The organism is Bradyrhizobium sp. Ken01 (assembly GCF_055807355.1).
This window is the reverse complement of sequence record NZ_JBVVPC010000027.1, coordinates 55,943-110,398: the sequence shown is the minus strand read 5'-3', so window position 1 is coordinate 110,398 and position 54,456 is coordinate 55,943. Positions and strand designations below refer to the sequence as shown.

The window sequence follows — 54,456 nt, the reverse complement described above, 5'->3', positions numbered from 1 at the left end:
TCATCCGCGATCCCGGTGGGCAGACATACGTCCGCGGCAACGATCTGTATCGCTTCCGCTACGGCGCCCGCGACATCCGCACCGAGACTGTCGGCGCCGATACCCGCACCGTGGTGATCCGTCCCGATGGCAGCGAGATCATTACTGTTGTCGGTCCGGACGGTCGGCTGCTGCGGCGAATTCGCAGGGATCCTCGCGGCCGCGAGCTTATCATCATCGACAACAGTTACCGCGATCCGCAGTCGGTCGGCGGCTTCTATGTCGACGCGCCGCCGCCGGTCGTGAACATTCCCTACGACCGCTATATCGTCGATGCCCAGGAGGCGTCGCCGGACGTGATCTACCAGACCATGCGGGCACCACCGGTGCAGCGGATCGATCGGCGTTATACGCTCGACGAAATCCGCTACAGCCCCAATGTTCGCATGCAGATGCCGAGCATCGACGTCAACTCGATCAGTTTCGAGACGGGGTCGTGGACGATCCCACCGGATCAGGCGGCCAAGCTGCAAGTGATCGCCGACGGTCTTAATCAGGCGATCCAGGCCAACCCGCGCGCGGTGTTCCTGATCGAGGGACACACTGACGCGGTCGGCAACGACGTCGACAATTTGTCATTGTCGGATCGTCGTGCGCAGTCCGCCGCCGAATTGCTGACCCAGCAATTCGGTGTGCCGTCTGAGAACCTGACGTCGCAGGGCTATGGCGAGCAGTACCTGAAGGAGCAGACGCAAGGGCCGAGCGCGATCAACCGGCGCGTCACCGTCCGCAACATCACGCCGCTGCTCAATGGCGGCCAGGCCTCGCTGCCGCCGCCCCCGCCCGGCACCGCGCCGCCGCGCTGAGGCGAAGCACAAATGCAAAATGGCCGGGAGCAATCCCGGCCATTTTTGTTTTTCCAGTCGCGTGCCCCGGACGCAGCGCAGCACGTAGTGATGCGCTGCTGAGCCGGGGCCCATACTATCGATGCAGTTGGATCGGCGTCGGTCCCGGCTCTGCGACGCACCGCTTCGCGCTGCATCGCGTCCGGGACACGAGCAGATGCCTCAGCCCTTGTCGCTCTCCAGCCGGAAGATCTGCGAGCCTTCGCTGCCCGACAACAGGCCCGTGTCGCTGTAGAGCTTCAGCTTGGCGCGGGTATCGTTGATGTCGAGGTTGCGCATGGTGAGCTGACCGATGCGATCGGCCGGTGTGAACGCCGCGTCCTCGACCTTCTCCATGCTGAGCCGCTCCGGCGCATAGGTGAGGTTCGGACTCTCGGTGTTGAGGATCGAGTAGTCGTTGCCGCGGCGCAGCTCGAGCGCCACCTCGCCGGTGACCGCGCGCGCGACCCAGCGCTGCGCGGTCTCGCGCAGCATCAGGGCCTGCGAATCGAACCAGCGGCCCTGATAGAGCAGACGTCCCAAGCGCATGCCGCTGATGCGGTACTGCTCGATGGTGTCCTCGTTGTGGATGCCGGTGACGAGGCGCTCATAGGCGATGTGCAGCAGCGCCATGCCGGGCGCTTCATAGATGCCGCGGCTCTTGGCCTCGATGATGCGGTTCTCGATCTGATCGCTCATGCCAAGGCCGTGGCGTCCGCCGATCGTGTTGGCTTCGAGGAACAGCGCGACGGGATCGCTGAAGGTCTGGCCGTTCAGCGCGACCGGCTGGCCTTCCTCGAAACGCACCACGACCTTCTCGGCCTTGACGTTGCAGTCGTCACGCCAGAACGGCACGCCCATGATCGGGTTGACGATCTTGATGCCGCTGTCGAGGCTTTCGAGATCCTTGGCTTCATGCGTCGCGCCGAGCAGATTGCTGTCGGTCGAATAGGCCTTCTCGGCACTCATCTTATAGGCAAAGCCCTGGGCGGTCATGAACGCCGACATCTCGGCGCGGCCGCCGAGCTCGTCGATGAACTGCTGGTCGAGCCAGGGCTTGTAGATGCGCAGGCCCGGATTGGTCAGCAGGCCGTAGCGATAGAAACGCTCGATGTCGTTGCCCTTGAAGGTCGAGCCGTCGCCCCAGATGTTGACGCCGTCCTCCTTCATCGCTGCGACCAGCATCGTGCCGGTGACCGCGCGCCCCAATGGCGTGGTGTTGAAATAAGTGATGCCGCCGGTGGAGATGTGGAAGGCGCCGGACTGGATCGCGGCAATACCTTCATGGACGAGCTGCGTGCGGCAATCGACCAGCAGCGCCTTCTCCGCGCCGAACTCCATCGCCTTGCGCGGGATCTCGTTGTAATCGGCTTCGTCGGGCTGGCCGAGATTGGCGGTATAGGCGTAGCAGCGCGCGCCCTTTTGCTTCATCCAGAGCAGCGCCGCTGACGTGTCGAGGCCGCCCGAAAAAGCGATGCCGACTTTCTCACCCTTGGGCAGGCTTTTCAGGATCGTGGTCATTGGGCTTCCAATCGGTCTCGAAGGGCGGATGTCGTTTCACGGGTTGACCGCGCGAATATCAAATTTCGCGGGGCTCGGCACCCCTTTAATGGCTCAAACTGACGGCTCGGCACCCGCCTTGCGGCCGAACAGGCGCTGGCGGAGCCGGTAGGCGGGCATGTTCAGCCGGGTCAGGGCCGCATCGACCGCCTCGTCCGAAAACCGGGTCCGCGGCCAGCGGTAAATCAGCGCGTAGGCAAACCAGATCACGACGAAGGTGACGAGGCCGGCGATCGAGACATCGGTGAAGAAGTGGCCGCCAAAGGCCATCCGCAGCCCGCTGGTCACGAGCCCGAACATCACGGCTCCGGCATAAGCGAGCGGTCGCCACGGCGGCGGTGCCAGTGCGGCGGGCGCCAGCGTCCAGAACGCGGTCGCGCCCTCGCCCGAGAAGAACGAGCAGTTGCGCGCGCAGCCACCGCGTGGGTCCCACCACGGCACGAATTGCTGGTCGCCGGCAAACTGCGTCACCACCACCGGGCGCGGCCGGCCCCAATAGGACTTGAAGGCGAGATTGGTAAGGATGCCGGCCGACATGATGATCGTGACCAGCAGGAAGACGATCGCGCGCCCGGATACCATCAGCGGGCGGTCGGGCTTGACCATCTTGACCACAAGCGCGACCAGCGCGGGCAGCACGAAGGCCCAGGCGACCCACATCGCGGCATCGCGCGCGAAGCCGGCCCAATCGTTCAGCTTGAGCGGAAACGACTTCGTCGCGGGGTCGAAGAACAGCGCGGCGAGCTTGAGATCAAGCTCGGGATAGAGGCCGAAAACAACGCCAATCACGAGCCACAGCGCCAGGGCGATGAAGAGTCCAGTCCGGTTCATGGCGCGCGGTTTAGCCGAGTGGGGAGGGGATGAAAACCCTGGAATCCGTCATTGCGAGCGAAGCGAAGCAATCCAGAATCCATCCGCGGCGATAGTCTGGATTGCTTAGTCGCTTCGCTCCTCGCAATGACGGCACCTCAATCCGGCCGCGAATTCGACGGCAGTGGCGGAGGCGGCTTGCGCGGCAGCGGCGGATTGCGCCAGGCGCCGGCATTGCGGCCGGCGATCAGCCAGTAGACGACACCGGCGACGATACCCGCGCCGGTCATGATCTCCAGATGCCGCCGCACGATGCCTTCGAATTGCAGCGTGTCGGAATGAAACGGGACCAGCCCGAGATAGCAGGCGAGCCCCACGACCCCGCCGCCCACGGCATAGGCGAGCGCGCTGCGGATGTAGAGCGCCTCGGTGATCGCGACGATCACCGCCGCCGGCACCAGCGCAAAACCGGAAACGAAGATGAAGCCGAACCCGAGCAGGATATCGATCGTGCCCTGGTCGACGGGACCGGCGCCGAGATCGGCGAACTCCGGAAACAACAGCGCGACGACGACGATCATGCCGCCGACGAAGCAGGCGGCGAGAAAGCCGATGAAGATGACGACGAGGCGGCCGATCAGGGACATCACGCCACCCTCGCCGTCATTGCGAGAGCATGTGCGCGCATCAGCTCAGTCCGTCATCGCCATGGCGCGTAGCGTCTGGCGCTCGCGCGCCGAAAGCTTTTCCGTCTCCGACTTGAGCTGGCCGCAGGCGGCCAGAATGTCGCGGCCGCGCGGGGTGCGCACCGGCGAGGAATAGCCGGCGTTGAAGACGTATTCGGAGAATTTTTCGATCTGGTCCCAATCCGAGCACTCATAGGCGGTGCCGGGCCAGGGGTTGAACGGGATCAGATTGATCTTCGCGTGAATGCCCTTGAGCATCTTCACCAGCAGCTTGGCATCGTCGAGCGAGTCATTGACGCCCTTGAGCATCACATATTCGAAGGTGATGCGCCGCGCGTTCGAGGCGCCCGGATAATCGCGGCAGGCCTGCAGCAATTCCTTGATCGGATATTTGCGGTTGAGCGGCACCAGTTCGTTGCGCAGCTCGTCGCGCACCGCATGCAGCGAGATGGCGAGCATGACGCCGATTTCCTCGCCCGCGCGCACGATGTTCGGCACCACGCCCGAAGTCGACAGCGTGATGCGGCGGCGGGAGATGCCGATGCCTTCGTTGTCACCGACGATGAGCAGCGCGTCGCGCACCGCGTCGAAATTGTAGAGCGGCTCGCCCATGCCCATCATCACGATGTTGGTGACGCGACGCGTCCCGTCTTCGCGATCGGCCCAGTCGTTCAGACGATCCCGCGCGACCATCACCTGTCCCACGATCTCGCCGGCGGTGAGGTTGCGCACCAGGCGCTGCGTGCCGGTGTGACAGAAGGAGCAGTTCAGCGTGCAGCCGACCTGGGAGGACACACACAGCGTGCCGCGATCGGTTTCGGGGATGTAGACGCACTCGACTTCATGCGCCCGCTCGACATTGTCGCCGCTCGGCAACCGCAGCAACCATTTGCGGGTGCCGTCGTTGGAGATCTGCTCCGCCACGACTTCGGGCCGGTCGACGGTGAAATGTTGCGCGAGCTCGGCGCGAATGCCCTTCGAGACCGACGTCATCTCTTCGAAATTCTGGGCGCCACGGAAATACATCCAGTGCCACAGCTGCTGCACGCGCATCTTGCGCTGCGCCGGCGCGACGCCGATCTCGCCGAGGCGATCGGCAAGCTCGGTGCGCGACAGGCCGATCAGCGACGGCTTGGCCGGCGGCACATAGGTTTCGAGCGGGGTCTTCTCCACCAGCGTTGCGTTGTGCGGCTCGGTCATCGGTGCCTGAGATTGCTGCTGCTGTCTCGTCATGCCCGGGCTTGTCCCGGGCAATCCACGTTCTTTTCTGTCCGTATCCAGCGCGTGGATGGCCGGGATACGCGCTTCGCGCTCTAGCCCGGCCATGACGTCTGTACCTTTGGAACCGCCCCTATATAGCAACCGGAACCGCCGATTGCGACCTTATCGACCGCAGGCTTAACGCCTGCAATCCTGCGCGATCTTGTCGAGCGCCTGGGCAAGGCCCTTCAGCGAAAAGGTGTCGGTCGTCTCGGTCCCCTTGGACGACATGCCCTTGACCACGAGATCGGCGGATTTGCGCATGGCCTCGACCATCCGCTCTTCCTCGGCCGCGTTCTTGATCCAGAGACCGTCGCCCTGCGAGTACATGGCGAAAGCGGCCCCGCCGACCTCGACCGAGGATTCAGAGCCCGGCTTCAGCGCGTAGCCGATCATGACCGAGACTTCGTTGTTGACCTTCTCCGCCGGGCGGGTGGAGACGAAGGCATAGGCAGGATCGCGCGGCCGATTCGGCGGGTTGGTCTTCGACGACGACGGCTTGGCCAGCGCGAAGCAGACCTTTTTGCCATTGGGCGCGGCCGAATAGGCGCCCCAGGTGCCGAACTGACCGATCAGGGTCGGCTCGGCACCGCCCGCAACCGCCGCGTGCGGGGTCGCCGGCTTGCTCTCGGGCTTTGCAGCCGTTTTTCCGGTGGTATTGGCGACCGGCGCAGCCGATTTCGGTGCAGTTTTGGGCGCAGGTTGCGCCGTCTGCGCCCGCGTGGAATCGATGATCCCACAGGCCGCCACGCCCGTCATCAAAGCTAAAATCAGCACCCGCCACATGCTGGAGTGGTTCCCTCAATATTGTGACTGGAAGATGGCCCGGCCGCGCGTTGTCCCCGCGGCAGGGATACCCGGGAAAGTCCAATTTGGGAAGGCAGTTAGCGAAGCTCGCGGCGGCTAGGCCCTGGATCGCGCCGCGCGCTGCTCCGCCCATTGCGCATCGGTCCAGCGCAACAGATCCTCGGCGCCGGAGCTGCGCAAATGCGCGCCACCATCGATCACCACCATCTCGCCGTTGATGTAGCCGGCACGGTCGGAGACCAGGAAGCTGGCGAGGTCGGCAAGCTCGCTATGCTCGCCGGCGCGTCCCATCGGGTTGCGCGCGGCCCACCCTTCGTCACGACCCTCGGGACGGAGCTGACCCGAGGCGCCGGCGGTCGGGAACGGTCCCGGCGCGATCGCGACGGTGCGGATGCCCTTCGGGCCCCATTCCACAGCGAGACTCCTGGTCATCGCCAGCACGGCCGACTTCGCCATCGCCGACGGCACGGTGAAGGCGCGGCCGGTGATGGTCGAGGTCGAGAGGATCGAGAGCACGACGCCGCCATGCTTGCCGTCGATCCAGCGCTTGCCGGCGGCAAGCGTGCAATACATCGCACCATGCAGCGTCGGCGCAAGGATCGCATCCGCGGCGCGGAATGAGAGATGCTCACTCTGCGCGATGAAAGTCGCAGCCGCGTTGTTGACGAGAATATCGAGCGGCGCCTCGCGCCAGATGGCGTCCATCATGCTCTCGACGGCGGCGCCGTCGCGGATATCGCAGGCGATCGTCGTGACCTTGCCGCCTGTCTCTTCGCGCATCTCGCTCGCCGCCGCCTCGAGCCGGTCGAGCTTGCGGCCGCAGATCACGAGCTCGGCGCCGAGCGCGAGGAAGCGGTGCGCCATCGCAGCACCGAGACCCGAACCGCCGCCGGTGACGAGGATGCGCTTGTGCTTGAGCAGGCCTGTTTCAAACATCGTTTGATTCCTCCCTTTTCTTCTTCCGTCACTGCGAGCGAAGCGAACCAATCCAGGCTATTTCCGCGGCACGGATTCTGGATTGCTTCGCTTCGCTCGCAATGACGAGGATAGGACCGAATGCAATTTCAGACAAAGAAACCGGATTGTGGGACCGTGCTAAATCCGGCAGAAACAGCCAAACTATAATTCTGCCTCGAAACGCCAAGTGCTCTCAAGAAGGTGCCGCCATGAAAGCCATCCTCTGCTCGCAATATTGCCAGCCCGACGATCTCGTTCTGGCCGACGTGCCGGATCCGGTGGCCGGTCCCGGCGAAGCCGTGATCGCGATCAAGGCTGCGGCGCTGAACTTCTTCGACATCCTGATGATTCAGGGCAAGTACCAGATCAAGCCGCCGTTCCCGTTCTCGCCGGCCGCCGAAGTTGCGGGCGTGATCGAGAGCATCGGTCCCGGCGTAACCGATCTGAAGGTCGGCGATCGCGTCGTCGCCTCCTGCGGCCACAACGGGGCGCGCGAAAAGATCGCGCTGCCGGCCGCATCGATCGTGAAAATCCCCGACAATCTCGATTATGACCGCGCGGCCGGCATCATCATCATCTACGGCACGGCGCTGCATGCGCTGGAAGATCGCGCGAGCCCGAAGCCGGGCGAAACGCTCGCGGTGCTCGGCGCCGCCGGCGGCACCGGACTTGCCGCGTGCGAGCTGGGCAAGCTGATGGGCCTGAAGGTGATCGCCTGCGCCTCGTCGGACGAGAAGCTCGAATTCGCGAAGGCGCACGGCGCGGAACTCACGCTCAATTACGGCAAGGAAGATTTGAAGGAAGGCTTGCGAAAGCTCACCGGCGGCAAGGGCGTCGACATCATCTTCGATCCCGTGGGCGGCACCTATGCCGAGCAGGCCCTGCGCTCGATTGCCTGGGAAGGCCGATTCCTCGTGATCGGCTTTGCTGCCGGCGACATTCCAAAGATGCCGCTGAACCTCGCGCTGCTGAAGGGCTGCGACATCCGCGGCGTGTTCTGGGGCGCCTGGACCCGACTTAACCCGGAAAAGAACCGCGCCAATCTCGAGAAGCTTGTGAAGTGGACAGCGGAAGGAAAAATCTCCTCGCATGTCGACCGTGTCTTCCCGCTGGCACAGACCGCCGACGCGCTGAAGGTGCTCGCGGGACGTCAGGCCATGGGCAAGGTGATCCTGCATCCGTGAGGGTGTCGGCGCGTAGAGTGTTGCGACATCGTCACCACATACTCAACTGTCATTGCCCGGCTTGACCGGGCGATCCAGGACTCCGTCACGAGTGTTGTTGAATCGATGAGCCGCGGCGTACTGGATTCCCCGCCTTCGCGGGGAATGACAGTGAAGGATGCGGCGACAGCTACTGCGCGGCTTCCGCGTCGCCCTCGACCACCCCACGCTTCAACGCGGCGCGGGCCGCTTCGCGATGCTCGTTCGTGATATGGCTCGCGACCATGCGGATCGCGGTGGCGAGCACGGCGGCGTCATCGGTGAAGCCGAGGATCGGCATCACGTCGGGAACGAAGTCGAACGGCAGGATGAAATAGGCAATCGCGCCGAGCAGCGAGGCCTGGACATGGCGCGGCGTCTGCCGGTCGAAGGCGCAGTAGTAGGCGGCGAGCAGATCCTCCGCGAACGGCAGTCGCGCGGCGACACGCTTCAGCTTGCGCCAGAAGCGGCGGCGCACGCTCTCACGATCTTCCGCGAGCCGGTCGGCCGGCTCGAAACCGACACTGTGTTCGGCAGCCATGTTCGACAAACTCCCCGTTCCAGCCAAGGGTCGCGTCAGGGGTGGCAGATCGCCGCATCCCCGGCTGATCACAAGATGGGAACTCGGCCGGTCCCCGCAAGACGTCAGCCTGGTGTCAGCTTGGCGATGGCGTTCATCGCCTTGGCGAGCTCGATGTCGAGCGCGGTGAGGCCGCCGGCGTCATGGGTCGACAGCAGCACCTCCACCGTCTTGTAGACATTGCGCCATTCGGGGTGGTGGTCCATCTTCTCGGCGACCAGCGCCGCGCGCGTCATGAATCCGAACGCCTCGTTGAAATCCCTGAAGACAAAGGTTTTCCCGATCGCGTCGCGTCCCTGAACCTCGCTCCAATCAGGTAGTCCGCCCAGCGCCTGCCTGCGCGCCTCCGCCGAGAGCCGTTCTGCCATCGTCGCCTCCATCCTTTTAGGGGAACTTTACCCTAACACCGCACCGACGCCCCGGGTTCATACGGGATTAGACCCCATCCGCTAACCATGACGGAGATGTAACCCTGCCGGACAAGAAATTTGCTACACTTGCGGGCGTAAATCGCGGGCCAAGATGAAACTGAGCCTCAAGCGACTATTCGGGAGATCGATGACCGGGGGATTGGACCTGGCCGAAGCGCCCACCCCGCCCTCGCCGCGATCGTCGGCGCGGAAGACGGCGCTCGTGACTCTCGCGCTGGTGCTCGCGATCGTTGGCGCGCTCGCCGGCGGCTACTACTTTGCCATGCGGCCGGTGACGCTGAAGATCGCGGTCGGCCCCGCCAACAGCGACGACGTCAAGGTCGTGCAGGCACTGACCCAGGCCTTCGCACAGCACAAGAGCTCTGTGCGACTGCGTCCGATCCAGACCGACGGCGCCACCGCCAGCGCCAATCTGGTGGCGGAAGGCAAAGCCGATCTTGCCATCGTGCGCGGCGATCTCGACGTGCCGAAAAACGCGCAAGCCGTTGCGACCCTGCGCAAGAATGTCGTGGTGTTGTGGTCTATACCGGTCAAGGGCAAGAAGAAGGGCGCGAAGATCACCAAGATCGCGCAGCTCGCCGGGCATCGGGTCGGCGTGGTTGGCCGCACCCAGGCCAACGTCAATTTGCTCAAGGTAATCCTGCAGCAATACGGCGTCGATCCCGCCAAGGTCGAGATCGTGCAATTCCCGGCCAATGAAGTTGCCGAGGCTATCAAGTCTCAGAAGGTCGATGCCTATCTCGCGGCCGGTCCCGTCAACAGCAAGATCACTTCGGACGCGATCGCCACTTCCGCCAAGGAGTTCGGCACCCCGACTTTCCTCGCGATCGATTCCGCCGATGCGATTGCGCAAAATCATCCCGTCTATGAAGCGGCCGAGATTCCCGCGGGCACTTACGGCGGCTCGCCCGATCGTCCCGACGACGAGGTCAAGACCATCAGCTTCTCGCACCACATCGTGGCGCGCAAGGCCGTGTCCGAAACCACCATCGCGGCGTTCACGCGCCAACTATTCTCCGTCCGCCAGCAATTGGTGACGGAATTCCCGCTGGCGGCGAAGATCGAAACGCCCGACACCGACAAGGATGCGGTGATTCCCGTGCATCCCGGCGCCGCCGCTTTCGTCGACGGCGAAGAAAAGACGTTCCTCGACAGGTACAGCGATTACATCTGGTGGACCCTGATGGCGCTCTCGGCCATGGGCTCGATCGGCGCCTGGTTTGCGGGCTATCTGAAGAAGGACGAGCGCGACAACAACAGCCATCTGCGCGAGCGGCTGCTCGACATGATCACCGCCGCACGAAAGAGCGAGACGACCGAAGATCTCGATCAGATGCAGACCGAGGCCGACGAGATCCTGCGCGACACGTTGCGCTGCTACGACCACGGCGCGATCGAGGAAGGTGCGCTCACCGCCTTCAACATCGCGCTCGACCAGTTCCATGCGGCGGTTGCCGACCGCAAAGCGGTGCTATTCAGCCTGCCGCAGAACCTGCAGCGTACCGGCGCGCAATTCCGGGCCGCCGGCAACGCGTAAGCGCGTGCGCGCGTAATCGCTTCGTCACATTGTCTCCATATAGCGTCGGGCTTCACCATGCGACCGCCCTGGACGACCGCCTCACGCGATATCGAGACCATCCCATGAACATCAAATTCTCCCGCCGCCGTTTCCTGACCACCAGTGCGGGCGCGCTCGGCGCGGTCGCAATGCCGCATCTCTCCCGCGCGGCCGACCGGCCGGCGGTGACCCACGGCGTGCAGTCGGGCGACGTCACCGTCGACGGCGGCGTGGTCTGGGCGCGCACCGACCGGCCCGCACAGATGCTGGTCGAGGTGGCGACGACGGAGTCGTTCAGGGATGCCCGCGCACTGCCGCCGATCGCGGCGCTGCCCGAGAGCGACTTCACCGCAAAGATGCTGATCGAAAACCTGCCTAGCGGACAGGACATCTTTTATCGCGTCCGCTTCCGCGATCTGTCGCACACCGCGGTGGAGGGCGAGCCGGTGACCGGCCGCTTCCGCACCGCGCCCGCCGACCGCCGCGACGTCAGCTTCGTCTGGGGCGGCGATGTCGCAGGACAAGGCTGGGGCATCAACCCCGATGACGGCGGCATGTTCACCTTCTCGGCGATGCGCAAGCACCGTCCGGATTTCTTCCTGCATTCCGGCGACACCATCTATGCCGACGGCCCTATCCAGTCCGAGGTTAAGCTCGCCGACGGCAAGATCTGGAAGAACGTCACGATCCCCGAAAAAGCCAAGGTCGCCGAGACGCTGGACGAGTACCGCGCCGCGCACAAATACAATTTCACTGACGACAATCTTCGCGCCTTCAATGCCGAAGTGCCGATCTTCGTGCAGTGGGACGACCATGAGGTGACCAACAACTGGTCGCTTTCGAAGGAGCTGCCGGCGACCTACAAGGAGCGCGACATCGCACTGCTTGCGGCCCGCGCAGGCCGTGCCTTCCACGAGATGTATCCGATGCGCGAGAGCATCGTCGAGCCCGGCCGCGTCTATCGCCAGATCTCCTATGGTCCCCATCTCGATGTGTTCGTGCTCGACGAGCGCAGCTATCGCGGCCCGAACGGCGCCAACCTCGAAACCGCTTACGGCCCAGCCAGCTATTTCCTCGGCCCCGACCAAATCGCCTGGCTCAAGCACGGCCTGTTGAATTCTCGCGCGACCTGGAAGGTGATCGCCTCCGATATGCCGCTCAGCCTCGTCGTATCAGATACGGCAAAGGGTGGATCGGAAGCCATTGCGCAGGGCGACGGCCCGGTGCGCGGCCGCGAGTTCGAGATCGCCGACGTCCTGCGTTTCATCAAGATGGCGCCGATCAGCAACACCGTATGGCTGACGGCGGACGTGCATTACGCCGCCGCGCACTATTACGATCCGAACAAGGCGCAATTCCAGGATTTCGAGCCGTTCTGGGAGTTCGTGTCAGGCCCGCTTCACGCGGGCACATTCGGTCCGAACGCGCTCGACAATACGTTTGGGCCGGAGGTGCGTTTCGTCAAGGCGCCCGGGAAAGACAACCAGAACCTGCCGCCATCGGCCGGCATGCAGTTCTTCGGTCACGTCAAGATCGACGGCGCTTCCGGCCAGATGACGGTGACCTTGCGCGACCGCGCCGACGTCGCGCTGTGGTCGACCACGCTCGATCCGAAGCAGGCCTGACCGTATCGCTAGTCCGCCGCGCGGACCTGGAGCGCCGCCTCCAGCGCGTCGCTCGAACACGGCTTCTGCAGTCGCGGCTGGCCGGCGAATACCGGCGGGATGCGCGCGTCAGCGCCGTAACCAGTGACGAAGACGAACGGAATTTTCAGGGCCGCGAGCCGTTCGGCGACCGCAAAGCTGTTCTCGCGACTCAATCCGACGTCGAGCAAGGCGAATTCGGGGGCACGCGCCGCGATCGCGGCCAGCGCCTGCGCCACTGAACCTGCCGTGCGCACGCTCTTCACGCCAAATCCGAGCAGGCGATCCTCGAAGTCGATTGCGATGATCGGATCGTCCTCGACGATGAGGACATCGGCGGGACAATTTGAACCATCGGAAACGGCGGGTGCCATCATCGTAACGTGGAGCATGAGGTGTCTCTGACTGGGATACCGGTCACGACGCCTTTACCCAGCGCGGAGGGTTCCCGGAACGAAACCACCACATCACAGTTGTCAGGTCTGTCCACTTGTGCACACAGGGCCTCGTCGGAACTCGCTAATGTGGAGGCGGATGGGAGTTTAAGATGGACGCGCGGACCAGCAAGGCCACCGAGATCGAGAGCCGGCCGACCAACAATCTGCTGCGGCGCTTGAGCCCGGCCGACTTCGCCCTGCTTGCGCCGCATGTCATGCTCGAAAGCGCCGCGGCGAATGAATTGCTCTATAACCCCGGCGACGACGTCCAGGTCGTCCACTTCCCCTGCGGACCATCGCTTGCAACCTTCCTCGTTCCCAATGAGGACGGCCGTGACGTCGAGACCATCCTGGTTGGCCGCGAAGGCGCGGTGGGCGGCATCGTCAGCGAGGGTTATCTGCCGGCCTACACCCGGATCTGCGTGAAATTCGGTGGGCCCTTTGCGCGCATTCACGTCAGCAAGCTGGAGGCCGCCAAGCAGCGCTCGTCCTCGTTGCGCCATGTCTTCGCCCGCTACGCCGACTGCATGCTGGCGCAGATCTTCCAGTCCACCGCCTGCAACGCCATTCACTCGATCGAGCAGCGCACCGCCAAATGGATGCTGGCGGCGATGGAACGGACCGGCGACGAGAGCAGCGTGCCTCTGACGCACGAGCAGCTCGCGACACTGCTCGGCGTCGGCCGCAGCTATGCCAGCCGCGTGCTCCAGTCGTTTAAGGCGGAAGGCGTGCTCGACACGCGGCGCGGATCGATCCTCGTCCGCAACCGCGAAGGCCTGCGCCTGCGCGCCTGCCTGTGCAACGAGGCTGTGAAGTTGCACTTCGAAGAGGTGCTGCGCGGGGTCTATCCGACCGAAGAGCGGCAAGCGGGCTAGCCGCCTGCCTCGCTCCTCTTCGGGGATAAGAAGCGGCCGCACTATCCCGCCAAGCGGGAACCTGGGCTAATGTCCCCCGCATGAGCGGGGCTTTCCTTCACACTCTCTTCGATGTCGGGGCGTGGCTGGCTGCGGCCGCGGCGCTGTACTGGCTGTCGCGACAGGGCTTGCGGTTTCCGGCGCAATCCTTCGAGCGGTCCTACCTCGCCGCTTTGGTGTTCGGTGCGGGGCTCGGCGCCTATCTGTTCGGCTCCGCCAATTTGTGGCTGTCGGGCCAGAGCGGCATTGCGCGCTCTGTGGAAGGTGCGCTCGCCGGCGGCATCGTGGCGATCGAGCTCTACAAATGGTCCGCAGGGATCACGGTCCGAACCGGCGTCCGTTTTGCGCTGCCACTGGCGATCGGCATCGCGATCGGCCGGCTCGGCTGCTATTTCGCGGGCCTCGACGATTTCACCTACGGCACCCCGACGGCATGGCCCTGGGGTCATGATTTCGGCGACGGCGTCCCGCGCCATCCCGTGCAGCTCTACGAAAGCGCCGCGATGGGGGTATTCGCGCTGCTCTACGTGCTGGCGGTCTTGAACCGGAGCGCGTTTGTGATCACCAATGGTTTCTACCTCGTCCTTGTCTACTATGGCGCACAGCGCTTCCTGTGGGAATTCCTCAAGCCCTACGGCACGCTGATCGGCCCCTTCACGCTGTTTCACCTGCTGTCGCTGTCCATCCTGCTCTACGCTGTCGTCATGCTGGCGAGGGCGCCCAAAGCGAGACCCATGCATGAACGCGCCGTTGCGTAAGTCGCGCCCCTATATCTTCTGGGGCCAGACCCAATCTCTCTGCGAGACCTGCCTGAAGCTGGTGCCGGCCAAGATCCAGATCCTCGACAACGAGGTCTGGTACGAGAAGCGCTGCAAGGAGCATGGCGTCCAGTCCACGCTGGTGTCGACGGACGCAGCCTATTGGCGCCTGTGCAAGGATTTCATCAAGCCCGGCGACCGGCCGCTCGCCTTTCAACGGCATACCGAATTCGGCTGCCCCTACGATTGCGGCCTGTGTCCCGACCACGAGCAGCATTCCTGCCTGGCCCTGATCGAGATCACCGAGCATTGCAATCTGACCTGCCCGGTGTGCTTTGCCGATTCCTCACCGGCGCGGACCAGCTTCACCCCGCTGGCCAAGATCGAGCGAATGCTCGACGCGCTGGTCGCGAGCGAAGGCGAGCCTGATTTGGTGCAGATCTCCGGCGGCGAGCCGACGCTGCATCCGGATTTCTTCGCGATCCTCGATGCGGTGCGCGCCCGCCCGATCCGCCATGTCATGATCAACACCAACGGCCTGCGTATCGCCCGCGAAAAGGATTTCGTGGCGCGGCTCGCCGAGAACAAGCGCGGGCTCGAGGTCTATCTCCAGTTCGACTCGCTCGAACGCGACGCGCTGATCAATCTGCGCGGCGCCGATTTGCGCAAGATCCGTCAGCAGGCGCTGGAGAATCTCGAGCATTACGGCGTGTCGACCACGCTGGTGGCGACCATCAAGCGCGGCGTCAACGATGCCGAGATCGGCGACATCGTTCGCCATGCGCTCACGTGGAAATGCGTGCGCGGCGTCACGCTGCAGCCGGTGCAGGATGCCGGCCGCAACGAGAATTTCGACAAGAACACCGACCGCATCATGCTGTCGGAGATCCGCAAGCGCGTGGTCGAAACCGGCGTGTTCGGCGACAAGGACATGATCCCGCTGCCCTGCAACCCCGAAAGCATCTCGATCGGTTACGGCCTGCGCAACGGCGAGAAAGTGCTGCCGCTGACCTCACTGATCCCGCAGGAGCAACTCGTCGCCTTGTTGCCCAATACGATAAGCCCGGAGAAGCATCCGGCGCTGAGGGAGAAATTCATCGATCTGTTTTCGCTGTCCTCGGGACCGCTGAACACCAGCGAGCGCGTCTGCGAATTGTTGTGCTGCCTGCCGAGCTTCGAGGTCCCGCAAGGCATCACTTACGAGAACGTATTCCGCGTCACCATCGTGCAGTTTCTCGACCGCTTCAATTTCTGCGTCGGCAACGTCAAGCGCAGCTGCATCCATTTCGTCACCGAGAGCGGCGCGATCATTCCGTTCGACACCTACAATCTGTTCTACCGGAACGGAAAGATCGACGGCATCCGCGCCGAACTGGCGGCGCAGTCAACCGAAGGAGCCCTGCAGGCATGAGCATCAGCGACACGCCGCCGCCAGCCCCTCCGGGACCGCCTCCCGCCCCGCCGACCAAGCGCAGCGGCTGCCTGACCGCGCTCATGGCGATCTTCGGGATCCTCCTGCTGCTGCCCGGTGCCTGCGCAATCCTGTTCGGCGGAATCTCCATATCCGACAGGGGCCGGATCGATTCCGACGTCGCGCCTCTGGTCTTCCTGGGCCTGGTCGTGGGGCTGGGCGGGGTCGCCCTGATCTGGGCCGCCATCAAGGGCCGGCGCGGCTGAGCCCGGCTTTTCGCCTAACCCCCGGGAATCCCCGGACAAAATTCAATCAACCAATGGCCAAAGAACACATTGTTTTTTGGCCGTTTTTGCCTATATTGCGCCGCAACGCGTAGGGTGCCCGGTCGATATGCCGGGCTTTCCCTTTTGGGCGGAAAGCGCCCCGTTTCCAGTCTTCAAGCGTTGTTTCGAGAAGAGGTCCCGGTCTGACCGGCGAGATCGCGCTTAACCCATTGTCCGACCGCAAAGAAGCTCACTCATGAACCTTCGCAACATCGCCATCATCGCCCACGTCGACCACGGCAAGACGACCCTGGTCGACCGCCTCCTCCAGCAATCCGGCACCTATCGCGAGAACCAGAAGGTGACCGAACGCGCCATGGACTCCAACGATCTGGAGCGCGAGCGCGGCATCACCATTCTGGCCAAGGCGGCCTCGGTGCAGTGGAAGGACACTCGCATCAACATCGTCGATACCCCAGGCCACGCCGATTTCGGCGGTGAGGTCGAGCGCATCCTCAACATGGTGGACGGCGCGCTGGTGCTGGTCGACGCCGCCGAAGGCCCGCTGCCGCAGACCAAATTCGTGGTCTCCAAGGCGCTCAAGGTCGGTTTGAAGCCGATCGTCGTGATCAACAAGGTCGACCGTCCCGACGCGCGGGCGACCGAAGTCATCAACGAGGTGTTCGATCTGTTCGCGGCGCTCGACGCCAGCGAGGAGCAGCTCGACTTCCCGATCCTCTACGGGTCGGCCAAGCAAGGCTGGATGGCCGACAGCCCGGATGGATCGCAGGAAGCCGGCATGCAGCCGCTGTTCGACCTGATCGTGCGCCATGTCGCGCCGCCGACCGTCGAGGAAGGCCCGTTCCGAATGATCGGCACCATTCTGGAAGCCAACCCCTATCTCGGCCGCATCATCACCGGCCGCATCTCTTCCGGTTCGATCAAGCCGAACCAGGCCGTGAAGGTGCTGGGCGCCGACGGCAAGACCATCGAGACCGGCCGCATCACCAAGATCCTCGCCTTCCGCGGCATCGAGCGCACTCCTCTCGACGAGGCCGAGGCAGGCGACATCGTCGCGATCGCCGGCCTGACCAAGGGCACCGTCGCCGATACCTTCTGCGATCCGTCGGTCGACACCCCACTGGTGGCGCAGCCGATCGACCCGCCGACAGTGTCGATGTCTTTCATCGTCAACAACTCGCCGCTCGCCGGCACCGAAGGCGACAAGGTGACCAGCCGCATGATCCGCGACCGCCTGCTGCGCGAGTCGGAAGGAAACGTCGCGCTGCGGGTCGTCGAAGCCTCCGACAAGGACGCGATGGAAGTTTCGGGCCGCGGCGAATTGCAGCTCGCGATCCTGATCGAGACCATGCGCCGCGAGGGCTTCGAGCTCTCGGTGTCGCGTCCGCGCGTCGTATTTCAGAAAGACGAGGCCACCGGCGCCACGCTGGAGCCGATCGAGGAAGTCGTCATCGACGTCGACGAGGAGCATTCCGGCGTCGTCGTGCAGAAGATGAGCGAGCGCAAGTCCGAGCTGATCGAGATGAAGCCGTCCGGCGGCAACCGCCTGCGGCTGGTGTTCTACGCGCCGACCCGCGGCCTGATCGGCTACCAGGGCGAACTGCTCACCGACACCCGCGGCACCGCGATCATGAACCGCCTGTTCCACGGCTACGCGCCGTACAAGGGCGAGATCCAGGGCCGCCGCAACGGCGTGCTGATCTCCAACGACCAAGGCGAAGCGGTGGCTTACGCGATGTTCAAGCTGGAAGATCGCGGCCCGATGATGATCGAGCCGGGCTGGAAGGTCTACAAGGGCATGATCGTCGGCGAGCATACCCGCGACAACGACCTCGAGATCAACGTGCTCAAGGGCAAGCAGCTCACCAACATCCGCACGACCTCCAAGGACGAAGCCGTGCGCCTGACCCCGCCGATCCGCATGACGCTGGAAAAGGCGCTGGCCTATATCGAGGACGACGAGCTGGTGGAGATCACGCCGAAGTCGATCCGGCTGCGCAAGCGGCACCTCGACCCGAACGAGCGCAAGCGCGCGGAAAAGTCCAAGGAAGCGGTGGCTTAAGGCCACTCGGACACACGACGAATGCGTCATGGCCGGGCTTGTCCCGGCCATCCACGTCTTCGATACTGGTGTCAATTACGTGGATGCCCGGGACAAGCCCGGGCATGACGATGAAATTGACCGCTATGTCCCTCCCCTCCTCCGTTGACGTCGCGATCATCGGTGCGGGCGCCGCCGGCCTCGGCGCGGCGCATGCACTGGCACGCTCCGGCCTCTCCGTGGTCGTGATCGAGGCGCGCGACCGGCTCGGCGGGCGGGCCTGGACGGTGCAGGTCTCGCCCGACGTCACCTTCGACGTCGGCTGCGGCTGGCTGCATTCGGCGGACAACAACTCCTTCGTCGCGATTGCAAAGCAGCTCGGCTTCGAGGTCAACAAGGACCTCCCGCCCTGGCGCGAGCGCGCCTATGGCAACGCGTTTCCGAAAGCCGAGCGCGACGATTTCATGCACGCGATGGACGCCTTCTATCAGCGGCTGTGGACGACTGCCCAGAAGGGCAAGGATGTCCCCGCGAGCTTGAGCCTGGAGCCCGGCAATCGCTGGAATCCCATGATCGACGCGATCTCGACCTATATCAACGGCTGCGAACTGAAGGACATGTCGACGCTGGACTGGGACGCCTATGAGGACAGTGACCTCAACTGGCGCGTCCGCCGCGGCTACGGCGCTCTGATCACGGCCTATGGCGCGCCATGCCCGGTGGCGCTGAACTGTAACGTCACGTTGATCGATCATTCCGGCCAGCGCATCCGCATCGAGACATCGCAGGGCGCGCTGAGTGCGGACAAGGTGATCGTCACCGTGCCGACCAACCTGATCGCCAATGAGGCGATCCGCTTCTCGCCCCCTCTCCTCGCCAAGGTCGATGCCGCGGCCGGCCTGCCGCTCGGCGTCGACGACAAGATCCCGCTAGCGCTCGACGATGCCGAAGCCTTCCCGAAAGAAGGTAATTTGCGTGGCGCCACCATGCGCACCGACATGGGCACCTATCATATCCGCCCGTTCGGCCAGCCCTGCATCGAAGGCTTTTTCGGCGGCAGCTTTGCGCGCGAACTGGAAGATGCCGGCGACGGCGCGATTGCCGCGCAAAGCATCGACGAGATCGCGGGCCTGCTCGGCAACGACATCAGGCGAAAGCTGAGGCCGCTCTACGAGTCGCGCTGGGCGCACGACCCCTTCGCGCGGGGCTCATATTCGCACGCGCTGCCCGGCCACGCCGGTGACCGCGCCGTGCTGGCGGCACCGGTCGATGGGCGGCTGTTCTTTGCGGGAGAGGCGACGTCGCCGAACTTTTTCTCGACCGCGCACGGGGCGAGGGACTCAGGGGAGCGGGCGGCGCAGGAAGTGCTGGGGGTTTCGGGCAAACCGTAACCACACGCTCCGCTCGCGTGACGGATCACTCGATCACCCGCGCCCGCAAATCAGCATCAGGCACGAAGCACGCATCGTACTTGCCAAAGATGCGATAGCGGTTGCGTGCGATGAGGCTGTACACCGGGTCGCGCAACGCTTTCGGCACGGCGAACAACGCGCTCACCCAGCTCCAGCCGGGAAGCTGCGACAGTACCGTCAGCGCAGCGTCCGACTTCATGAACACCTCGCCACCATGAACCACGGCATTGGTGTCGGGATCATCGGGATCGATGCCGAACGTGCGTGCGAGCCGGGCGCCATAGTCCGACTGGATCGGCGTGAAGCGAAATCGCTTCGCTGTATCACGTTGCGCGACGAAGCGGACCCAGCGCGAGCAGAAGATGCAGACGCCGTCGAACAGGATGACGTCATCGTCGGGCCATTTGGGCATCAGCGATTGTCCAATATCAGGAAATTCAGCGTCATGGCTTTTTGCCAGCCGCCGGCTTCAGCGCGCGATCGAGTTCGGCACTGGCAGCTTTGACACCGGCTTCGGCTTCGATCATCCAATGACCCTCGCTGCCCACGGCCGGCAGCGCACGGAACTCGACCTTGCCGCCGCTGCGCCGAAACGCGTCGACCAACGCGAGCGAAAATTTCGGCGCAAAGTAGCTGTCATTGGCGGAAACGATCCATGTGACGGGGATGCGCGCGGCCTTGCCGAACTCAGCCGCCGCCGCGAGAAGCGTATGCGGCGCGCAGATCCGGTTCGGCTCGTCATTGGCATGGCCGCCGCGCCCCGGCGCAAAGGCGATGATGGTGGAGATCGTCTTCGGATCGGCATTGGCAAGCGCCAGCGCACCCCAACCGCCGGCGGAATGGCCGATCACGATCGCGGCGTCCTTGCGGATAAAATCCTGCTTTCGCACATAGTCCAATGCTAGCGCGATTTCGTCGGCCGTTGCGCGGCCCGAGCGCGCATAGTCCGCCTCGTCACAGCCACCCTGGTCCTCGACATAGCGGCCGCCTGTTACGCCATGGCCGAGCCGTTCCGGCACCAGCACGGCGAACCCGCGCGCGACGAGGAACGCAGCGAGTGCGCGGTATTCCGGCTGTGGCGTTTGCGCGCGCCGCAAACCATTTTGCGTTGAAGCATGCGCGATCACCGCAAGCCGGAACGGGCCGGCACCCGGCGGGCGAAACAGCAGGGCATGAGCGGCGATGTCGGTATCCGGCGACGGCACGCGCCATTGCTGACGGCGAAACGGATCGCCCTCCGCTCCGGACGCACCAAAAATGACCTGAGCGCACACAGGCGGCGCGGTCAGCAGGGCCAGCAAAGGCAGAAGCACGAGGATGTTGAGGCGCCGCATGAATTACCGAAGCTGAGAACAGCAACAGTCAGACGAGTAGGAACGAATCAATATCGGCTGACTTTCTGCGTTGCCATTACCGTTCATTCGCTGCCGCAAAGCAGTTTTGCACCGGCGCAGAGCACCCCGGTGCCATTCGAATCGGCGTCTTGTCTTTTTTCGGTACAACACGGTGCAAATACTGATGCAGAAAGTCCACAGGTTAACCGATAATTAAGGATAGGTCTTGCCGCCGGCGCGGCGACTTGGTTTGATCACGTCCATGAGCACAACCCTGATCGAGGTCCGGCCGGCCAAAGCCGCAGATGCAACTGCGGTGGCGTCCACCCATGACGAAGCCTGGCGCTCCGCCTATCAGGGCATCATTCCCGGCGCCGAACTGGAAAAGCTGATCAACCGCCGCGGTCCGCAATGGTGGGACAGCGCGATCCGCAAGGGCAGCCGCGTCAGCGTGCTGGTATTCGGCGACAAGATCGCAGGCTACGCCAATTATGGCCGCAACCGCGCCCGCAGCCTGCATTTCGACGGCGAGGTCTACGAGCTCTATCTGCGTCCTGAATTCCAGGGCCTGGGCTTTGGCCGCCGCCTCTTCACCGCGGCCCGCCGCGACCTGATGCAGAGCGGCCTGAAGAGCATGGTGGTGTGGGCGCTCTCGGACAACGATCCGGCCACCGAGTTCTACCGCGCCCTGGGCGGCCGCATGGTGGCACGCTCCTCGGAGCGTTTCGGGCCGAAGTCGCTCGACAAGGTTGCCTTCGCTTGGACCAATTGAGCTGCTGAAGTCCCGCCGGCAGCGTTTTCCTTCCGTCGATACCGTTGCCTTGAGCCGGTGATCGCTGGATTCATTATTTCACAAAAACGCGATGGATCAGCGGGCCAAGCCCGCGTATGACAGCGCCAAAATCGCTGCCGGGTGCGATTTAACCTCGGCAACAACGGAGCCTTGAATGCGTATCGATGCGGTCTCGATCGGGAAAAATGTCCCCCACGACGTCAACGTCATCATCGAAGTCCCCGTGGGCGGCGAACCGATTAAATACGAGATGGACAAGGAAGCCGGCACGCTGGTGGTCGACCGCTTCCTCTACACGCCGATGCGTTACCCCGGGAACTACGGCTTCATCCCGCACACACTGTCCGATGACGGCGATCCCTGCGACGTTCTCATCATCAACACGCGCGCCATCATCCCCGGCGCGGTCATGAGCGTGCGCCCGGTCGGCGTGCTGTTCATGGAAGACGAAGCCGGCGGCGATGAGAAGATTTTGGCGGTGCCGTCGTCGAAGCTGACGCAGCGCTACGACAAGGTGAAGTCGTATTCCGACTTGCCGGACATCACGCTCCAGCAGATCCAGCACTTCTTCGAACATTACAAGGATCTCGAACCCGGCAAGTGGGTGAAGATCCTGCGCTGGGGCGGCCCTGAGGATGCGCACAAGCTGATCCTCGAAGGCATCGATCGCGAGAAAAAGAAGAACGGGTGAGTTTTCGTGCCCCGGCTCAGCGTCGCGTCATTTCATGCCGCGCCGCGTCCGGGACACGAGAGTGGCGTTACACCGCCGGCTTCGGCAGCCCGGCAATCGCGCAAGCCGCGCGCAACGTGTTCACGAGCAGGCAGGCGACCGTCATCTGGCCGACGCCGCCCGGCACCGGCGTGATGGCGCCAGCCACTGCGAGCGCTTCCTGATAGGCAACATCGCCGACGAGACGCGTCTTGCCGTCGTCCTTCGGAATCCGGTTGATGCCGACGTCGATCACGGTCGCCCCCGGCTTCAGCCAGTCGCCGCACACCATCTCGGGCTTTCCGACCGCGGCGTAGACGAGGTCGGCGCGCTTCACGAGCCCGGGCAGGTCGCGCGAGCGCGAATGCGCGATGGTCACCGTGGCGTTCTCGTTCAGCAATAGCTGCACCAGCGGGCGGCCGACGAGGTTGGAGCGGCCGATGACGATGGCGTTCATGCCTTCGAGCGAGGCATGCACGCTCTTGGTCAAAATGATGCAGCCGAGCGGCGTGCAGGGCGACAGCGCCTCGAAACCGCCGGCGAGGCGGCCGGCATTGTTCGGATGCAGCCCGTCGACATCTTTGGCGGGATCGATGGCATTGACCACGGCTTGGGTGTCGAGGCCCTTGGGCAGCGGCAATTGCACCAGAATACCGTGCACGGCAGGGTCGCGGTTGAGTTTTGCGACCAGCGCCAGGAGATCTGCCTGCGAGACGTCCGCCGGCAGCTTGTGCTCGAACGAGGCCATGCCGGCGGCCTGGGTCTGGGTGTGTTTCGAACGGACATACACCTCGCTCGCCGGATCGCTTCCGACCAGGACCACTGCAAGGCCCGGCACCAGATTGTGCTCGCGCTTGACGCGTGCGACATCGTCGGCGACGCGGGCGCGAAGTTCCGCGGCGATGACTTTTCCGTCGATGATCTTGGCGGTCATGTCAGTTCCCTCAGTCTGTCGATTTGGCTGACGCGAGCTGGCGCAGGGCTTCGCCGAGCCGCGCCGGATCGCCGTCGACCGCGATCTGCTTCAGCCGCGAGGTCGCTCCCGACAGGAGTTTGACGCTGGCCTTGGGCACGCCAAGCGATTTCGCCAGCAGCACCAGAACGGCCTTATTGGCCTCGCCGCCATCGGCGATGGCGCGGACGCGCACCTTGAGCACGCTACGGCCATCGGAGAGCTGCTCGATCCCGTCGATATCGTCGCGGCCGCCGCGCGGTGTTACCCGTAGCGCGATGCTGATTCCTGCGGCCCCGTAACGCCAAGGTTCCTTGATGACAAGGTTCTTTGGCAACCCAGGGCGCTCCAGTCGACTTAGATCACGTTCGGGTAGATGTAGTACAGGATCACCCGCTCGATGAACATGATGAGCAGGATCAGGATAATCGGCGAGATATCGAGGCCGCCGAGGCTGGGCAGGAAATTGCGAATCGGTGCCAGGACCGGCTCCGTGATTCGGTACAGGAACTCCGCCACCGCCGAAACGAACTGGTTGCGGGTGTTCACGACGTTGAAGGCGATCAGCCAGGACAGGATCGCGGACGCGATCAGCAGCCAGACGTAGAGGTCGAGCACGATGATGACGATGTCGAGAACGGCACGCATGGCTTTTGAAAACTCTGGCTTCGGTCGGGATTGACGTCTTTTGCTAGATATCGGTTCCCCCCGGTCCAAACAAGGGAAGTCAGTGCCGGGATGGCTAAAACCGGGTTACAGCCGTCCTTGACTTGACCTTGGCGGGGACTTAAATGGCGCCCGGTTGTCGGCCGCATTGACCAGAGCGGCCTACAAAAGGGGCCATAGCTCAGCTGGGAGAGCGCGTCGTTCGCAATGACGAGGTCGGCGGTTCGATCCCGCCTGGCTCCACCAGCCTTCGCTCGCTTCGCGAGCTACGGCTAGGCAAGCCCGGAAGGTCTCTCGCGGCGAAGTGAGCGAAGGCTGCCCCGCCATAGCCCGAAGGGCGACGGCGGGCTCCATCCGAAATCCCCCTACTTCCCCGTAAACCTCGGCGGCCGCTTCTCCATGAAGCTCGCGACCCCCTCCCGGAAATCGCTGCCGTTCAGCGCCACCATCATGTCCCGGTTGGCTGCGATCGTCGCCTCCGCCAGCGTCTGGAACGGCACCTCGTAGAGCTGCCGCTTGATCACGGCCATCGCGCTCGGCGAGACGAAATCGGCGAGGTCGCGCGCATAGGCGTAGGTCTCCTCGCGCAGCTTCTCGGGCGAGCAGAGCCGATTCACCAGCCCGATCCGCAGCGCCTCGTCACTCGAAACGCGGCGCGCCGAGAGCAACAGATCCATCGCGTTGGCGTGGCCGACGATTCGCGGCAGCATCCAGCTGATGCCGTGCTCGGCGATCAGACCACGCCGGGCGAAGGCGGTGGTGAACACGGTGTTGTCGGCGGCAAAGCGTAGGTCGCAATAGAGCGCGTGGACGAGGCCGATGCCCGCGGTCGCGCCATTGAGCATGGCGATGACAGGCTTTCCGATCGACGGATAGAAGCCGTAGCGGGTCTGCCAATCGGGCCGCCGATTCATGTCGAACGGCGGCAGGTTCGACGCGCGCCTGACATCATCGGGGTCGAGCCCCTTCAATGCATCCATGTCGGCACCGGCGCAGAAGGCGCGGCCGGCGCCGGTGATCACGATGACGCGGACATTGTCATCGGCGCTCGATGCTTCCATCGCATGGCGCACGTCGCGCTCCATGATGGGCGTCCACGCATTCATGCGATCGGGACGGTTGAGCGTGATGGTCGCGACCTTGTCGCTGACCTCATAGAGAATGTGTTCGTAGGCCATGGCGCTCTCCCTTTGTTTGCCGGCACGCGTTCGCGCGCGCTCGTTGACAATGAGCCTAGCATACAAACGGATGAGAAGAGCTTGCGCTAAGGCGCGATCACTCGGCTGCTTGCGCCAGAACCGGCCGCCGCGTCAGCCAGCCGTCCATGAAATGATCGAGCCAGGCGCGTTCGGCGGCATCGTAGACGGCACGGTCTGCGAAATGGTGATGCCGCTGCCGCGCGCCGGGCGCGCTGAGGCCGTCATAGCCGCGCGTGGTCCAGCAATGCATCATCGCGTAGGTCACGTCAGGATGGAACTGCACGCCGAAAGCGTTGCCGGTGCGGAATGCCTGCACCGGAAAATCATCGCCTTCGGCAAGCAGTTCAGCGCCGACCGGCAACTCGAAGCCTTCGCGATGCCAATGATAGACCCGCGCCGGCCAATTCGGGCAGAGCCGGTGTCCCGCGGGTGTCGGGCGGATCGGGTAGTAGCCGATCTGGGTCAGCGCATCCGCATGCGGCGCGACGCGGGCCCCCAACTGCTTCGCCAGCATCTGCGCGCCGAGGCAGATGCCGAGGAACGGCCGCTGTTCGCGGAGCGGGATTTCGATCCAGTCGATCTCGCGGCGGATGTAGTCGTCGGGATCGTTGGCGCTCATGGGACCGCCGAAGACCACCGCGCCGGCATGCTGGTCGAGGGTCTCGGGCAACGGATCGCCGAAACGGGGACGGCGGATGTCGAGGCGATGGCCGAGCGCGCGCAGCGCATTGCCGACGCGGCCGGGCGTCGAGGATTCCTGATGCAGGATGATCAGAACCGGCAGCCGGGTTTCGGAGGCGGCGACGTTCGGCGTCCTTCTGGGGAAGGGCACCACTTCTGCGCCACCAAATCTGTCCGTCCGGAACGACATGGTCTCTGCGAGTGCTATCGGTTCAGACCGCCAGCATACCTAAGCGATCGTTAATTTCGTGTGAGTTTGCGCACACACACGCCCGATAGAAAGCAAGCTCCGGGCCACGACCGACCGAGCGCGCTCCCTTTAGTGTCGTTGCCTCTGAAACCGGCTGGTGGCGTACAGGATGAAGCCGCGCGGGAAGAAGCGCAGCGCGAATGGCACCATCTTGATGCACAGACCGGGGAGCACTGCCCGCTTGTTGGCCATCAGGCCGCGATAGGCCTGCCGTGCGACATCGGCGGCAGGAACATTGAGAAGGGCCGTATCATGTCCGGACCCAACGCGGGCGCGCGCCTGGAATTCGGTGGGCACCGGGCCCGGGCAAAGGACGGTGACGCGAACGCCATGCGGTGCAAGCTCCGCCCGCAAGGCCTCGGTCAGGGAAATGACATAGGCCTTGGACGCGTAATAGACGGCCATGCCGGGGCCGGGCAGAAAGCCGGCGACCGACCCGACGTTGAGAAGACCGCCCTTGTTCCTGATCAGCTGATCGGCAAAGCGCAGCGACAGATCCGTCAGAGCCCGGACATTGACATCTACGATGCCGAGTTGCTCGACCCGGTCGCGCTCGACTGCGTCACCGAATACGCCAAAGCCGGCATTGTTGACGAGATGATCGAGCTCGACGCCTTCGGCAGCGAGTACGGCGGCGATCTTCTCGCCCGCATCCGCGTCCTGGAGATCGCAGGCGATCACAATCGGCTTCTTGCCGCCCTTAGCGGCGAGCTCGTTCGCGAGCGCCTCGAGCCGGTCCGCGCGCCGCGCCGTCAGCGCAAGACGATGTCCGTTCGCGGCGAACACACGCGCCAGCTCCGTGCCGATGCCCGCCGAGGCACCGGTGATCAACGTTACCCGCTCAGTCACGATCGAAGTCTCTTGATGTAAGTTTTTTGGCCCCGCAATGCTGGAACGAGAGCATAGGCCGTGCGCGACAGGCAAGCGGCGTCCGCCGCATAGCCACTTGAGCGGGAAACGGGGGAAGCAGGAAAACCACGGATTAACAGGGGAAATCCGGAACCCGGGCAGCCCGAGGCTACATTAAAGTTTCGTCATGTGGTCTGCACAACCGCCAATTGGCGGTGTTGACACGGATCACCCACCGACTGCGCTGTCCTTGACCTGGCCGCCGGCACGATCTGCGACCGCGTGCTTCAGGTCGATCCGGTCCCGCTGCGAAATCCCCAGCAGGTCGGACGCGCGCCAGACCACATTATCCTCGAACTCCGTGACCTGGCCGTCGGCGTAGACCAGCTCCCACATCATCTGGACGACCCGCTTGCGGCCTTCTTCGTCGAGCGAGCGCATCATGATGCTGGTGAAGTGATAGAGGTCGACCGCCTCGCCCTCGACCTCCGTCGCATCCGCGATCAGACGATCCGCGGTGCCACGATCGAGCCCGAAGTGGCTTTCGATCAGGCTGTGCAACTTGCGCTGCTCGACAGCCGTCGGCTGGCCGTCCAGCGAAATCACGTGAACCAGCAGCGCGGTCGCCGCCAGCCGGTAATCACTGTCACCGAATGCGCGGTCCTGGGCATGGGGAGCAACAATGTCGGCGATGAATTGGCGCAGGCCGTCGAGCATAAGGTCCTACCGAAATCGATGAAGCCGCGGAGCGCGACTGCTACCAGCATTATATGAGCAGGAAACTCAACCGGCGCAACGTGCGTCAGTTCCGCGCGTTGCATTACGTTTCGGCAATCTCCACTGATGTCGTCCTGGCGAAAGCCAGGACCCATACCGCGGAATCTATCGATTGTCCGCGGTACCCGTCCCGAACAAGCAGTCTTCGCCAAACTACTCCCTGGGGTAATGGGTCCTGGCTTTCGCCAGGACGACTCGGAGAGGCGTAGTGCTGCGCTCGCAATGACGGAGAATGTGGCAGCATCGTCCCAGATCCCTCACGGTATCTCGTACACCACCATCTTGTCGGCGATGCCGCGCAGTGCGGCCTGCTTCTGGATCGGCCTGATTTCGCGCTGCTTGAGGACTTCGGCGACCGCCGGTGCATCCAGCACCGGGCCGGTGATGTGGATCTCCTGCGCGGTCGAGAGGCTCTGCACGCGGGCGGCGATGTTGACGGTCTGGCCGAAATAATCCTGCCGCTCGTTCAGCATCACCGCGAGGCACGGACCTTCGTGGATGCCGATCTTGACGATGAGATCGGCGGTGCCGCGCTTTTTGTTGAGCTCGTCCATCGCCGCGCGCATCCGCAAACCCGCCGCGATCGCATGCTCGGGACGGACGAAGGTCGCCATCACGGCGTCGCCGATGGTCTTCACCACCGCGCCTTTCTCGGAGGAGATGATCTCGAGCAGCGCATGGAAATGCGCGCGCACGAGGTCGAAGGCGGCGAGATCGCCGACGCGCTCATAGAGCGCGGTCGATCCCTTCAGATCGGTGAACAGGAAGGTCAGCGAGGTGATCTGGAGCCGCTGGTCGAGACTGAGATTGTCCGCCTTGAAGACATCGCGAAACGTCTGGTTCGACAGCATCCGCTTGGCGGTCAGGAACGGCTTGCGCTTGCCGATGAGGTGATGGAGCGCCTCGGCCGCGATGAACACCGACGGCAGCACGCGCACGCCGGCCTGGTTCTCCAGCGACAGCCGCAGCGGGCCCGGCCGCATGGTCGTGGTTCCCGTCGGCGCCTGCACCCTGTTGTACATGATGGCGAGCTGCTGACGGTCCTTGGTGGGCTCGCCCTGCACGTCGATGAAATGGGCCGCGTGCGTCACCGGTTCGAAGATGATGATGAAATCGTTCGGCAGTTGCAGCGACATGGTCGCCTTCTCGCCGGCCGGCAGCTCCATCGTATCCAGCGTCACCTCGTTGGCGAGCGTCGCAAACGATTCCTTGTTGAAGTCGACGCCGGAACTCCAGAACACCTGCTTGAAGTACTCCCAGACCGGAAGCGTATCGGGATCATGCGCCGCAATGCGCCGGACACGTGAATTGACGGTGAAGGAGACTTCGACCTGATCATCGACGGAGGCCTTGTAGCCGCAGGCGCACAGCGCGCAGTGATAGTCGTCGGGCTTGAGCGCTTTCAGGGTCGAGTGCGCACCCAACACGCCGCCGCAGCCCGGGCACAGCACATTCCAGCCCAGATCGAACAGACCGAGCCGCGCCGAATGCAGGAATGCCGAGATCGCGTGCTCTTCATCGAGACCATGCTGCTTCGCGAAGTCGAGGACATTGACGCGGTTGAGCTCGTGATCTTCGCCATCCTCGATGAGGCGCGCGATCGCGTCGACCACTTTCGCATCGGCGGTCTGCTTCAGAACGGAAAACTGGGCCTGGATATCGCTCATGGCGCAACTCTATCTGGTGTGGATCACGCCGTCGGCCAGGCGAACGCCTGTCACCGACGCGTGATGCGGAACAGCGGCGAACGGTCCGGCTGGGTCGTGACGACGCCGAGCGGAATGACAGGGCTGGTATCGGCAAGCTCGACGCGGAACGCACCGATCAGCCGGGCCAACGCCAGCACGGATTCGGCTTGCGCGAACGGTGCGCCGATGCAGACGCGCGGACCCGCACCGAACGGCAAATAGGCGAAGCGATCGGGCGCGTCGGTCGACACGAAGCGTTTTGGAATGAACGCGTTCGGCTGATCCCACAGCTTCTCGTGCCGGTGCAGCAGCCATGGCGCGATCATGATGATGTCGCCCTTGCCGATGGCGACGCCGGCCGCGTTGTCCTTCTCGCGCGCGGCCCGGGCGATCAGGAAGGCCGGCGGATAAAGCCGCATGGTCTCCTCGATCGCGGCGCGGGTGAATTTCTGGCGATCGATGTCGGCCATGCTGTCGAGATGTTCGCCACGGGTCTCGGAGGCGATCTCCTCCTGCGTATCGGGATCGAGCGCGAGCAAATAGAGCGCCCAGAACAGCGCGGTCGCCGTGGTCTCGTGACCCGCGAGGATCATGGTCGCGACTTCGTCGACCAGTTGTTCGTCCGAAAAGCCCTTGCCGGTTTCAGGATCGCGCGCCTCGTCCATGAGATCGAACAGGTCGCGCGGCGGCGCGCCGTCCTTCTTGCCCATCTCGCGCCGCTCGGCGATCAGCATCGCGACGAATTCAGTCCAGCGCTTGCGGAAACGGGCACGGGCAAAATCCATCGGGCTCGGCCAGGACAGCGGCAGCACCATGTCGAGCAAGTACGGCCGCCCGAGTCGGGCTCCATATTCCATGACGAAGTTGCGCAAGGTCGGACCATGCCGGTCCATGCCGAACGAGAACATGGTGCGTCCGGCGATCTCCAGTGTCATGCGCTGCATGATTTCGCGCAGATCGACCGGCTCGCTCGTTCGCCCGTCGAGCTTCGCGATGGTCTCGTCGAGCACCGCGGTCATGTGCGGAACGAGATTTGCCGTCGCCCGCGGCGTGAACGCCGGCGCGAGAGTGCGGCGCTGAAACGTCCACGAATGGCCCTCCGCAATGAGAAGACCGTCGCCGAGCACGGGGCGGAGCATGCGGATGCCCGCCGGGGTGCGCGAATAATTCTCGTAATTGCTGAGCAGGACATGCCGGATCGCATCCGGCCGGTTCAGGATGAAACTGTTGCGGAAGAAGAAGCGGCCCTCGATCACGTCTTCCTCGTAGGCGCGCTGCCCCCAGGTCGCAATCATGTTTCGCTTGAGCACGGCAAGCCGGCCGAGGAACGACATGTCGTCGGGCGCACGCGGCGGGGTCGGAGGGACGATGGGCCGACGCACGCTGGCGATGTTCATGGCTCTCTCCCGCAGAGGTAACGCAGGCAAATAGCTAGTAAGTCAGCTCGGCAATCGCAATCCTGTTCTCCGAGGCAGGCCAGGCGCGTGCCACAATTCGTTCTTCGCCAAATTGGGCTACGATGATACGCCCGACCTCGCCGGCCGGAAGGCGCAATGTTGCTGTCGAATCCGTGGGCACACCCGATTTGACGTCCGCCGGCTCCTTGCCGTCGAGCAGCACCACGTCCCGCGGCAGGCCGAAATAGCCGCGCGGACGCGACATGATCACGACAGCGCCGGCGTCCTTGTCCGCGGGCCCAAGCGGACGCGCGGCGCGCAGATGCACCACGTCCGATGAGCGCGGGAAGGGCGAGCGGTAGATGTGGGTCGTCGGCGCATCCGGCGATGCGAGGGCGAATTCGAGAGACCAGGAAGGCTCGACCTGCGCCGGTCCCCAGCGACCGTCGGTGCCGGTCTTCGAGCTGTGCACAGGGCTGCCTTTGCGCTCCCCGGTATCAGGGTCGACGCGGAATATTTCGACCGTTGCGCCCGTCACCGGGCGGTTGGTCGACACGCCGCCGGGTGTGCCGGTAACAAGGCCACTCAGCTTCACGCTCTCCTCCGGCATGATCGCAATGCGCGCGGGCTCGCGGCCGGCGATGAACTTATAGATCTCGCGGAAGGCTCGGGGGTGAAACGCCACTTCGCGATGATCGAGTGCGCCGAGCACGAGGTTGCTGGCCCCCTTCAACTCCGGACCTTCGACGCTGACGCCGGTTGGCTTACCGGGCTTGCCGATGAAACGGCCATCGGCTTGCGCGTATTTGTCCATGCCGTCGCTGCGCAAGGTCAGGAAGGCGACATCCGGCGTCACCTCGCTCTCGCCCTCATTGAGGCTGCGCAGGAACGCGCCGCGGCCGTTGAACTCGCTGTTGGGCTGGTCGTCGGTCGCGAACACACCATGATTGGGCGTGCCGCACAGCACGGCGTGGCTGACATCGCCGGCGCCGCCGTTCTTGATGACGTTGCGGATCGCATAGCCGCCGCGTGAGCTGCCGACCAGCGCCACGCGGGCTGCGCCGGTCCGACGCTTCAATTCAACGATGGCGGCGGCGAGCTCGCGGCGCTGGTCCTCGGTCGAGGAGCGGGCCGCCTGCTCGACCTTGTCGTCGCTTCGTGCATTGGGATCGGTGAAATTGATCGCATGCATGCGATCGCGCGCAATGCCGTTGGATTCCATCCGCCACATGGTGGTCATCCAGAGCGCGTCGTAATCGCCATTGCCGTGGACGAACAGGATCGGCGGCACCTCGCTCCGCGGGGCGGATGCCGTTTGGGCCAGCGCGCCCGTCCGCAAGCTCGCAACTGCGAAGGGCAAGCTGCCGGCCGCTTGCAAGATCATCCGTCGTGACAGCTTCATCTGTTCCTCCCCCGCAAAACCATCTCTGTGCACCGCTTATACCGGCCTAACCACTGGACAGCGAAGGACTTTCGCGGGCATCACTGAACTTGCCGGAATCGCCCGAAGACCACTCCAAGACAACGTCAAGACAACTTCTGCCAGCCCATTTGGAAGGGGATATGACCGAGCAGACGAACCGTCAGAAAATTGCGGCCGACGGCATCATGGCGCCGCTGCGGTACACCGTGTTCCGGCGCATCTGGCTCGCCAGCCTGCTCTCCAATCTTGGCCTGCTGATCCAGGGCGTGGGCGCCGCCTGGGCGATGACGCAGATGGCGGCGTCGGCGGACAAGGTGGCGCTGGTGCAGACCGCTTTGATGCTGCCTATCATGCTGATCTCGATGCCGGCAGGCGCCATCGCGGACATGTATGACCGCCGTATCGTCACCCTGATCGCGCTCATGATCGCGCTGACCGGCGCGACCGCGCTCACGGTCCTGGCCTGGTTCAATTACATTTCCCCGGAAACGCTGCTCGCGTTCTGCTTCGTGGTCGGCAGCGGCAACGCACTGTTCGGTCCGGCCTGGCAATCCTCCGTCAGCGAGCAGGTGCCGCCCGATGCCCTGCCGTCGGCCGTTGCGCTCAACGGCATCAGCTACAACATCGCGCGCAGCTTCGGTCCGGCCGTCGGCGGCGTCATCGTCGCCGCGCTCGGCGCGGTGGCGGCGTTTGCGTGTAACGCGATCCTCTATTTGCCGTTGCTGGTGGTGCTGCTGCTCTGGCGGCGCAACACCGAACCCTCGCGGCTGCCGCGGGAGAAGCTCAACCGCGCCATGGTGTCGGGCTTCCGCTACATCACCAATTCGCCGCCGATCAAGATCGTGCTGTTGCGCACGCTGGTGATGGGCCTGATTGGCGGCGCCATCATGGCGTTGATGCCGCTGGTGGCGCGCGATCTGCTGCATGGCGGCGCGCAGACCTACGGCATCATGCTCGGCGCCTTCGGCATGGGCGCCGTGGTCGGAGCGCTCAACATCCACGAATTGCGCAAGCGCATGAGCGGCGAAGCCGCAATCCGCGCCTGCACCATCTCGATGGCGTTTGCGATGGCCGCTCTCGCCGTGAGCACCGAGCCGGTGCTGACCGCGGCTGCGCTGGTGCTCGCCGGCGCGGTCTGGATGGCCGCCGTCGCTTTGTTCAATATCGGCGTGCAGCTCTCGGCGCCGCGCTGGGTCGCCGGCCGCTCGCTCGCGGCGTTCCAGGCCTCGATTTCCGGCGGCATCGCGATCGGCGCCTGGGGCTGGGGCCATCTCACCGACTATGCCGGCGTCGAGCTCGCGCTGCTGACGGCCGCCGGGCTGATGCTGATCTCGCCGGTGCTCGGGATCTGGCTCACGATGCCGCGCGTCGGCGCCCGCAACGAAGATGCCGACGTGCTGGCGGATCCGGAAGTCAAACTGTCGCTCACGGCACGCAGCGGGCCGCTGGTGGTCGAGATCGAATACCGCGTCGCCCAAGAGAACGCGCGCGCCTTTCACAACGTGATGCAGGACGTGCAGCTCTCTCGCCAGCGCAACGGTGCCTATGGCTGGTCGATCGCGCGCGACATCGCCGATCCCGAATTGTGGACCGAGCGCTACCACTGTCCGACCTGGCTCGACTATCTGCGCCAGCGCAACCGCTCAACGCAGTCCGAACGCGCTCTGCATCAGGAGGCGATCGATTTCCACATCGGCCCCGATCCGGTGCGGATCCGCCGCATGCTGGAGCGTCCGTTCGGCTCGGTGCGCTGGAAAGAGGAGACGCCGGACCAGGCAGCAAGTGAGGTGCTGCCCGTCGTCGCCACCGCGGCGGGAAGCAGCACGTAGGGTTTGCGAGTCCGTGGCGACGCCTTACTGCCCGTGATCCGTCAGCACCTTGTCGCAGCCTTTGGTGAGCCGCGTACGGTTCTGCTTGAGGCAGGCGAGCACAGCCTGATCGCCATTGTTCATCACCGGGCGGCAGAAGCGCGTGACGTCGCGCGCACAGGCGTCGTGACCGGGCTGCTGCGCGGACGCAGCCGATGCAAACAGAATCAATGGAATGATGAAAAGAATTCTGGTCATCGCGTAATGCCTCTTACCCGGAAGATGTGCGGGGGAAGCTAGAGCGACGATCCCGAGGCCGCAACGGCTTTGTTGGCAGGCGGGCTTGCGCCGCCGCGTGGCCCCGGCTTGACGCCGGGGCACATCGCGAGGGGAGCTTACAGACGCAACGACGCTATCGTGCTGTTACTGGCTCTTATTGACTGTCTCTTTACTGGCTGTCCTGGGCGTCAGCGACCTTGCGTGACGCGCCGCCCTTGGCGAGGTCCTTGTCCATCACCGCACGGCAACCGGCGCTCAGATCCGAACGATGCTTCACCATGCACGCCGTGATCTTCGGGATGTTCGGGATTTCCGACGAGCACAGGCGGAAAGCGTCGCCGGTGCACTGCTGCTGGGCTTCGGAGGAGAAGGCGAAGCTGGAGCCGGTCGAGGCGATCGAGAGGATGGCGGCAAAGCCCAGAGCCAGGCTGGTGTCGCGGATCTTGTTACTCAAGGACTTGGCGTTCAGAGACTTGGTGTTCAGCGAGTTGGTCATTCGAAGCTCCCATTGGCACCGCTGGAAGCGGGCCCGTTGTTGATGGGATTGACCATGCTCCAGCAAAACAGTTTCCACTGTGATGACGGTCACGGGAGGCCACCCTCTGTGACTATGGTCACGTTGGCGCACCTCGCTGAAATTCCTTCATATCCGCTGTCGTGTTGGTGTCACGTTAACTGTTCCTTCGCATTAATGGCTCGGCAAGCGGGAAATTCCGCCGGTTTGGTTGCGTAATTGGAAAGAATGGCGATGCGTAATGCGTTGGGCCTGATGCTGGCCAGTGTAGTTGCGGCGGTCGTGATTGCCGCCGGCGGTTGGTTTTATTATTCCTCGCGCGCCGACCAGGCCGCTCCCAAGACAATTGCCGCCCGTGCCGCCGATCCATTGCCGGCACAGGCGAAGCTCGCCGCCAAAGACGACGTCGCGACCACGGCGGCGATTGCGGCCAAGCCGGCGGCAGCCGCCCCGGCGCCCACACCCGCGCCGATGCCGGTTCAGCAGAAAGCGACCTGCGCCAATCCGAACGCGCTCGGCGTCTCCCGCGTGGTCGAGATCGACACCACCGGCGGTCCGGGCTTCGGCTTCGATCACTTCAAGCAGTTCGACTTCCTCACCGACAAGGAGGTCGTGCTGACGTTCGACGACGGTCCCTGGCCGGTCAACACGCCCGCCGTGCTGAAGGCGCTCGCCGATGAATGCACCAAGGGCCTGTTCTTCTCGGTCGGCAAGCATGCGACCTACCATCCCGAAATCCTGCGCCAGGTGCTGGCCCAGGGCCACACGGTCGGCACTCACACCTGGTCGCACGTCAATCTGAACGGCAAGAAGATGACCGAGCAGATGGCCAAGGACGAGGTCGAGAAGGGCATTAGCGCGGTGAAATACGCGCTCGGCACCAACCCGGCGCCGTTCTTCCGCTTCCCACAGCTGCAGCACAATCCGGCGATCGTGAGCTATTTCGGCACCCGCAACGTCGCGATGTTCTCGACCGACATCGACTCCTTCGACTTCAGGAAGGGCGCGACGCCGGAGAAGATCATCGAGACCGTGATGACCAGGCTGGACAAGCTCGGCAAGGGCATCATCCTGATGCACGACTTCCAGAAGCATACCGGCGAAGCGATGCCGGCGCTGCTCGCGCGGCTCAAGGCCGGCGGCTACAAGGTCGTGCAGATGAAGGCCAAGACAACGCTCGAGTCGCTGCCGGAATATGACGAAGCATTGCTGAAGGATCTGAAAGTGCCGACCTCGAGCGCACGTCCGATCGGAAGCGTGGTGCAGACGGTTTCGCAGTAACGCGTCCAGTCCGATCCAAAACTCTTGCGTCATGGCCGGGCTTGTCCCGGCCATGTGCGTTTTGAGAGCAGGCACCTTACCAGTAGATGCCGTGGCGATGCAGCTCGCTGATGATGCGGCCTTCGGTCCAGGAGCGCTTGTGCTTCGGCTTATCCGCCTTGGCGGTGGTCTTCGCGGCGGGCTGGGTCGTCGTCGCGGGCGCTGAGGCCGTCGTGGCCGTCGGGGTGGTCGTGGGTGCGGCGGCCGCCGCAGGCGCAGCAAGCGAAACCGCCGGCGGGCGATCGAGATATTTCGGAGCTTCGGCGGCTGGCGCTGCTTCGCTCACCTGCGTCGGCGCGGCAGCAAGCGCCGGCGCCATTTGCTGAGCCGAAGCCGGCTCGCTCGCCGCGGACAGCGACAGGCTGCGCGGGCCTCCGGCCTGGGCAGAGGCAGAGGCAGAGACCAGCACCATGGCGGCCACCAGAATGATCTTGCGCATATGAAATCTCCCCGTGTTTGGCGTGAGCTGGACACTAGGAGAGCCGATCGCGCGGTTATGTGATTACGATCACTCAGGCTGCCGTGCGATATTGATGCCACGCTGATGCAATGGCTGCGCTCGACCGGACTCATCTGCGCAGTGCGCGCATGATGACCGTCTGCGCCGGTCAGAACGTCTGGCGTGCGGAGATCAAATGAGCTGTGAGCGCTGGTGCCGCAAGAGGGATTCGAACCCCCGACCCCGTCATTACGAATGACGTGCTCTACCAACTGAGCTATTGCGGCGAACTCTGCCGGGGCCCGCGCGAGGCCGGTCCCGATACGCGCGCTCCTGATATCGGGCATGGCCCGAATTGGCAAGGTGGAGCCGGCTCCCAAATGCCGCTCACCCACCCCAGCGAGACCAGAATCCGCGCCAGCCGCCGGCCTGGGCCTTTGCATGGTCCCTGGGCGTGCCGATTTGTTCCGTAAATTCATCGCTCGGACCCTCGTCGTCGATCCCGGGATCATCCGGGGCGCGGACGATCGGGATGACGGCGGGAATAGGCGCTGGTGCAGGTTTGCCGAGGTCGGCGCGGGTCCTGAACACCGGCGTCGCCACCGCGGGCGATGATTCGGCGATCTCAGGGGCAGGTTTGACCGGCTCGGCGGGCGTGACGACCGGCTCTTCGTTGACGGTTTCCTTGGCGGTCTCCTTGACGGCTTCCTTTGAGATTTCCTGGGTCTCAAGGGGCGGCGAATTGTCCTGCGCGGCAGGCGCCGGATCCGGCGCGATGACAGCCGGTTCCACGGAGCTCTCGCTCGGGGCCGCCGTCACCCGCTTCGGTGGCGGGGCCGCCAGCATGGCCTCCTCGAAGGCCGAGGATTCGATCATGGCGCCCTTGTCGGATGGAAGACTGGCGACCGGTGCTTGCCACTGGAAGGCGTCGAGGCGGCCGGTGACCGGGGAGACCGGACGCCAGCGGTCGCTGACATAACCGTCCGCGGTCCAGGCCGGATCATGGCGGGCGCGCACCGCGCGCAAGGTCCAGGCGCGGGCCCGGCCGCCGTCACCATGCTCCGTGCGCTCGATCTCGGCCATCAGCAGCGCCACGCGCTGGGTCGGATCGTTGACGTAAGGCGCCAGCACCGCGCGCGCACGGGCGAACTCAGACGCATCGATCGCGGCGCGCGCGATCGCCAGCTGGCCCTCGACATAACCAGCCTTGTCGGCAGGAATCTTGGCCGCAAGCGTCTCGACCCGCTGCAAACGCTGCCGCGCGGAATCGCCGAGCTTCACATGCGCATAGGCATCCGCGAGATCAGGATGCGGATTGGCGAGCCAAGCGGTTTCCACCAGCTTCATGGCGCGGCGTACCTGATGCGCCTCGCTCTCGAATTTTGCGGCGAGCACCGCGGCCGGGACCAGGGTCGGCGCGAGCTTGACCGCCTGCATCACGCTCTCGCGCGCGACGTCGCGGTCCATCGTTTCCAATTCCAGCGCGCGGGCGGCGAGCAGCACGCCGCGCTGGCGGCGATAGGCCTGCTTGTCGATCAGGCCCGCGGACAGATTCGAATCGAGGATCGCGAGCGCGCCGCTCCAGTCACCGCGCGCGCAGCGGAAGCCGAGCACCGCATGCGAGGCCCAGGTCGAGGACGGCGACAGCTTGATCGCTTCCTCGGCGATCATCACGGCGCCGACCGCATCGTCGGCGCGCTGCGCCTCGATGAACAGGCCACGCAGGCCGAGCAGGCGCGTGTCCTCGCGCTCGGCCATGGCACGGAAGACGCGCTGGGCCTCGTCGCGATTGCCCTCGAGCTGCGCCGACTGCGCATGCAAGAGTAGCGCAAGGGGATCGTTTGCGGCCAGCCGCCGCGCGGTATCGGCGTGACGACGGGCAAGCGCGGTGTCGCCATGGCCGATCGCAAGCAGCCCGTGGGTAATGGCGTGGCGGCCCCGCGCATGACGCTTTTCGTGACGACGGCGGCGCAGACGCCCAGGAGCGCGCCAGACCATCGTCAGCAGGCTCCAGACCAGCACGACTGCCGCGGCAAAGAGGCCAAGCAAGAACACGAATCGGGGAAGCGTCGTTGTGGCGCGGAAACTGCCCGCGGTCAGGACGAGGTCGCCGGGCTGATCGGCAACCCAGGCCGCGCCGGCCGCCGCCAGCGCGATCAGGACGAGGAAGAGGACGATGCGAAGCATGACGATCCCTATACGCGCAGATTGTTGCGCGAACCTTTATTGACCAGGCTTGACGAGATCCGCCATGGCGGCGTCGGCGAATTTGCGTGAGGCTGCGAGCGCGGCGTCACGGGCATCGGCCTTGTCGAGCCAGGCCTGTGCCGGTGCGCGATCGGCCTCGGGCAGCGTCTTCAACTCGCGCCGTGCCTCGACGAAATCGTTGCGCAACGCAGCCGCCGTCACCCGCGCGACGATGGCGCCGCGATCAGTCCCCACCCCATCGGTACGCTCGATGCGGACGAGTTTTGACGCCCCCGCCTGAAGGCGCTCGACGATTCCCGTGCCGCTGGCCGGGGCTTCCGCCGGCGGCGACAATTTCGGCACGATGTTGAGGAGTTCGCGACTGAGCGCGACCGGTGTCGGAATGCCTGACGACGCAAAGGTGTCGAGCGGCTTAAGCGTATCCGGCTTTGCTGCCAGCGACCGCGCCGCGGCGAGCTGCGATTCGTAAGCGTCGCCGTGGCGAACGGCGACGTCGAGCAAGGCCGCCGCCACCACATGGCGCAGCGGCTTGTCGTCCATCGCCTTGGCCTCGGCGATCTTCTCGCTTTGCTGTGCGAGTTCCGCACGTTCGGTTTTGCTGGCACGCTCGAGCTGCGCGAGGCGGCCGTTGAGAGCGGCAATATCTGGCGCGGCAGCAGACGGCGCCGGTTTCGCGCCGTTCAGGGCGCTGGCAGTCTTGTCGGACTGCGCGCGCAGAGTGGCGATGTCGCTGCGCAGGCTCGTTGCGGATTTCTCCAGCGCATCGATCCGCGCAATTATGGCCGGATCGGCGGCAGGCTTGCCCGCCTTGGCTTCGACCGCGGCCACGCGACCGCTCAGCGCCTCGACCGTTGCGCCCGTCACTTGCGGAGCAGCCGGCGCCTGCACCGCAGGCCAGCCCAGCATCCAGCCGACCGCGATCACAATGGCGGCTGCGACAGCGCCGGAGAACGGAGCAATAACCCAGGGTGAAATCGACGGCGATACGGACGCGGACGCAACGGATGACTCTTCCTCGGCAGGTTCGGGCTGCGGCGCGGCATTGGCCTGTTCGGACTTGCCCTCTTCAGACTTTGCCTCTTCAGATTTGGCCTCTTCAAATTTGGCTTGCTCATCCGCGGCCTGTTCGGTCGCGGCCACAGGCTCGCCCACCACCTCCTGCGGCTGGGTCGAGACTTCGGTCGCCTCGAGGTCAATGGTGGGCGGAGTGCGCTTGGCACGGCCGGACTCGGGAGCCAATCCTGCGTCTTCAGGCTTGTCGTCGGCCATCGTGACGGTTCCTCACACTTACATGCCCTAAACGGACCCGATTGCGTCGGATTCGGCCCGACCTCTTACGCCAAACGGGTGCGCAAAGCACGCTCCAAGGTGTCAATTAAGGCATTTTCGTCTGGGGTCGCGGCCACCAGAACCTGCGAGGCACCAGCCTCGCGCAGCACGCCTGCGACCGTCTCGGACAGGCAGCATTGCGGGATCGCCAGAGCCGAGATTTCGACACCTTCGTCCCGCGCGGCCTCCAGGAAAGCCCGCGCGCTGCGCCGGGAGTAATGCAGCACCGCCTCGATTCCATGGGCGGCAAAGCCCTCACAGACATCGCGCGGCAACAGCTTGACCGGGGCCATGCGATAGGTCGTCTGCGTGATGACGTTAAAGCCTTCGGCGCCCAGCTCACTGCCGAGGTCGCGCGACAGATCCGCGCCCGCGAGATAGAGCAGCGTGCTCTTTTTGCTGAGCCGCTTGTCGCGCGCGCTCTGCATCACCTTGTCGCGCAAGGCGGCGGCATCGCCTCCGGCGACGACCACCTCGGCAAAGCCGGCATCGCGCGCGGCGGCGGCCGTGTGCACGCCGACCGCGAACAGCGGCAGTTCCAGGAGACCAAGGTCCTGCAATTGCGGTGCGACACCACGAATTGCATTCGCCGACGTGACAATGACGGCGCTGTAGCTTGCTTCACTCTCGTCATGGAAGGCGACCGGCTCGAACTTGAGCACCGGCGCGAGCAGCACCACATGCCCCCGTGCACGCAGATTTTCCGACGTCGCCTCATTGTCGGGATGCGGCCGTGTGACAAGAATGGACATCGCTTGTGTTCCCGAGCCACGTGGCGGTGGCGCTTTCACGAGGGACGGCCGCGCGTGACGATTGCGTTGGCCGACCCCGGAATGCTACCGGACGTACCAGAACTCTGCTTTGCGGATCAGCGCAAGGGGGGTGAGAAGGGCGCAAATTGGATAACAATTCGCCAATGCTGGTACTGGGCATCGAAACCACCTGCGACGAGACCGCCGCGGCGGTGATCGAGCGTGCGCCTGACGGCAGCGGCAGGATCCTGTCCAATATCGTGTGGTCGCAGGTCGAGGAGCATGCCCGTTTCGGCGGCGTGGTACCGGAGATCGCAGCCCGCGCCCATGTCGACCGGCTCGACAGCATCATCGACCGCGCCATGACTGAGGCCGGCATCGACTTCGCCCAGCTCGACGGTGTCGCGGCCGCCGCGGGCCCGGGGCTGATCGGCGGCGTCATCGTCGGGCTCACCACCGCGAAGGCGATCGCGATGGTGCACGACACGCCGCTGGTCGCGGTGAACCATCTGGAAGCGCATGCGCTGACACCGCGCCTGACCGATGCACTCGAATTTCCCTATTGCCTGTTTCTCGCCTCGGGCGGCCATACCCAGATCGTTGCCGTCACCGGCGTCGGACAGTATGTGCGGCTCGGCACCACCGTCGACGATGCAATCGGCGAAGCCTTCGACAAGGTCGCGAAGATGCTGGGCCTGCCCTATCCGGGCGGGCCGCAGGTCGAGCGCGCGGCAGCCAGCGGCGATGCCGCGCGCTTTGCATTTCCGCGGCCGCTGCAGGGACGCCCCGACGCCAACTTCTCGCTGTCGGGATTGAAGACGGCGGTGCGTAACGAAGCGAGCCGGTTGGTCGAGATCACACCGCAGGACGTCAGCGATCTCTGCGCGAGCTTCCAGGCTGCCGTGCTCGATTCCACCGCCGACCGGTTGAGCGTGGGTCTGAAACTTTTCCGCGAGCAGTTCGATGCGCCGCGTGCGCTGGTGGCGGCCGGCGGTGTCGCCGCCAATCAGGCGATCCGCGGCGCCTTGGATGAGGTTGCGAGGAAAGCCGGAACACAATTGATCATGCCGCCGCCGGCGCTCTGCACCGACAATGGTGCAATGATCGCCTGGGCCGGCGCCGAACGTCTCGCACTCGGCATGACCGACACGATGGAAGCACAGCCCCGCGCGCGCTGGCTGCTCGATGCGAACGCGACGGCACCGGCCGGATACGGCAAAACGCGCGCGGGATTCTAGCGATGGCCGCATTCCACTCCGTCGCGGTGATCGGCGCGGGCGCCTGGGGGACGGCGCTGGCGATGGTGGCGGCGCGGGCCGGACGGAACGTGACGCTGTGGGCGCGCAATCCCGAGCACGCGACGCGGATCGCATCGACCCGCGACAATCCGCGGCTGGCGGGCGTGCGGCTTGCGCCGGAGATCGTCGTGACGAGCGACCTGGCCCTCGCCGCGCAGGCGGACATGCTGCTGATCGCAGTGCCCGCGCAGCATCTGCGCGGTGCTGTCAACATGCTCGCCTCCCACCTGGAAAAGCCGGTGCCGATCATTGCCTGCGCCAAAGGCATCGAGCACGGCACCCATAAATTCATGACCGACGTGATCGCCGAGGCCGCGCCTCACGCGCAGCCGGCGATCCTGTCGGGCCCGAGCTTTGCCGATGATGTCGCGCGTGGCCTGCCGACCGCGGTCACGCTGGCGGCGAGGGAGGAAGCGCTGGCCAACAGCCTGGTGCAGGCGCTGGGCTCGACGACCTTCCGGCCCTATCACTCCACCGATGTCCGCGGCGTCGAGATCGGCGGCGCCGCCAAGAACGTGCTGGCGATCGCGGTCGGCATCGCGGTCGGGCGCAAGCTCGGCGCTTCCGCCCAGGCCGCACTCACCACCCGCGCCTTTGCCGAGCTGACACGCCTCGGCCGCGCGCTCGGCGCACGCAGCGAAACACTCACGGGCCTGTCTGGCCTCGGCGATCTGATCCTGACCTGCTCGAGCCCACAATCGCGCAATTTTGCGCTCGGCCTGGCGCTTGGCCGCAGCGAGCAGCCGCCCACCGGCAAGCTTGCCGAAGGCGAATTCACCGCGCCGGTACTGATCGAGCTCGCGGCTTCGCAAAACATCGAAATGCCAGTATCGGAAGCCGTCGCATCGATCCTGACCGGCAGAAGCACGATCGATGCCGCGATCTCGGGGCTGATGGCGCGACCTTTCAAGGCAGAGGAATGAAGATGGCATACTGGCTGGTGAAATCCGAACCATCGGTGTGGTCCTGGGACCAGCAGGTGGCGAAGGGCGCCAAGGGCGAAGCCTGGACCGGCGTGCGCAATTACACCGCGCGCCAGAACCTCGTCGCCATGAAGAAGGGCGACAAGGCGTTCTTCTATCATTCCAACGAGGGCAAGGAGATCGTCGGCATCGCGGAAGTTATCAAGGAAGCCTATCCCGATCCGACCGACAAGACGGAAAAATTCGTCTGCGTCGACATCAAGGCCGACAAGCCGTTGAAGAGTCCGGTGACGATGGCCGCGATCAAGGCCGAGAAGAAGCTCGCCGACATGGCGCTGGTGAAATATTCGCGGCTCTCGGTGCAGCCGGTGACGGCCGAGGAATGGAAGCTCGTCTGCAAGATGGGCGGGATGTAGTGCTGCCGTAGCCCGGATGGAGCGCAGCGTAATCCGGGAAGTCTTCATGTGGCACAAGACCCGGATTGCGCTCCGCTCCATCCGGGCTACGATATCGGAGCTTGTTTCTCCGGCAACGCAAAAACCTCGCATGGCGCGGCAATGCCGCGCAGCGAATGCGATCCGAGCGCGATCAGAGGCATGTCCGTCTCGGCGGCGAGCGCGCCCGACACCAGCACGGTCTTTTCGAGCGGCTTGCACAACCCTTCGAGCCGGCTGGCGAGATTGACGGCGGGACCGATCGCCGTGAAATCGAGCCGGTTGGCGGCGCCGATATTGCCCCACAGCATTTCGCCGAGATGCAGCGCCGCGCCGAATGCGAGCGGCGGCAGAGCTTGGGCACGGCGCTCCGCGTTGAGATACGCCATCCCGGCTTCGGCTGCGCTCGCGGCACGCAGAGCCGCCTCGCACGCGTGACGCGGTGACGCCCCGATCACCGGAAAGATCGCGAGCACACCGTCGCCGATGAATTTCAGCACCTCGCCGCCGAAGGCGTGAACCGCGCCGGCGATGCGATCGAACCAGGCATCGAGCGCCGCGATGACTTCGGAAGGCGCTGTGGTTTCCGAAAGCAGCGTGAAACTGCGCAGATCGGCATAGAGCAGCGCGGCCTGTATGGTCTCGCCGAGATCGCGCCGCAGGGGTGCCGCCAGCACCCGCTCCGCGCTACGCTTGCCGAGATAAGCATCCAGCGTCGCGCGCAAGGTTGCACGCGCGGCAAGCACCGCAAGAGGTGTCGCGGCAAAGCGCGCGGCCTGGCGCAAATGCTCGGTCTCGTCCGTGGTGAACGGACGCGGCCCGATCCAGCCGAGCAACGGCCCGTCGGCGCGTCCGACCACGTCCTCGTGCACCTCGCCGTCCGCGATGTCGCGCAACCAGCGGCGGCCGGCGTCGTTGGGCGGGTCGGGCGCGAGGCCGCCTGGTGCGAAGCCGAGCGCTTCGATCACCCGGCCGTTCTCCGCGCGCCACAACCAAGTCCGCTTCGCGATCAGCGGATGTGGCACCTCCAGCGTCAGGCTGCCTGCCGCAAGTGGCACACCATCGGCGACCAGATGTGCCCCGAGGTCCGCGAGCAGGCGGTCGGCCCCGGCGCTATCGGCGGCGGCATCGATAAGCCAGGCAAGCGTCGGCGAGAGGTGCATGGCGCGATCATGGCGAAGGCAACCCCTCTTTGTCACGGGCAATCCTTGACGGGCCGCTCGGGCGCCGCCATGTCCCACAGTCAGCCAGGGATGATCGCCAATGACCGAACCGTTCATAGTGCGACGCGAGACCCAGATCGCCGCCCCACGCGCCACCGTTTTCGCTTACCTGACCGACCCCGAGAAGATTTTGAGCTGGATGGGTTCCGACGCAACCACGGAGCCGCATCCCGGCGGGCTGTATCTGCTTAAAGGCATCGGCCCCCGCGGCGGCGTCGCCCGCGGCGCGTTCCGCGAAGTCGTGCCGGTGCATCGTCTCGCCTACACGTTTGGATGGGATGGCGGCCAAGAAGTGCCGCCCGGCTCGAGCCTGATCGAGATCGACCTGATCGAACGCGACGGCGGCACATTGCTGCGCATGACCCATAGCGGGCTGCCGACCGAGGAACAGGCTGCCGCACACGCGACGGGATGGGCGCACTATCTGGGACGGCTCACGACCGCAGCCGCGGGCGGCGATCCCGGTGCCGACAACGGCGTTTCCAACAAGGCGTAACGACGGGAGCGGGTCAGACCGCCGCGGTCGCCACCACCTGCTGCAAAAGTTGCTCACGCCTGGCCTGCGAGCGCTGGCCCTTCATGGTCGCGGCGAAGCGTTCCAGGATGCCGTCCTCGAACGCGGTGACGATGGTATCGTGAACGTAGCTCTTGCGGCAGATCGCCGGCGTGTTGGAGAGCTGATCGGCCGCGCCGCGGATCGCTTCCAGCACCTGCTCCTTGCGGCCGCGTTGGCTGGTCGCGGGCGTGATCCGCGACAGCGATTCCACGACGACGGCAGAGGCCATCAGCGTGCGGAAATCCTTCAGCGAGATCTTGATGCCGGCGATCTCGCGCAGAAACGCGTTCACCTGCGTGGTGCTGACCGCGCGCACGATGCCGTAGGGATCGCGATACTGGAACATGCGCTTGCCGGGAACGCCCTGCAAAATCCCGATGGCGCGCACGAGCTTGGCCGCGTCGCACTCCTTGCGCACGGCCTTGCCGCCCTTTGCCTTGAAGGTCAGCACGAAGCTGTCGTCTTCCAGCGAGACGTTGGACTTCAACAGCGTGGTGGCGCCGCGGGTGCCGTTGAGACGGGCATAGGATTCGTTGCCGGGGCGGATCGCGGTGCGCGCAATCAGTTCGATGACGGCAGAGAGCGCGAATTCGCGGGTCGGCTCGTCGCCCGACAGGAACGCCGAGACCTTGCGCCGGATCTTGGGCAGCGCGCCGACGAGCTTCTCCAGGCGATGCGCCTTGCGTTGCTCGCGGACCTTCTCCCAATCGGCGTGATAGCGATATTGCAGCCGGCCCGCGGCATCGCGTCCCACCGCCTGGAGATGCGTGCTCGGATCGGCCGAGTAGCGCACCTCGCGATAGGCTGGCGGCACCGCCATCGAATGCAACCGCCGAATGGTGCGGGCGTCGCGGATGTGGACGCCGTTGGGCCGCACGAAGGAATAGCCCTTGCCGCGCCTGATGCGGCGAATGGTCAGCTCGTTCTGGTCGCCGAGCCGCAGGCCCAGTTCCTTGGCGAGGGCCTCGACCGTCGCCGCAGGCGCCGAGTCGAACGCTTTTTTCGGGCTGGGGCGGCCGGAATCGGCCGGTTTCGGCCATTGTCCGAGGGCTTTGGCCAGCGCAACGGCTGCAGGATCGGCTGAAGCGGGCCGCAAAGTCCCGAGATTCTGCTGATCCATCATAGTCTTATGCCTTAGCCCTGTCTGTTATCGGTCAATGCCGCTGTTCTGATTTTTGTTCCAAGGGGTCTCGTTGGACCCGGGTTAGCCACTTAGGGTGTTCCGAACCGCATTGCGAGTCCCGAATCAGTGAGGAACGGTTTCTAAATACCTCTGCTGGGTGCATGGCGCTCTGCGCGGGCCCATTCAGAGGATCTGGGGCAAAGACCCGAAAGCCGCCCGTGGCCCCTGTTTCAAAACTGCGACAGTCGCTCGAAGCGGCTTGATCCTCCGCATGGCAGGCTGCTCGCCGAAGGTCCAGCTTGTGCACCTTGTCGGGTCCGGTTAGCCCGACGCATAATCGGTTCAACGATCAAGTCGGCTCGCCAGTGGTCTGTGCTCGGCGTGCCGTATGTGGAGGGAAGCATGTCCGAGAAGATCTACGACGTCCCCGCGGAATGGGCGAAGCGCGCCTGGGTCGACCAGGCCAAGTACAAGGACATGTACGCCCGCTCGATCTCGGACCCGAACGCCTTCTGGGCCGAGCAGGCCAAGCGCATCGACTGGATGCACGCTCCGACGAAGATCGAGAACGTCTCGTTTGCGCCCGGCAACATCTCCATCAAATGGTTCGAGGACGGCATCCTCAACGTCGCCCATAATTGCATCGACCGGCATCTCCACGGCCGTGCCAACCAGACCGCGATCATCTGGGAAGGCGACGATCCCTCCCAATCCCGGCACATCACTTACAAGGAGCTGCACGACGAGGTCTGCCGGATGGCCAACATCCTGCGCACCCGGAACGTCAAGAAGGGCGACCGCGTCACCATCTACCTGCCGATGATTCCGGAGGCAGCCTACGCGATGCTGGCCTGCGCGCGGATCGGCGCAATTCACTCCGTGGTGTTCGCCGGCTTCTCGCCCGACAGCCTTGCCCAGCGCATCAACGATTGCCAGTCCAAGGTGATCATCACTGCGGATGAGGGCCTGCGCGGCGGCAAGAAGGTGCCGCTGAAGGCCAATGTCGACGCGGCACTCGCCAAGGCAGACGGCGTCGACTGGGTCGTCGTGGTCAAGCGCACCGGCGGCGCGGTCGACATGAATCCCTCGCGCGACCTCTGGTACCACGACGCTGCCAAGATGGTGACGACCGAGTGCCCGGTCGAGCACATGCACGCCGAGGATCCGCTGTTCATCCTCTACACCTCGGGCTCGACCGGCCAACCCAAGGGCGTGCTGCACACCTCCGCCGGCTATCTCGTGTTCGCCGCGATGACGCATCAATACGTCTTCGATTATCACGACGGCGACATCTACTGGTGCACCGCCGACGTCGGCTGGGTCACCGGCCACAGCTACATTCTCTACGGACCGCTCGCCAACGGCGCGACCACGCTGATGTTCGAAGGCGTGCCGAATTACCCGGATAATTCGCGATTCTGGAACATCATCGACAAGCACAAGGTCAACATCTTCTACACCGCGCCGACGGCAATCCGCGCGCTGATGCAGAGCGGCGACGCGCCCGTGAAGAAGACCTCGCGCGCCAGCCTGCGCCTGCTCGGCTCGGTCGGCGAGCCGATCAATCCGGAAGCCTGGGAGTGGTATCACCGCGTCGTCGGCGACGACCGCTGCCCGATCGTCGACACCTGGTGGCAGACCGAGACCGGCGGCATTTTGATCACGCCGCTGCCCGGCGCCACGAAGCTCAAGCCGGGCTCGGCGACGCAGCCGTTCTTCGGCGTGGTGCCTGAGATCGTCGACGCCGACGGCAACGTGCTGGACGGCGAGACATCAGGCAATCTGTGCCTGACGCGATCATGGCCGGGCCAGATGCGCACGGTCTATGGCGATCACGCCCGCTTCGAGCAGACTTATTTCTCGACCTACAAGGGCAAGTACTTCACCGGCGACGGCTGCCGGCGCGATGCTGATGGTTATTACTGGATCACCGGCCGCGTCGACGACGTCATCAACGTCTCCGGCCACCGCATGGGTACCGCCGAAGTCGAAAGCGCGCTGGTGGCGCATGAGAAGGTATCGGAGGCCGCCGTGGTCGGCTTCCCGCACGACATCAAGGGCCAGGGCATCTACGCCTATGTGACCCTGATGGCCGGCATCGAGCCAACCGAGGATCTGCGCAAGGAGCTCGTCACCTGGGTGCGCAAGGAGATCGGCCCGATCGCTTCGCCCGACCAGATTCAGTTCGCACCGGGTCTGCCAAAGACCCGCTCCGGCAAGATCATGCGCCGCATCCTGCGCAAGATCGCCGAGGACGAGCCGGGCAGCCTGGGCGACACCTCGACCCTGGCCGATCCCGGCGTGGTCGACGACCTCGTCAAGAACCGGCAGAACAAGAAGTCCGCGTAGGGCAGTCTCGTGCCCCGGACGCAGCGCAGCGCTCTTTAGCGGTGCGCTGCTGAGCCGGGGCCCATGCAACGGCAGGCTCTGTAGCTGTCTCGGTCCCGGCCCTGCGTCGCACCGCTTCGCGCTGCGCTGGGGACACGAGACCCATCCCCGCGTTCGCGCCTCCCCGAACAACGGCCGTTCATACCCTCACGCACTTGTCAGGCCGCGCCCCGGCGCCCGGGCATCTTTCCCGCTGAGTGTTGTTTTCAGGTCATTTACTTTGTTTCGAACATTTCCTTTGTTCCCCCTGCTGGCTGGCCCTTGGCGGCCGTGCGTGGAAACCATCCGGTTAACAGGCGCGGTTAAGAATGTGCCCTGACAAGGACTTGTAACAAGGACTTGGCGAGTAACAAGGACTTGGCGAGCCAGCGATTGCCGGTTTTGCGTAATTTTGGACGGTCCGTTCGGGGCAAGGGGAAAATCGATGTCGATGAGGATTGCTGTGGCGCTGGCCGCCACCGTCGGGGCTGGGGTCTTGATGTCGACGGCGGCGCAGGCGCGGCCGGAAATGGTGGGGACACACCTAGCCGACTATTCGCCGGGCACCATCGTGGTCAAAACCAACGAGCGTCGGCTCTATCTCGTCCTCGATAACGGCCACGCCGTGCGCTACCCGGTCGGCGTCGGCAAGTCCGGCAAGCAGTGGGCCGGCACCACCCGCATCGACGGCAAGTACCGCAATCCGGCCTGGTCGCCGCCTGCCGAAGTGAAGCGCGACAAGCCGAGCATCCCGGACGTTATCCCGGGCGGCTCGCCGCGCAATCCGATGGGCGTCGCCGCGATGACGCTGTCTGGTGGTGAATATGCCATCCACGGGACCAACGTGCCGGGCTCGATCGGCGGCTTCGTCTCCTATGGCTGCATCCGCATGCTCAACGACGACATCACGGATCTCTATAGCCGCGTCTCGGTCGGCACGACGGTGGTCGTGACGCGCTGATCGCCGGCATCAGGGCGAGACCGCAAGAGCCGCGTCCTTCGACGCGGCTTTTTTGTTACCAGAAGCGCCAGCTCCGCGCGCACCAGCCGTCGCGATGGCCGCCATTGTAGCTTCGCGCGTAACCGCCGGCGAGCAACGCCGCCGAGACATTGGCCGTGCGTTTGGTCGCGACGTCGGCGAGAACGCGTCCGTATTTGTCAGGTCCGAGATTGGTGATCGTCACGCCACCTTGGCCGAGCAGGTCGCGCAATGCGCGGGCCGCGGCTTCGGCCTTGTCCAGTTCCTCCTGGCAGGAGGCTTTCATCTCGGGTGCATCGATGCCGCGCAGGCGAACGCGCGCGACGAGGTCGCGGCCATCGCGTTGATGCACGCGCGCAAGGAAGGTGTCGCCGTCGATGGTGCGGATGACGTCGACCGTCTGACGAATGTCGGGGTCGCCCCGCTGTAAGATGATTTCGGAGTCCCGCGATTGGCCGTCAGTCGCACGATGGAAAGGCCCGTTCATCCCGTGCCGGAACGTGAACACCACGGCCACCACGATTCCGACCACGAACATCCACGGCAACAGGCCTGAGAACCGGCGACCAAATGGCGAGCCGCTGTACGAAGGCCGATACGGATGGCTTGGATCGAAGCGCGACATCCGCGCACGCTAGGGCTGAGTCGGGCAGTCCGGCAAGTGAGCCTCGCAAGGCAAGCTTCAGAAGTCGGAAGCAATGCCCTTGCGCTCCCAATCACCATAGCGGGTCGGCTCGGGTCCTTTTGGCCCCTGCAACTCCTTTGGCGCCGCCTGACCGTCATTTTTGGTTCGGACTGCCGCAGCCTGCCGGCGCGCGTCGGCCTCTGCCAGCGCGCGCTGGGCGGCCGGCGTGAGCTGCTTGCGGTCGGGAACGGGAGACTGGTCACTCATCGTCGGCTTTCTAGCGCGGGACGGCCCGCGGCGCGACGCCCAATAACGCATTCCTGAAATGGCTCCGAAAGGGCTGAAAAACCCGGAAGCGATTCTTACATTTGGCATATTCGCGTGCCAGAGATCGCCTTCTCAAGGCATGCGCCCGTATCGGCGGAACTGCCGCTCGCTAAGAACCTTAAGCCGCATGCCTTCTCAACGTTTCGCTCCTCCATCCGAAGTGCCCGGTCTCGCGGCGCGGCGGATTGCCGCCGACATCGTCGACGGCGTGCTGCAAAAGCACCGCACGCTTGACGAGCAGCTCGACGGCAGTGGCGCCCATCCCGGACTGAAGACGCTCCCCGACCGCGACCGCGCGCTGATGCGCCGCCTGGTCGCTACCGTGCTGCGCCGGCTCGGCACACTCGGCCATGTGCTGTCCCGCTTGCTCGACAAGGGCATTCCCTCCGATGCGCCGCGCGCGCAGAGTGCGCTGTTGATCGGCGCCGCCCAGATCCTCTGGATGGACGTGCCCGATCACGCAGCCGTCGATCTCTCCGTTCGCCTCGTGCAATCCGACCGGCGCGCCGCGCGCTATGCCGGCCTCGTCAACGCCGTGCTGCGCCGCTGCGCCCGCGAGGGCAAGGCGCTGGTGGACGAGGTTGCGGCGCAGTCACTGGATCTGCCGCCCTGGATGGTCGCACGCTGGAGCGCGCATTACGGCGAAGCAGTCGCAAGGGACATGGCGCTCGCGCTCAGCCACGATCCTTCGCTGGATCTGACCGTGAAGTCGGACGCCGCGCAATGGGCGAGCCGGCTTCATGGCGAAGTGCTGCCGACCGGATCGGTGCGCACGGTGCTGCACGGCGCGGTGACCATGCTTCCCGGCTTCGCCGAAGGACAATGGTGGGTGCAGGACGCCGCCGCCGCGCTGCCAGCCCGGCTGTTCGGCGACATCAAGGGCAAATCCATCGCCGATCTCTGCGCCGCTCCCGGCGGCAAGACCGCGCAACTGGCGCAGGCCGGCGCGCACGTCACGGCGATCGACCGCTCACCCGCCCGGGTGGCGCGGCTGCGCGAGAATCTGACGCGGTTGTCGCTCCAGGCCGAGACTGTCGTCGCCGACGCTGCGGAATGGGCGGGTCCGGCCGATGGCTTCGACGGCATCCTGATCGATGCGCCCTGCACCTCGACCGGGACGATTCGCCGCCACCCCGATGTCTCCTGGCTCCGGCAGGAATCCGACATCGCCGCAATGACCGTGCTCCAGCGGCGGCTGCTGCAAAAATCGGTCTCCCTGCTCAAGCCCGGCGGGACGCTGGTCTACTGTACCTGCTCGCTGGAACCCGAAGAGGGCGAGCATGCGGTCGCCGCGCTGCTGGCTACAGAGGCTGGGCTTCGCCGGGTCCCGATCGATGCGTCCGAGGTGTCGGGACTCAGCGAGATCGTCACCGCCGAGGGCGATTTGCGCACTCTGCCCAGCCATCTGCCGAACGCCGATCCCAAGCTCGGCGGGCTCGACGGATTTTTCGCGGCCCGGCTCGTTAAATCCTGATTTTGCACTGGATTTTGCAACCACGGCGCTGATTCGCGTCGTTCAAGGTGGTGTCGGCCGCCCGATTTTGGGATTAATAAGGATTCGTCGGAATCCTCTCCCCCATCAAGGCAAGGCGTGTCGGTCGCTCAACGCAGACGTATCTCGACGCTGGTGATGAACCGCTTCGCGCGGAACATGCTCGCGCGCGCGAGCGGCGGTTCCGTCGCCCTGTCGCGGGTCTGGCCCGGCCGCGCCGACCGGCTGATCATCGCACCGCATGATCTGCGCACCGCGGATGCGACCCGCGCCGCCGAAATCTATGCCGGCCGCTTCGTCTTCGCCGGCAAGATCGTCAATTGCCACGGCCGTTCGATCTTCGATCTCGAGCCTCCGTCGGAGGATTGGGAGGTTGCGCTGCTCGGCTTCGGCTGGCTGCGCCATTTGCGCGCCGCCGACACCGCGCTGACGCGCGCGAATGCGCGCTCGCTGATCGAGGACTGGATCGCCAATCCTGCCAGCAAGCGCCGCCCCGTAGCGCGACGCGCCGACGTGCTGGCGCGGCGCGTGATCTCCCTGCTGTCGCAGGCACCGCTGGTGCTCAACGATACTGACAACAAATTCTACCGCCGCTATCTGCGCGCGCTGGCGCGCGAAATCCGCTTGCTGCGCTACACCATGGTCAACATTCCCGACGGAGTGCCGAAGCTGCAGGTGCTGATCGCGCTGTGCTATGCGGCGCTGTGCCTCGCCAACCAGGCAAGTCACATCCGCAGCGCCTCGAAAAAGCTCTCGGATGAATTGCAGCGGCAGATCCTGCCCGACGGCGGGCATGTCTCGCGCAACCCGGGCGCGCTGATCGAGCTGTTGATCGACCTGTTGCCGCTGCGCCAGACCTTTGCCGCGCGCAACATCGCGCCGCCGCCCGCGCTGCTCAACGCGATCGACCGCATGATGCCGATGCTGCGCTTCTTCCGCCACGGCGACGGCAATTTCGCGCTGTTCAACGGCATGAGCGCGACGCCCTCGGATCTGCTCGCGACGCTGCTTGCCTATGACGACACCCACGGCGCGCCCATGTCGAACATGCCGCATACCGGTTTCCAGCGCCTCGATGCCGGCCAGACCACTTTGATCATCGACACCGGCCCGCCGCCGGCAGCCAGCGTCAGCCACGACGCCCATGCCGGCTGCCTGTCATTCGAACTGTCCTCCGGCATCAGCCGCATCGTCACCAATTGCGGCATGCCGACCACGGGCCGCGACAATTGGCGGCCGTTCGCACGCGGCACGGCGGCGCATTCGACGCTGACCTATCACGACACCTCGTCATGCCAGTTCGTGGAGATGTCGGCGATGAAGCGGCTCTTGCACGGCGCTCCGATCACCAGTGGCCCCGTCGAGGTCGAGAGCTATCGCGAGATCGTGCAGAACGGCACGCTGCTCACGACATCGCATGACGGTTATCTTACAAAATTCGGCGCGATCCATCGCCGCGTGCTGATGATCGCCAATGACGGCGCGCGCATCGACGGCGAGGACACGTTGTCGCCGCCGCAAGGCGGACGCTTCAAGGGTGCGGATGCCGATTTCGCGCTGCGCTTCCATCTGCACCCGGCGGTGAAGGCGAGCCGGCTGTCCGATGCCCGCGGCGTCATGCTGGTGCTGCCGAACCGCGACGTCTGGACCTTCGAGGCGCTCGACGACAAGGTGGAGCTGGAGGACAGCGTGTCCCTGGCCGGCAATGACGGCCCGCGCCGCACCGCGCAGATCGTGATCCGCCAGGATGCGCGGCAGGCGCCCTCGATCCGCTGGAGTTTTGTCCGCTCCACCGCCTCGCCGGCGGTCACGAATGCCCGCAGAAATGCGCGGCGGGAGCCGGAACTTCCGCTGTAAACGCATGCGATTCGGCGCCATCTGATCGTTGTGAAAGCGACCGAAAACTGCTATCGAGCCCTCGCTCGCGCGACTGGCGACCTTGGATGGAGCACCATCGGGAAGCGCGAGACTGAGCAGCCGCGCGCCTGGGCATAGACACTCCTTCAGACAGAGGATCTTGCTCATGACTGACCATCCCCGCCGCGTCACCCGCGCCCTTCTCTCCGTTTCCGACAAGACCGGCCTGATCGACTTCGCAAAGGCGCTTGCCGCGCACGATGTCGAA

Annotated in this window: 54 protein-coding genes, 2 tRNA genes and 1 riboswitch (2 of these 57 only partly in view); of the genes, 24 read left to right on the top strand and 32 right to left on the bottom strand. The window is 64.7% G+C overall.

The annotated features are described in order from the left end of the window. A protein-coding gene (locus AC0L3S_RS24365) for an OmpA family protein (RefSeq protein ID WP_473281763.1) crosses the window boundary here: on the top strand, window positions 1-845 show its 3' end. It extends 1,339 nt beyond the left edge of the window; the window shows 845 of its 2,184 coding nt (coding positions 1,340-2,184); its start codon lies off the left edge, out of view; the stop codon is at window positions 843-845. A 201-nt stretch (window positions 846-1,046) separates the two neighbouring features. On the opposite strand, the gene argG is transcribed toward AC0L3S_RS24365, so the two are convergent. From argG to AC0L3S_RS24335, 6 genes are all read right to left on the bottom strand, one after another. After that, the gene (gene argG, locus AC0L3S_RS24360; RefSeq protein WP_473248802.1) at window positions 1,047-2,384 is read right to left on the bottom strand and encodes an argininosuccinate synthase; all 1,338 of its coding nucleotides are present in this window, start codon (window positions 2,382-2,384) and stop codon (window positions 1,047-1,049) included. Window positions 2,385-2,477: 93 nt separating this feature from the next. Then, a complete protein-coding gene (locus AC0L3S_RS24355; protein WP_007604204.1) occupies window positions 2,478-3,254 on the bottom strand; it encodes a phosphatase PAP2 family protein in 777 nt (258 codons plus the stop codon). Between the two features lie 137 nt (window positions 3,255-3,391). Next, window positions 3,392-3,880: a hypothetical protein gene (locus tag AC0L3S_RS24350; RefSeq protein ID WP_473281773.1), complete on the bottom strand. Its 489-nt coding sequence runs from the start codon at window positions 3,878-3,880 to the stop codon at window positions 3,392-3,394. A gap of 45 nt (window positions 3,881-3,925) precedes the next feature. Then, on the bottom strand, window positions 3,926-5,119 hold the full coding sequence (gene rlmN, locus AC0L3S_RS24345; RefSeq protein WP_354064777.1) for a dual-specificity RNA methyltransferase RlmN: 1,194 nt from the start codon (window positions 5,117-5,119) through the stop codon (window positions 3,926-3,928). A gap of 198 nt (window positions 5,120-5,317) precedes the next feature. Next, window positions 5,318-5,965, bottom strand: a complete 648-nt coding sequence (locus AC0L3S_RS24340) for an invasion associated locus B family protein (RefSeq protein WP_473281761.1) — start codon at window positions 5,963-5,965, stop codon at window positions 5,318-5,320. A gap of 117 nt (window positions 5,966-6,082) precedes the next feature. Continuing rightward, a complete protein-coding gene (locus AC0L3S_RS24335; protein WP_473281759.1) occupies window positions 6,083-6,922 on the bottom strand; it encodes an SDR family oxidoreductase in 840 nt (279 codons plus the stop codon). Between the two features lie 230 nt (window positions 6,923-7,152). Here AC0L3S_RS24335 and AC0L3S_RS24330 point away from each other — a divergent pair, with 230 nt between their 5' ends. Then, window positions 7,153-8,127: an NADPH:quinone oxidoreductase family protein gene (locus AC0L3S_RS24330; protein WP_007598751.1), complete on the top strand. Its 975-nt coding sequence runs from the start codon at window positions 7,153-7,155 to the stop codon at window positions 8,125-8,127. Window positions 8,128-8,296: 169 nt separating this feature from the next. Here the strand turns inward: AC0L3S_RS24330 and AC0L3S_RS24325 are convergent, their stop codons facing one another. Both AC0L3S_RS24325 and AC0L3S_RS24320 read right to left on the bottom strand, forming a co-directional pair. Then, on the bottom strand, window positions 8,297-8,686 hold the full coding sequence (locus AC0L3S_RS24325; protein ID WP_473265564.1) for a YkvA family protein: 390 nt from the start codon (window positions 8,684-8,686) through the stop codon (window positions 8,297-8,299). 104 nt (window positions 8,687-8,790) lie between these two features. After that, window positions 8,791-9,093, bottom strand: coding sequence for a 4a-hydroxytetrahydrobiopterin dehydratase (locus AC0L3S_RS24320; protein ID WP_473281757.1), 303 nt, complete (start codon window positions 9,091-9,093; stop codon window positions 8,791-8,793). A gap of 154 nt (window positions 9,094-9,247) precedes the next feature. Here AC0L3S_RS24320 and AC0L3S_RS24315 point away from each other — a divergent pair, with 154 nt between their 5' ends. Continuing rightward, the gene (locus tag AC0L3S_RS24315) at window positions 9,248-10,693 is read left to right on the top strand and encodes a TAXI family TRAP transporter solute-binding subunit (RefSeq protein WP_473265566.1); all 1,446 of its coding nucleotides are present in this window, start codon (window positions 9,248-9,250) and stop codon (window positions 10,691-10,693) included. A 104-nt stretch (window positions 10,694-10,797) separates the two neighbouring features. Continuing rightward, on the top strand, window positions 10,798-12,339 hold the full coding sequence (locus AC0L3S_RS24310; RefSeq protein ID WP_473281755.1) for an alkaline phosphatase D family protein: 1,542 nt from the start codon (window positions 10,798-10,800) through the stop codon (window positions 12,337-12,339). A gap of 8 nt (window positions 12,340-12,347) precedes the next feature. Here AC0L3S_RS24310 and AC0L3S_RS24305 read toward each other — a convergent pair whose 3' ends face one another. After that, a complete protein-coding gene (locus AC0L3S_RS24305; protein WP_473265568.1) occupies window positions 12,348-12,749 on the bottom strand; it encodes a response regulator in 402 nt (133 codons plus the stop codon). A 155-nt stretch (window positions 12,750-12,904) separates the two neighbouring features. Here AC0L3S_RS24305 and AC0L3S_RS24300 point away from each other — a divergent pair, with 155 nt between their 5' ends. The 6 genes from AC0L3S_RS24300 to AC0L3S_RS24275 all read left to right on the top strand — a co-directional run bounded on the left by AC0L3S_RS24300 (window position 12,905) and on the right by AC0L3S_RS24275 (window position 19,596). Next, window positions 12,905-13,669 (top strand): Crp/Fnr family transcriptional regulator, encoded by a 765-nt coding sequence (locus tag AC0L3S_RS24300; protein ID WP_473281753.1) that lies wholly within the window; start codon window positions 12,905-12,907, stop codon window positions 13,667-13,669. 80 nt (window positions 13,670-13,749) lie between these two features. Beyond that, a complete protein-coding gene (locus tag AC0L3S_RS24295) occupies window positions 13,750-14,466 on the top strand; it encodes a prolipoprotein diacylglyceryl transferase (RefSeq protein WP_473265570.1) in 717 nt (238 codons plus the stop codon). Next, the gene (locus AC0L3S_RS24290; RefSeq protein ID WP_473281751.1) at window positions 14,447-15,877 is read left to right on the top strand and encodes a radical SAM protein; all 1,431 of its coding nucleotides are present in this window, start codon (window positions 14,447-14,449) and stop codon (window positions 15,875-15,877) included. Before AC0L3S_RS24295 ends, AC0L3S_RS24290 begins: the two co-directional genes overlap by 20 nt. Continuing rightward, the gene (locus AC0L3S_RS24285) at window positions 15,874-16,143 is read left to right on the top strand and encodes a hypothetical protein (protein WP_473265572.1); all 270 of its coding nucleotides are present in this window, start codon (window positions 15,874-15,876) and stop codon (window positions 16,141-16,143) included. Before AC0L3S_RS24290 ends, AC0L3S_RS24285 begins: the two co-directional genes overlap by 4 nt. Window positions 16,144-16,399: 256 nt before the next feature. Next, window positions 16,400-18,226, top strand: a complete 1,827-nt coding sequence (gene typA, locus AC0L3S_RS24280) for a translational GTPase TypA (RefSeq protein WP_473265573.1) — start codon at window positions 16,400-16,402, stop codon at window positions 18,224-18,226. Window positions 18,227-18,351: 125 nt separating this feature from the next. Continuing rightward, window positions 18,352-19,596 (top strand): flavin monoamine oxidase family protein, encoded by a 1,245-nt coding sequence (locus AC0L3S_RS24275; protein WP_473281770.1) that lies wholly within the window; start codon window positions 18,352-18,354, stop codon window positions 19,594-19,596. A 25-nt stretch (window positions 19,597-19,621) separates the two neighbouring features. Here the strand turns inward: AC0L3S_RS24275 and AC0L3S_RS24270 are convergent, their stop codons facing one another. Beyond that, a complete protein-coding gene (locus AC0L3S_RS24270; RefSeq protein WP_473265574.1) occupies window positions 19,622-20,029 on the bottom strand; it encodes a thiol-disulfide oxidoreductase DCC family protein in 408 nt (135 codons plus the stop codon). A gap of 31 nt (window positions 20,030-20,060) precedes the next feature. Continuing rightward, window positions 20,061-20,951, bottom strand: coding sequence for an alpha/beta hydrolase family protein (locus tag AC0L3S_RS24265; protein WP_473281749.1), 891 nt, complete (start codon window positions 20,949-20,951; stop codon window positions 20,061-20,063). A gap of 262 nt (window positions 20,952-21,213) precedes the next feature. Between AC0L3S_RS24265 and AC0L3S_RS24260 the strand changes: the two genes are divergently transcribed. Together AC0L3S_RS24260 and ppa are read left to right on the top strand one after the other, a co-directional pair. Then, entirely contained in the window at window positions 21,214-21,723 is a 510-nt protein-coding gene (locus AC0L3S_RS24260; protein WP_007598725.1) for a GNAT family N-acetyltransferase, read from the top strand. 175 nt (window positions 21,724-21,898) lie between these two features. Then, window positions 21,899-22,435 carry an inorganic diphosphatase gene (ppa, locus tag AC0L3S_RS24255; protein WP_211394934.1) on the top strand — a complete coding sequence of 179 codons (537 nt, stop codon included), beginning with the start codon at window positions 21,899-21,901 and terminating at the stop codon, window positions 22,433-22,435. A 67-nt stretch (window positions 22,436-22,502) separates the two neighbouring features. Here ppa and folD read toward each other — a convergent pair whose 3' ends face one another. The 3 genes from folD to AC0L3S_RS24240 are packed head-to-tail and all read right to left on the bottom strand — an operon-like array spanning window position 22,503 to window position 24,053. Then, window positions 22,503-23,387 (bottom strand): bifunctional methylenetetrahydrofolate dehydrogenase/methenyltetrahydrofolate cyclohydrolase FolD, encoded by an 885-nt coding sequence (gene folD / locus AC0L3S_RS24250; protein ID WP_473281747.1) that lies wholly within the window; start codon window positions 23,385-23,387, stop codon window positions 22,503-22,505. Between the two features lie 10 nt (window positions 23,388-23,397). After that, window positions 23,398-23,742, bottom strand: coding sequence for a DUF167 domain-containing protein (locus tag AC0L3S_RS24245; RefSeq protein WP_027566322.1), 345 nt, complete (start codon window positions 23,740-23,742; stop codon window positions 23,398-23,400). A 20-nt stretch (window positions 23,743-23,762) separates the two neighbouring features. After that, on the bottom strand, window positions 23,763-24,053 hold the full coding sequence (locus AC0L3S_RS24240; protein WP_007598721.1) for a YggT family protein: 291 nt from the start codon (window positions 24,051-24,053) through the stop codon (window positions 23,763-23,765). Window positions 24,054-24,241: 188 nt separating this feature from the next. Here AC0L3S_RS24240 and AC0L3S_RS24235 point away from each other — a divergent pair. Next, a tRNA-Ala gene (locus tag AC0L3S_RS24235) sits at window positions 24,242-24,317 on the top strand. 119 nt (window positions 24,318-24,436) lie between these two features. Here the strand turns inward: AC0L3S_RS24235 and AC0L3S_RS24230 are convergent. The 7 genes from AC0L3S_RS24230 to AC0L3S_RS24200 all read right to left on the bottom strand — a co-directional run bounded on the left by AC0L3S_RS24230 (window position 24,437) and on the right by AC0L3S_RS24200 (window position 32,314). Continuing rightward, window positions 24,437-25,249 (bottom strand): enoyl-CoA hydratase, encoded by an 813-nt coding sequence (locus AC0L3S_RS24230; RefSeq protein WP_007604155.1) that lies wholly within the window; start codon window positions 25,247-25,249, stop codon window positions 24,437-24,439. Between the two features lie 97 nt (window positions 25,250-25,346). After that, a complete protein-coding gene (locus AC0L3S_RS24225; RefSeq protein ID WP_473281745.1) occupies window positions 25,347-26,141 on the bottom strand; it encodes a glutamine amidotransferase in 795 nt (264 codons plus the stop codon). 129 nt (window positions 26,142-26,270) lie between these two features. Further along, entirely contained in the window at window positions 26,271-27,050 is a 780-nt protein-coding gene (locus AC0L3S_RS24220) for an SDR family NAD(P)-dependent oxidoreductase (protein ID WP_473281743.1), read from the bottom strand. A 228-nt stretch (window positions 27,051-27,278) separates the two neighbouring features. Continuing rightward, window positions 27,279-27,767 (bottom strand): tellurite resistance TerB family protein, encoded by a 489-nt coding sequence (locus tag AC0L3S_RS24215; RefSeq protein ID WP_473281741.1) that lies wholly within the window; start codon window positions 27,765-27,767, stop codon window positions 27,279-27,281. Between the two features lie 317 nt (window positions 27,768-28,084). Then, complete coding sequence (locus tag AC0L3S_RS24210) at window positions 28,085-29,494, bottom strand: adenylate/guanylate cyclase domain-containing protein (protein WP_247474935.1); 1,410 nt, start codon at window positions 29,492-29,494, stop codon at window positions 28,085-28,087. A 50-nt stretch (window positions 29,495-29,544) separates the two neighbouring features. After that, complete coding sequence (locus AC0L3S_RS24205; protein WP_473265579.1) at window positions 29,545-30,912, bottom strand: cytochrome P450; 1,368 nt, start codon at window positions 30,910-30,912, stop codon at window positions 29,545-29,547. Window positions 30,913-30,946: 34 nt separating this feature from the next. Beyond that, window positions 30,947-32,314, bottom strand: coding sequence for a hydrolase (locus tag AC0L3S_RS24200; RefSeq protein ID WP_473281739.1), 1,368 nt, complete (start codon window positions 32,312-32,314; stop codon window positions 30,947-30,949). Window positions 32,315-32,475: 161 nt separating this feature from the next. Between AC0L3S_RS24200 and AC0L3S_RS24195 the strand changes: the two genes are divergently transcribed. Further along, window positions 32,476-34,164, top strand: coding sequence for an MFS transporter (locus AC0L3S_RS24195; RefSeq protein WP_473281737.1), 1,689 nt, complete (start codon window positions 32,476-32,478; stop codon window positions 34,162-34,164). 24 nt (window positions 34,165-34,188) lie between these two features. Here the strand turns inward: AC0L3S_RS24195 and AC0L3S_RS24190 are convergent, their stop codons facing one another. Both AC0L3S_RS24190 and AC0L3S_RS24185 read right to left on the bottom strand, forming a co-directional pair. Further along, window positions 34,189-34,401: a hypothetical protein gene (locus tag AC0L3S_RS24190; RefSeq protein WP_473265582.1), complete on the bottom strand. Its 213-nt coding sequence runs from the start codon at window positions 34,399-34,401 to the stop codon at window positions 34,189-34,191. A gap of 190 nt (window positions 34,402-34,591) precedes the next feature. Then, on the bottom strand, window positions 34,592-34,918 hold the full coding sequence (locus tag AC0L3S_RS24185; RefSeq protein ID WP_473281735.1) for a hypothetical protein: 327 nt from the start codon (window positions 34,916-34,918) through the stop codon (window positions 34,592-34,594). A gap of 252 nt (window positions 34,919-35,170) precedes the next feature. On the opposite strand from AC0L3S_RS24185, the gene AC0L3S_RS24180 reads away from it, so the two are divergent. Next, window positions 35,171-36,217 carry a polysaccharide deacetylase family protein gene (locus tag AC0L3S_RS24180; protein WP_473281733.1) on the top strand — a complete coding sequence of 349 codons (1,047 nt, stop codon included), beginning with the start codon at window positions 35,171-35,173 and terminating at the stop codon, window positions 36,215-36,217. 76 nt (window positions 36,218-36,293) lie between these two features. Here AC0L3S_RS24180 and AC0L3S_RS24175 read toward each other — a convergent pair whose 3' ends face one another. From AC0L3S_RS24175 to AC0L3S_RS24155, 5 genes are all read right to left on the bottom strand, one after another. Then, window positions 36,294-36,695 carry a hypothetical protein gene (locus AC0L3S_RS24175; protein WP_473281731.1) on the bottom strand — a complete coding sequence of 134 codons (402 nt, stop codon included), beginning with the start codon at window positions 36,693-36,695 and terminating at the stop codon, window positions 36,294-36,296. 211 nt (window positions 36,696-36,906) lie between these two features. Beyond that, window positions 36,907-36,982, bottom strand: a tRNA-Thr gene (locus AC0L3S_RS24170). A 100-nt stretch (window positions 36,983-37,082) separates the two neighbouring features. Continuing rightward, window positions 37,083-38,882 carry a heme biosynthesis HemY N-terminal domain-containing protein gene (locus AC0L3S_RS24165; RefSeq protein WP_473281729.1) on the bottom strand — a complete coding sequence of 600 codons (1,800 nt, stop codon included), beginning with the start codon at window positions 38,880-38,882 and terminating at the stop codon, window positions 37,083-37,085. Between the two features lie 36 nt (window positions 38,883-38,918). After that, a complete protein-coding gene (locus AC0L3S_RS24160) occupies window positions 38,919-40,172 on the bottom strand; it encodes a COG4223 family protein (RefSeq protein ID WP_473281727.1) in 1,254 nt (417 codons plus the stop codon). Between the two features lie 65 nt (window positions 40,173-40,237). Further along, a complete protein-coding gene (locus AC0L3S_RS24155; RefSeq protein WP_473281725.1) occupies window positions 40,238-40,984 on the bottom strand; it encodes a uroporphyrinogen-III synthase in 747 nt (248 codons plus the stop codon). A gap of 164 nt (window positions 40,985-41,148) precedes the next feature. Between AC0L3S_RS24155 and tsaD the strand changes: the two genes are divergently transcribed. Genes tsaD through AC0L3S_RS24140 form a run of 3 tightly spaced genes read left to right on the top strand, consistent with a single transcriptional unit; the run spans window position 41,149 to window position 43,621 of the window. Further along, window positions 41,149-42,222, top strand: coding sequence for a tRNA (adenosine(37)-N6)-threonylcarbamoyltransferase complex transferase subunit TsaD (gene tsaD / locus AC0L3S_RS24150; protein ID WP_473281722.1), 1,074 nt, complete (start codon window positions 41,149-41,151; stop codon window positions 42,220-42,222). A 2-nt stretch (window positions 42,223-42,224) separates the two neighbouring features. Then, window positions 42,225-43,205, top strand: a complete 981-nt coding sequence (locus AC0L3S_RS24145) for an NAD(P)H-dependent glycerol-3-phosphate dehydrogenase (RefSeq protein WP_473265589.1) — start codon at window positions 42,225-42,227, stop codon at window positions 43,203-43,205. Window positions 43,206-43,207: 2 nt separating this feature from the next. Further along, a complete protein-coding gene (locus AC0L3S_RS24140; protein WP_473281720.1) occupies window positions 43,208-43,621 on the top strand; it encodes an EVE domain-containing protein in 414 nt (137 codons plus the stop codon). Between the two features lie 86 nt (window positions 43,622-43,707). Here the strand turns inward: AC0L3S_RS24140 and AC0L3S_RS24135 are convergent, their stop codons facing one another. Next, window positions 43,708-44,802 carry an adenylate/guanylate cyclase domain-containing protein gene (locus AC0L3S_RS24135; protein WP_473281769.1) on the bottom strand — a complete coding sequence of 365 codons (1,095 nt, stop codon included), beginning with the start codon at window positions 44,800-44,802 and terminating at the stop codon, window positions 43,708-43,710. A gap of 100 nt (window positions 44,803-44,902) precedes the next feature. Between AC0L3S_RS24135 and AC0L3S_RS24130 the strand changes: the two genes are divergently transcribed. Continuing rightward, complete coding sequence (locus tag AC0L3S_RS24130; RefSeq protein ID WP_473281716.1) at window positions 44,903-45,358, top strand: SRPBCC family protein; 456 nt, start codon at window positions 44,903-44,905, stop codon at window positions 45,356-45,358. 13 nt (window positions 45,359-45,371) lie between these two features. Here the strand turns inward: AC0L3S_RS24130 and AC0L3S_RS24125 are convergent, their stop codons facing one another. Continuing rightward, the gene (locus tag AC0L3S_RS24125) at window positions 45,372-46,541 is read right to left on the bottom strand and encodes a DNA topoisomerase IB (RefSeq protein ID WP_473281714.1); all 1,170 of its coding nucleotides are present in this window, start codon (window positions 46,539-46,541) and stop codon (window positions 45,372-45,374) included. Window positions 46,542-46,943: 402 nt separating this feature from the next. Here AC0L3S_RS24125 and acs point away from each other — a divergent pair, with 402 nt between their 5' ends. Together acs and AC0L3S_RS24115 are read left to right on the top strand one after the other, a co-directional pair. Then, a complete protein-coding gene (gene acs, locus AC0L3S_RS24120) occupies window positions 46,944-48,890 on the top strand; it encodes an acetate--CoA ligase (RefSeq protein ID WP_473265593.1) in 1,947 nt (648 codons plus the stop codon). 463 nt (window positions 48,891-49,353) lie between these two features. Beyond that, window positions 49,354-49,869, top strand: a complete 516-nt coding sequence (locus AC0L3S_RS24115) for a L,D-transpeptidase (protein WP_007598677.1) — start codon at window positions 49,354-49,356, stop codon at window positions 49,867-49,869. A 55-nt stretch (window positions 49,870-49,924) separates the two neighbouring features. On the opposite strand, the gene AC0L3S_RS24110 is transcribed toward AC0L3S_RS24115, so the two are convergent. Both AC0L3S_RS24110 and AC0L3S_RS24105 read right to left on the bottom strand, forming a co-directional pair. Continuing rightward, window positions 49,925-50,512, bottom strand: a complete 588-nt coding sequence (locus tag AC0L3S_RS24110) for a thermonuclease family protein (RefSeq protein WP_473281712.1) — start codon at window positions 50,510-50,512, stop codon at window positions 49,925-49,927. Between the two features lie 57 nt (window positions 50,513-50,569). Then, window positions 50,570-50,779: a DUF1674 domain-containing protein gene (locus tag AC0L3S_RS24105; RefSeq protein WP_473281710.1), complete on the bottom strand. Its 210-nt coding sequence runs from the start codon at window positions 50,777-50,779 to the stop codon at window positions 50,570-50,572. A 187-nt stretch (window positions 50,780-50,966) separates the two neighbouring features. Between AC0L3S_RS24105 and AC0L3S_RS24100 the strand changes: the two genes are divergently transcribed. From AC0L3S_RS24100 to purH, 3 genes are all read left to right on the top strand, one after another. After that, on the top strand, window positions 50,967-52,313 hold the full coding sequence (locus tag AC0L3S_RS24100) for an RsmB/NOP family class I SAM-dependent RNA methyltransferase (protein WP_473281708.1): 1,347 nt from the start codon (window positions 50,967-50,969) through the stop codon (window positions 52,311-52,313). Window positions 52,314-52,469: 156 nt separating this feature from the next. After that, entirely contained in the window at window positions 52,470-54,188 is a 1,719-nt protein-coding gene (locus tag AC0L3S_RS24095) for a heparinase II/III family protein (protein ID WP_473265617.1), read from the top strand. Window positions 54,189-54,247: 59 nt separating this feature from the next. Further along, a riboswitch (ZMP/ZTP riboswitch) is annotated at window positions 54,248-54,329 on the top strand. Window positions 54,330-54,354: 25 nt separating this feature from the next. Further along, on the top strand, window positions 54,355-54,456 hold the 5' portion of the coding sequence (gene purH / locus AC0L3S_RS24090; protein ID WP_473265596.1) for a bifunctional phosphoribosylaminoimidazolecarboxamide formyltransferase/IMP cyclohydrolase. 1,491 nt of this gene lie beyond the right edge of the window; the window shows 102 of its 1,593 coding nt (coding positions 1-102); the start codon lies at window positions 54,355-54,357; the stop codon falls past the right edge of the window.

Excerpts from the sequence above, each read along its gene's own strand:
- AC0L3S_RS24230 (WP_007604155.1), bottom strand. The coding sequence starts at position 25,249 with ATGGCCTACGAACACATTCTCTATGAGGTCAGCGACAAGGTCGCGACC.
- AC0L3S_RS24215 (WP_473281741.1), bottom strand. The coding sequence starts at position 27,767 with ATGCTCGACGGCCTGCGCCAATTCATCGCCGACATTGTTGCTCCCCAT.
- AC0L3S_RS24295 (WP_473265570.1), top strand. The coding sequence starts at position 13,750 with ATGAGCGGGGCTTTCCTTCACACTCTCTTCGATGTCGGGGCGTGGCTG.
- AC0L3S_RS24155 (WP_473281725.1), bottom strand. The coding sequence starts at position 40,984 with ATGTCCATTCTTGTCACACGGCCGCATCCCGACAATGAGGCGACGTCG.
- argG (WP_473248802.1), bottom strand. The coding sequence starts at position 2,384 with ATGACCACGATCCTGAAAAGCCTGCCCAAGGGTGAGAAAGTCGGCATC.
- AC0L3S_RS24355 (WP_007604204.1), bottom strand. The coding sequence starts at position 3,254 with ATGAACCGGACTGGACTCTTCATCGCCCTGGCGCTGTGGCTCGTGATT.
- AC0L3S_RS24315 (WP_473265566.1), top strand. The coding sequence starts at position 9,248 with ATGAAACTGAGCCTCAAGCGACTATTCGGGAGATCGATGACCGGGGGA.
- AC0L3S_RS24100 (WP_473281708.1), top strand. The coding sequence starts at position 50,967 with ATGCCTTCTCAACGTTTCGCTCCTCCATCCGAAGTGCCCGGTCTCGCG.
- AC0L3S_RS24125 (WP_473281714.1), bottom strand. The coding sequence starts at position 46,541 with ATGATGGATCAGCAGAATCTCGGGACTTTGCGGCCCGCTTCAGCCGAT.
- AC0L3S_RS24195 (WP_473281737.1), top strand. The coding sequence starts at position 32,476 with ATGACCGAGCAGACGAACCGTCAGAAAATTGCGGCCGACGGCATCATG.
- AC0L3S_RS24285 (WP_473265572.1), top strand. The coding sequence starts at position 15,874 with ATGAGCATCAGCGACACGCCGCCGCCAGCCCCTCCGGGACCGCCTCCC.
- AC0L3S_RS24205 (WP_473265579.1), bottom strand. The coding sequence starts at position 30,912 with ATGAACATCGCCAGCGTGCGTCGGCCCATCGTCCCTCCGACCCCGCCG.
- AC0L3S_RS24300 (WP_473281753.1), top strand. The coding sequence starts at position 12,905 with ATGGACGCGCGGACCAGCAAGGCCACCGAGATCGAGAGCCGGCCGACC.
- acs (WP_473265593.1), top strand. The coding sequence starts at position 46,944 with ATGTCCGAGAAGATCTACGACGTCCCCGCGGAATGGGCGAAGCGCGCC.
- AC0L3S_RS24180 (WP_473281733.1), top strand. The coding sequence starts at position 35,171 with ATGCGTAATGCGTTGGGCCTGATGCTGGCCAGTGTAGTTGCGGCGGTC.
- AC0L3S_RS24335 (WP_473281759.1), bottom strand. The coding sequence starts at position 6,922 with ATGTTTGAAACAGGCCTGCTCAAGCACAAGCGCATCCTCGTCACCGGC.
- AC0L3S_RS24260 (WP_007598725.1), top strand. The coding sequence starts at position 21,214 with ATGAGCACAACCCTGATCGAGGTCCGGCCGGCCAAAGCCGCAGATGCA.
- AC0L3S_RS24340 (WP_473281761.1), bottom strand. The coding sequence starts at position 5,965 with ATGTGGCGGGTGCTGATTTTAGCTTTGATGACGGGCGTGGCGGCCTGT.
- AC0L3S_RS24320 (WP_473281757.1), bottom strand. The coding sequence starts at position 9,093 with ATGGCAGAACGGCTCTCGGCGGAGGCGCGCAGGCAGGCGCTGGGCGGA.
- AC0L3S_RS24305 (WP_473265568.1), bottom strand. The coding sequence starts at position 12,749 with ATGCTCCACGTTACGATGATGGCACCCGCCGTTTCCGATGGTTCAAAT.
- AC0L3S_RS24110 (WP_473281712.1), bottom strand. The coding sequence starts at position 50,512 with ATGTCGCGCTTCGATCCAAGCCATCCGTATCGGCCTTCGTACAGCGGC.
- AC0L3S_RS24240 (WP_007598721.1), bottom strand. The coding sequence starts at position 24,053 with ATGCGTGCCGTTCTCGACATCGTCATCATCGTGCTCGACCTCTACGTC.
- AC0L3S_RS24165 (WP_473281729.1), bottom strand. The coding sequence starts at position 38,882 with ATGCTTCGCATCGTCCTCTTCCTCGTCCTGATCGCGCTGGCGGCGGCC.
- AC0L3S_RS24175 (WP_473281731.1), bottom strand. The coding sequence starts at position 36,695 with ATGCGCAAGATCATTCTGGTGGCCGCCATGGTGCTGGTCTCTGCCTCT.
- AC0L3S_RS24270 (WP_473265574.1), bottom strand. The coding sequence starts at position 20,029 with ATGCCCAAATGGCCCGACGATGACGTCATCCTGTTCGACGGCGTCTGC.
- AC0L3S_RS24325 (WP_473265564.1), bottom strand. The coding sequence starts at position 8,686 with ATGGCTGCCGAACACAGTGTCGGTTTCGAGCCGGCCGACCGGCTCGCG.
- folD (WP_473281747.1), bottom strand. The coding sequence starts at position 23,387 with ATGACCGCCAAGATCATCGACGGAAAAGTCATCGCCGCGGAACTTCGC.
- AC0L3S_RS24290 (WP_473281751.1), top strand. The coding sequence starts at position 14,447 with ATGAACGCGCCGTTGCGTAAGTCGCGCCCCTATATCTTCTGGGGCCAG.
- AC0L3S_RS24310 (WP_473281755.1), top strand. The coding sequence starts at position 10,798 with ATGAACATCAAATTCTCCCGCCGCCGTTTCCTGACCACCAGTGCGGGC.
- AC0L3S_RS24105 (WP_473281710.1), bottom strand. The coding sequence starts at position 50,779 with ATGAGTGACCAGTCTCCCGTTCCCGACCGCAAGCAGCTCACGCCGGCC.
- ppa (WP_211394934.1), top strand. The coding sequence starts at position 21,899 with ATGCGTATCGATGCGGTCTCGATCGGGAAAAATGTCCCCCACGACGTC.
- AC0L3S_RS24145 (WP_473265589.1), top strand. The coding sequence starts at position 42,225 with ATGGCCGCATTCCACTCCGTCGCGGTGATCGGCGCGGGCGCCTGGGGG.
- AC0L3S_RS24225 (WP_473281745.1), bottom strand. The coding sequence starts at position 26,141 with ATGTCGTTCCGGACGGACAGATTTGGTGGCGCAGAAGTGGTGCCCTTC.
- AC0L3S_RS24135 (WP_473281769.1), bottom strand. The coding sequence starts at position 44,802 with ATGCACCTCTCGCCGACGCTTGCCTGGCTTATCGATGCCGCCGCCGAT.
- AC0L3S_RS24275 (WP_473281770.1), top strand. The coding sequence starts at position 18,352 with ATGTCCCTCCCCTCCTCCGTTGACGTCGCGATCATCGGTGCGGGCGCC.
- AC0L3S_RS24115 (WP_007598677.1), top strand. The coding sequence starts at position 49,354 with ATGTCGATGAGGATTGCTGTGGCGCTGGCCGCCACCGTCGGGGCTGGG.
- AC0L3S_RS24190 (WP_473265582.1), bottom strand. The coding sequence starts at position 34,401 with ATGACCAGAATTCTTTTCATCATTCCATTGATTCTGTTTGCATCGGCT.
- AC0L3S_RS24210 (WP_247474935.1), bottom strand. The coding sequence starts at position 29,494 with ATGAGCGATATCCAGGCCCAGTTTTCCGTTCTGAAGCAGACCGCCGAT.
- rlmN (WP_354064777.1), bottom strand. The coding sequence starts at position 5,119 with ATGACCGAGCCGCACAACGCAACGCTGGTGGAGAAGACCCCGCTCGAA.
- AC0L3S_RS24140 (WP_473281720.1), top strand. The coding sequence starts at position 43,208 with ATGGCATACTGGCTGGTGAAATCCGAACCATCGGTGTGGTCCTGGGAC.
- AC0L3S_RS24350 (WP_473281773.1), bottom strand. The coding sequence starts at position 3,880 with ATGTCCCTGATCGGCCGCCTCGTCGTCATCTTCATCGGCTTTCTCGCC.
- AC0L3S_RS24200 (WP_473281739.1), bottom strand. The coding sequence starts at position 32,314 with ATGAAGCTGTCACGACGGATGATCTTGCAAGCGGCCGGCAGCTTGCCC.
- AC0L3S_RS24130 (WP_473281716.1), top strand. The coding sequence starts at position 44,903 with ATGACCGAACCGTTCATAGTGCGACGCGAGACCCAGATCGCCGCCCCA.
- AC0L3S_RS24095 (WP_473265617.1), top strand. The coding sequence starts at position 52,470 with ATGAACCGCTTCGCGCGGAACATGCTCGCGCGCGCGAGCGGCGGTTCC.
- AC0L3S_RS24265 (WP_473281749.1), bottom strand. The coding sequence starts at position 20,951 with ATGCGGCGCCTCAACATCCTCGTGCTTCTGCCTTTGCTGGCCCTGCTG.
- AC0L3S_RS24185 (WP_473281735.1), bottom strand. The coding sequence starts at position 34,918 with ATGACCAACTCGCTGAACACCAAGTCTCTGAACGCCAAGTCCTTGAGT.
- tsaD (WP_473281722.1), top strand. The coding sequence starts at position 41,149 with ATGCTGGTACTGGGCATCGAAACCACCTGCGACGAGACCGCCGCGGCG.
- AC0L3S_RS24160 (WP_473281727.1), bottom strand. The coding sequence starts at position 40,172 with ATGGCCGACGACAAGCCTGAAGACGCAGGATTGGCTCCCGAGTCCGGC.
- typA (WP_473265573.1), top strand. The coding sequence starts at position 16,400 with ATGAACCTTCGCAACATCGCCATCATCGCCCACGTCGACCACGGCAAG.
- AC0L3S_RS24330 (WP_007598751.1), top strand. The coding sequence starts at position 7,153 with ATGAAAGCCATCCTCTGCTCGCAATATTGCCAGCCCGACGATCTCGTT.